The following is a 57671-nucleotide window of genomic DNA, read 5'->3' as shown; positions in this document are numbered from 1 at the left end:
CAGAATTGGACAAAACTCAAACGGGCAAGGGGCTTCACTTGTCTGACGCGCAGCTGCGGGCGGTCCGGAAAACGGAGGGCCCGCAGCTTCTTCTTGCCGTCCCGGGAAGCGGAAAAACGACAACGCTGGTTGCCCGCCTGGGCTATATGATCCGCGAGAAGGGCATCCCGCCGGGAAGCATTCTGGTCATCACCTTTACGAAGGCTGCCGCGGAAGACATGCGCAGGCGCTTTGCATCGTTTTTTGGGGCGGAAACGGCGGAAAAGGTGCATTTCAGCACGATCAACAGTTTCTGCTATTCGGTGGTGCTGTTTTATGCAAAGATGTACCGCAGGAACAAGCCGAAGGATGAGACGAACAGTCCGGGAATCATCCGGATGCTGTATCCGAAGGTTTACGGCGGTTTCTCCAATGAAAACGATATTAAAGAACTGGATCAGCAGATTACTTACATTAAGAACATGCAGCTTGATGATGATGAGATCGAAAAGCTGAAGACTTCCGGAGGAGGCCTTCTGGTCAGAAAAATGTACGAGGCCTATCAGAACTTCCTGAAGGAGAATTACCTGATGGACTACGACGACCAGATTCTTTTTGCCCATCAGCTTTTGTCGAACCTGAAGCCTGTGCGGAAGCACTTCCAGAGGGAATTCCCCTATGTCTGCGTGGATGAGGCGCAGGACACGTCGAAGGTTCAGCATGATGTGATCCGGCTTCTGGCGGGGAAATCGCGGAATCTCTTCATGGTAGGGGATGAAGACCAGAGTATTTACGGCTTCCGGGCGGCCTATCCGAAGGCTCTGCTGGATTTTCGGGAGACCTATCCGGGCGCGGAGGTCTTGTTTCTGGAGACCAATTACCGCTCGGCAAGGAGTATCACGGAAATGGCGGCAAAGTTTATCACGGGAAATCAGAACCGCTATGAGAAGAAGATGCTGCCGGCGAGAAAAGAAAAGGGATCAGCGGAGATCGTGAAACTGAAGAGGCGGAATCTGCAGTACCGCTGGCTGGTGGAGCATCTTGAGGGAAGCTCTCAGGAGACGGCTGTCCTGTACAGGAATAATGACAGTGCGATTCCACTGATTTATGCGTTGAAAAAGGCGGGAATTCCCTGCAGAAGAAAGAATATGGACAGCCTGTTCTTTCAGAACCGGGTCGTGAGAGACGCCGCTGAAATTATGGAGTTTGCGCTGAATCCTTCTTCCACGCGGCTCTTCTGGGATCTCTACTATAAATTTTCTGTGCGGATCACGAAAAAGGCGGCCTTTCAGGCGGCGCACCATCCGTCCCGGCGTTCTGCGGATCCTCTGCTTCACGCCCTTGAGATTTCCGATGCACTGGGGCATAAGAAACGGGAGGAAGTGCGCAGGCTGAGGCTGAATTTCCAGAAGATGCGGCAGAGAAACAATGCCAGGGAGGCGGTCGCGGCCATCCGTTTTCAGATGGACTACAGCCACGCGAACAGTGAAAAACTGTTTCTCCTGCAGGCGCTGACGGATCAGGAGGAGACCATTGAGCAGTTTCTTGAGAAGCTTAAGGACATGGAGGAAGAACTGAATACCCCTCAGGATAAAGCCGCCATGCAGGAGAATCCGAAGATTGTCCTCAGCACGATTCACGCCAGCAAGGGACTGGAATATCCGCGTGTGATTCTGATGGACGCGGTTTCTGACATTCTTCCTGCCGCGGATAACGATATCGAAGAAGAACGGCGGATTTTCTATGTCGGAATGACCAGGGCCAGAGATTCCCTGCTTCTTCTGGATTATGAGAATGAAAGCTGTCCGTTTATCCGGGAGTGCAGCGGGAAAAATGCCGGCTGGAAGCCTGGCAGTACGGTTGTTCATAAGAAGTTCGGAAAGGGCAGGGTGGTTTCTAACGATGGAAAGACGATTGTCGTTGATTTTCAGAGGAGGGGAAGAACCAGCATGAAGCTGGATCTTTGTATAGAAAAGGGTCTGCTGCGCTAGCAATGTGGGTATAAATACAGGGATGAGAGAGTGATGAGCGAAGGAGGTCTGCATGATTTACCAGAGTATTCCGCTTCGCGGTGGAAAAGCGAAATTAACCACATATATTCATGAGGGCACGCAGAACGGGAAGAAAGTGGCCAAAAGGCCGGCGCTGATCGTTGTGCCGGGCGGTGCGTACGCGGTTCACGCAGATGAAGAGGCGGAGCCGGCGGCGCTGACTTTCCTAGCCCGCGGTTACAGTACTTTTGTGCTGGATTACTCGCTGAATGAGGAATCGGGATATCCGAACACCCTGCAAGAAGCCGCGGAGGCCGTAAAAACCGTGCGTGAACATGCAGATGAATGGAACATTGATTCCCGCCAGATTTTTATGATGGGATTTTCCGCAGGTGCACATACCACGGCAATGCTGGCGGCAGAGTGGAAATCATCCGGAATTGCAGATGTTCTTGGCTGCAGTCCGCAGCTGATCCGTCCGGATAAGGCCGTCCTCTGTTACGGCGCAATGAAGATCCTGCATGCTGAGGAGGGGAAGGACGGCCGCGCCGTTCCGGCCATTAAAAGCCAGAAGGCTCCCGAGACAGATGTGGTTTCCTGTATCGGAAAAGACACCGTTCCGCTGTTTCTCTGGCACTGCCGCTATGACCGCATGGTTCCCGCGTCCCATTCCATGATGATCGCAGAAAAGATGCTGGAATATAATCGTCCTTTTGAACTTCATCTCTTCCAGGCAGGCGATCATATGATGTCCGTAAACAACAGAACGACGGATCCGAAGGGAAAAGAAATCGATGAGAGCGTCTCTCAGTGGGTGCCGCTCTGCGATATGTGGCTGAGAAGAAAAGACAGTCACCACTAATCAGAAATTATGATAATCCCTTGCAGGCCATTGGGTCCGCAGGGGATTTTATATGCAGTGAAAACTCTCTTGCGGAATAAATAGGAGTATGATATATTTAACTGAGGTTAGATAGTTCGAATATAGATGTAGGGAATCCCCGGTACTAACCAACGGCAGCAGGTACTTACACGCTGAAGCTGAAGGCGAGTCATTATGATGAGCAGCAGATTACGATTCAGGTAGGTGAGCAGGCAGATGCTGCCGGCGCGGGAGAAACAGCCGGGAAGAAAATGACCGTTGTGCCGGAGCTGTACTTCGATCAAAATCAGCACTATCTTCAGCTGAAGAGCTATAATCAGGATTTCCTGACCTGGTTAAAGAAGATTCAGTCGGTTTCTGTCAATGATGCCGAACTGAAGCCGGATAAGAACACCTGGTCTGTAAATGCCTGCGGAGTCAGTGACTCCTATGTGGCCGGGGAGTCTTCTCTGGCGCTGACTTCAGATACTCTGAAGACCGGCGGTAACACCGTGAAAATCAAAGCGGACGGATATGAAGAGGTCACGCTGAAGATTACGAGAACAAAAGGAGACGGCTGGTTTACTCCGGATACGTTTGCGATTGAAAAATAAAATGAGAGCAGAATAACAATTAGAGACCGCAGAGGCAGAGCATGCCGAAGCGGTCTCTTTTCTGCCATCCTCACAGAAAAACCATATAGCGACATTGAGGCAATGGGAATACTGTGATAAAATGATTAATTGGGACATGGGTAATTTTCTGTGTCTCTTAATCCAATATGGTGCTTTTACAGATTCCTACACGCAGGGGTCAGATAAAGGTAGAGAGGTGAAACAAAATGAAAAAAGAAATTGTAGAGCTTCGTGAGAAAATGAAAGAGAACGGAATTGACGTATATTTCGTTCCATCCGGTGACTACCACAGTTCCGAGTACGTAAATGATTACTTCAAGGAGCGTGAGTTTGCTTCCGGTCTGACCGGTGAATCCGGTGAGCTGATCGTTGACAGCGAGGGCGCTTATCTGTGGACTGACGGAAGATATTTCCTGCAGGCTGAGACACAGCTGGCAGGTTCTGAGATTGAGCTGATGAGAATGGCTGAGCCGGGCGTTCCGACGGTTGAAGAATTCCTGGAAGACCTGGCTAAGAAGCATAAGGGCTTCACATTCGGATACTACGGCCGCGTTCTGAACGCAGACAGAGGAAATGAGCTGAAGGATCTTCTGAGTAAGTATGACGTTCAGTTCAAGCTGGATAAGGACCTGGTGGGAGAAGTCTGGACAGACAGACCGGAACTGAAGCCGACAGAAATTTACGAGCTGCCGCTTTCCACAGTTGGAAAGACATGCGAGCAGAAGCTTGCTGATGTCCGCAAGGCGATGGCAGACAAGGGTGCTGACTACCTGCTGATCACAGATCTGATGGAGAGTGCATGGCTCTTCAACCTGCGTGCAGATGATATCGCATATACACCGGTATTCTTCGGATACACACTGCTGAGCCAGGACGACGTCAAGCTGTTCGTCATGGACGGAGCACTGAAGAAAGACGCATCCGGCAAGCCGGTACTTCCTTCTGACCAGCTTGATTTTGTCCAGGTCGGAGACTACTACGACATCGACAAGGCTGTCGCTGCTCTGCCTGCTGACAAGACTCTGTGGGTTGACGAGGGAACATGCAACTACCTGCTGAGCCTGCAGATTCCTTCCGGCATGAAGGTTGTCAATGAGATGACTCCGATCGCCATGATGAAGGCGCAGAAGAACGAGACAGAGATCAAGAGCACGCTGAACGCTCATCTGAAGGACGGCGTTGCCATGGTCAACCTCATTTACTGGCTGAAGAATCATGTCGGCAAGGAAAAGATCACAGAGCTGGACGTTGCTGCCAAGCTGAGAGGCTTCCGTGCTGAGCAGGAGGGATTCTTCGATATCTCCTTCGAGACCATTGCAGGATATGGAAAGAACGCTGCTGTCATCCACTACGCACCGACTCCTGAGACAGACACAGAACTGCAGCCGGAAGGCTTCCTGCTGCTGGACTCCGGCGGGCACTACATGGACGGTACGACAGACATTACCAGAACCATCAAGCTCGGACCTGTCACCCAGGAAATGATCGACGGATACACTTACGTTCTGAAGTCCCACATTGCTATGGCAACTGCTGAGATCACACCGGATCAGAACGGAATTGATCTGGACAGAATCACCAGAGCTCCGATGAGAGCTGCAGGACTGGACTTCAAGCACGGCCTGAGCCACGGCATCGGCCACCTGCTGAGCGTTCATGAGGGACCGAACATCCTGAGAAGAGTTCCGACTCCGATCGAGCTGAGACCGAACATGGTTATGTCCGATGAGCCGGGTCTGTACATCGACGGAAAGTACGGCGTCCGTATCGAGAACGAGGTTCTGCTGAAGCAGAATGAGAAGGGCAACATCGTATTCCAGAGCATCACATACTGCCCGTATGAGAGAGAATGCATCAACACCGCTCTTCTGACCGATGAAGAACTCGAGTGGGTCAACAACTATAACAAGGACCTGCGTGAGAAGCTCGTTCCGCTGCTTGGCAAGGAGCAGGCTGAATTCGTCATGAAGGAGACTGAGCCTCTGACGAAGTAATTCGGATACAAGACACAGATAAACATGCGCTTTTTTGTGATTTCTTTCAATTGTCACCTTGTTTTCTGGTGACAAAGGTTGACAATCAAGAGCAAGACGTGTAATATTAAAGCTGTTCCACGGCAGCTGGTGATGTTCACCGGCTCCGTGCCTCAGCTTTTTTCTTTTGTCTGCATGCGGCAAAAGAAGAAGCGCAAGGAAGTAAACTACTGTTATATATTCAATCAATCAGGATAAATAAAATGGATTATCTGAATCTTGCGGAAGAAATTATTCAGGGAAAGCGTCTGAAAACGAGGGAAGAAGGTCAGCTTCTTCTGGACGCGCTGACGGAGAAAGAGCAGAAACAGCTGAGAGCCGGTGCGGATAAGATCCGGGAAGCCCTCTGCGGAGACAAAGTGGATCTCTGCTCCATCATCAGCGGCAGAAAGGGCGGATGTTCAGAAGACTGCAAGTTCTGCGCCCAGTCGGGGACCAGCTGCTCCGGCATTGGAAACTACGGATTCCTGCCGGATGACGTGTTCATGGAAGACTGTGAGAAACACTATAAAAAGGGTGTGGACCGCTACTCCATCGTTACGGCGGGGAGAAATCTCTCCGACAGGGATCTGGACGATGCAGTGAGAGTGTTCCATAAAATGCATGAAAAGTATCCGGACATCGGACTCTGTGCCTCACATGGACTGGAGAGCCAGGAGGCATTCGACCGCCTGAAGGCTGCTGGCGTGGACATGGTGCACTGCAATATCGAAACATCCAGACGATATTTCCCGCAGGTCTGCAGCACACATACTTTTGAGGATAAGCTGGAGACGATCAAAAGAGCCCAGAAGGCCGGACTGAAAATCTGCTGCGGCGGAATCATCGGCATGGGAGAGAGCTGGCAGGACCGGCTGGACATGGCCCTGACCATCGCGGAAATCGGAGCGAAGTCGGTTCCGCTGAATGTGCTGATTCCCATTAAAGGAACGCCGTTTGGAGATCTTCCGCTTATGTCCAGAGAAGACATTCTGAAGACCGTGGCGATTTTCCGCTATATCAATCCGGAGGCGCAGATCCGGATCGCGGCGGGACGCTACCGTTTCCCGGACGGAGGGACGGAGCTGTTCAGGTCGGGAGCCAATGCGACGATTACAGGCGATATGCTGACGACAACGGGAAACAACATACAGGAAGACCGGACTATGCTGAAAGAAATGGGATTTGAGATTCATGAAGTTCCGGAAGTAAGAGAGGAGAGCAGCCATGCGTTCGAGTAAAATTAAAGATATGACATTTATCGCAGTGATGACGGCGGTCATCTGTATTATGGGACCGCTGTCCATTCCAATTGGCCCGGTTCCGGTATCTCTGACCAACCTGGCTCTGTACATTACCATTTATGTTCTCGGGACCAGGCGTTCGGTCATTGCCTGCGGACTCTATCTTCTGATCGGTCTTGTGGGGCTTCCGGTATTCTCCGGATTCACAGGCGGCCCGCAGAAGCTGGTCGGACCGACAGGCGGATATCTGATCGGATTCATCTTCATGACCCTTGTTGCCGGACTGATTGTCGACCACTTCTATGAGAAGCGTATCATCAGCTTCTTAGGCATGTTCATTGCCACATGGATTCCGTATATGATGGGAACCTTCTGGCTGGCATACTCGGCACACATGAAGTTTTCCGCTGCCTTTGCCGCAGGTGTTCTTCCATTCATCATCGAGGATATGGTAAAGATGGGCATTGCGGCTGTCGGCGGACCGGTGCTGAAGGAACGTCTTTCCAGAGTCGGTCTTCTTGCGCGTGCATAATTTGTCAGGATAACTCCATTTCAAACACAATATATAGCAAGGAAAAGGTGCTTCCCGGATTGTACATATTCGGGAGGCCCTTTTTTTGCGGTTTTATGGTATAATAGAAGCTATACAAGTCTGTACGTTAACTTTTGTCAGAAAGGCAGAATAAAAATAGTATGAGAAAGCTAGTGTATTCAAAACTGCATGAGAAGTACGGGGATAATCCGGACCCGAGGATCAGGAAGAGAACGGACCTGGAGCTGCGTCTGATGGAGATGTATCATCTTGCGGACCAGCTCAGAGCAGTCTATGATCTGGCCATGGATCTGAAGGAAAAGAAGATTCCTTATGCGATGGGAGGGGAAAGCGGAAATTCGCTGCTTCTCTATCTCCTTGGAATTACGGAAACCAATCCGCTTCCGGCACATTACTATGATCCGGAACGCCAGACCGTAGAGTTTGCCTATGATCTGGGTCATCAGGAGAGACGTTACCGCACGCTGATGAAGATCCGTGACGGTTATGATCTTCCGGAGAGGGGATTCGATCATGAAGGAACCTGGGAGTCCGATGGTCACGAGCTGGCGCCGGAACTGTTCTGGGGAAATGAACCGGTGGAAATGGGAAGAATGAAGTCTCCCCAGATTTCCATGCGTGTGCCGGTGAAGGCATTCGGAGATGTTAAGCGTTTCCTGAAGGATCAGCCGGCCCTTACCCAGTCCGGAAAGACAGAGAGCGATGGAATCGGATTTACCTGCGGCTGTCTTCATGTCATCAGCAGCATCATTCTTCCGGAAAGCAGTGAATCCTGGTATCAGCCCATGGATGCATCCAGAATCCGTGACTACTGTGTCACGCACTTCCAGTCGATCCTGAAGCTGGATAACGGAAAGGTCCGCCCGCAGACCTTCCTGGGTGTTCTGAAGATGTACGGATTATCGAGAGGAAGCTGGTCCAATATTGTCAACCAGAAGGCCGTCGTGCTGCAGAGCGGAGAGGACGATACTGTATATACACTGAAAGATTTTGCTTATTCTCTGGATGTTGTGCCTGCTTTTTATGATGAAGTCATGGATACGCTGATCGGTGAGGGCATGGACAGAAGCCAGGCCTATGAAGAGGCGGAGCGTGTTCATCACGGCCGGGGACTTACGGGAGGACTTACCAGAGTCTATTATGAAAATAACCGCCTGCCGTGGTGCAACTATGCGATTCATCTTTTTCCGAAGGCGCACGGAATCGAATACATGATTATGTGCTACCGGATTGAACGGGACAGACAGATGAAGGCACAGAAAGAGGCAGAAAAGCAGCTTGAGCAGGAAAGAATCGCCGGAAAAGAAATGACCAAGCATGAGCTTGGCCATCAGGAAACGATTGAAATCAAGGCTGATGAAGCCTGGAAGCTGAGAGACGAAGATCCGAGGCTTCATAACAGAAATCTTGAGACGGAAAAGACCGGACAGTATCCGTCAGCGGATCAGCGCAGAAAAGCAGCGGAAGCGGAAGACCGCCGCGGTATCAGTCCTGCGGATCCAGGAAGGGGCGCAGAGTCTTAAGGAAGGCCAGAAGAAATCCGTTGATTCCAAGGTAGTTAATCCGTCTGTGGTGGGCGTAGATCAAATAGCCGCTCTCGATTCCGGGAAGTCTGGAAAAGGAGAACTGATCTTCGAAAGCAGCGCTGCTGCTGCATCCTAATATGGATGCGGCATCCAGCACTGAAATGCCGTCAGACGGATGCTCCGGAAGAAATTCCAGCTCCGCTTCCCTGGATTTTGAAGAAGCTGTCAGATGATAGGGTTTTTCCGCGGTCGGGAAGACAATGGCATCGCTGATCGGAAGCCGGGATTTTACGTCTGCCTTAAGGCCGCGGTCGGTCGTGTGGATTTTTCCCGTGGTAAAGGCTGCTGAAGGCAGACCCAGATGGAACATAGCGCGGTGGAGGTCGCAGTTTTCCAGAATTGGAAGAATCCGGAGAAGCTGCAGGATATCATCATGGTTGTGCAGCATGATAGTCTGAAAAAGCCGGTCCTCTCCGGTGTTCAGATATTCCATGTAAAGCCGTACACTCTCACCGCCGTCGATTTCATCATCACGGGCGCTGGAAAGCCCCATATAGATTTCAATGCTTTTCTGCCGGAGAGAAGGAAGAACCTGATGCAGTGGAGAATAATTGCGAATCACCTGATACAGATCCAGATCATAAGGAGCTTCGATCGTCAGATGATATTTTTTTGCCCGCGTCTGAAGAAAAGGAATGTCGAAACGGCGTCCGTTATATGTGATGACGCAGTCCAGGGTCTGAAGAATCTGATCGGCAGCCAGGAGCAGGTCCTTTTCTTCTTCCGGAGACTGGGCGAACAGCTGAACGGCGTGCATGACAGAATTCCCCTCCGCATCCTTTTCCGGCAGGACGAAACCGATGAGGATCACCTTGTCCCTGTAAGGCCTCAGTCCCGTCGTTTCAATATCTAATACGCCGCACTTAAGCGGGCTGAAGTACATGTCAAAGGCCTTGCTCTCGTAAGGCGCTTCTTTTATATAGTCATCTTGTCTGATCATGGGCAGATTCTGTCCCTTTCTGTTTTATCAAAATTTAGTAAAAGGGAAAACAATTTCCCGATTTGAAGTTACGCAGCCGGCAGGGCCGGATGCTGCTTTTTATATACCCCATTCCGGCGCTGGAAAAAGATTTTCCTTTTTTCACCGGCTGTCCGGATGTGGAATCTGGATGCGCACAAAGCGTCCAGATAAAATGAAAATGGACTGCAGGGAATGCAGTCCATCGTTCAAAAGGGGTATTGGGATTAGAGATTAATGAGGTTATCAGGGGGATAACCACAGCTATTATTATAGCGCGGCAGCGTCTGAATTGCAAGATGTACAAGAATGTATCCTTAATTTTTCACCACTTCTTTCCCTGATGTTGAAAAGAATTTGTCATCTGCCTTCATAGAAATGAAAGAGATTTTGTGATAGAATATGAGTTACAATAACCAGTAATGGTAAATCAGAAACAGGTAACATTTTCATTCTATTTGCATAAAGACGGAGAAAGCTATGGCATTTGAAGAAAAACAGCTGAAATCGAAATATATTTACCGCGGTCACATTCTGAATCTGCGTCTGGACACGGTTCAGGCCGTCAGCGGAGAGGCGCAGCGCGAGATCGTCGAGCATCTTCCGGCAGTGGGCATGGCGGCTCTGAAGAGGGACGGGTCCTTTCTGATGGAACACCAGTTCCGCTACGCCATCGGGGAGGTCAATTTTGAGATTCCTGCCGGTCTGATGGAGAAAGGCGAGAAGCCGGAGACTTCCTGTGTAAGAGAACTCCGCGAGGAGACCGGCTATACTCCGGAGAAGGTCCGCTTCCTGACAAAATGTTACTCGTCGGCGGGATTCACCGACGAGACCTGCTACATCTTCCTGTGTACAGGTCTCAGCAAGGGAGAACGGGATCTGGACGATGATGAGTCCATCGATGTTCTGGAAATTCCTATCGACGAGATGGAAGAAAAGGTATTGAAGGGAGAAGTTCCGGACGTAAAGACCCAGTCTGCGGTTCTCTTTACTGCAGCACTGATCAGAAAGGGCGAACTGGATGATCAGCTTGATCCTGAAGTTCTGAAGAAGTTCGGACGAGCATAGTAAACAGAAATTCAGCAGAAAAGGGTGAAGAAATAACAGAAAGACGATGACAGAAACAGTAATGATTGAACAGTTTATCGAGGATCTGAAAGAGAAGAAAAATCTTTCTAAAAATACAATGGACGCCTACCGCCAGGATCTGCGGCATTTTCACGAGTTTCTGCAGGAAAGAAATATGGGAGATCTGCAGGATGCCACGAACACCAGTGTCGTGGCCTACATGCTGGCCATGAAAAATGAGGGCAAATCCAAGTCGACGGTGAACAGAAGACTCGCGTCGCTCAGGTCCTTTTACCGCTGGCTGCTCGACAAGGGCATGATTAAGGAAAATCCGGCGGCATCCATCCGTTCCCCGAGAATCGAGCATAAACAGATCCAGTATCTTTCCATCGCAGAAGTGGAAAAACTCCTGGAAATGCCAGATGATTCGGTGAAGGGAAAACGCGACCGGGCGATTCTGGAAGTTCTGTATGCAACAGGAATCAGAGTCAGCGAAGCGGTGGAACTCAAAGTTTCCGATGTCGACTTGCGCATGGGTTTTGTCGCCTGCAGCGGACAGCACGGACGTGCCAGAATCGTGCCGATGGGAAAACCCGCCCAGCGCGCCCTGAAGGACTATATGAACAGCTCCAGAAAGATCCTGATGAAGGACGGCGATCCGGACGACCGGAACGGAGTTCTGTTCGTCAATTACCTGGGGAAACCCTTCTCTCGCCAGGGCATGTGGAAGGTCCTGAGAAAATACGGAGAGATGGCTGGCCTTCAGGAAAAGCTGACGCCGCAGTCCATCAGGAACTCTTTCGCCATGCATATGGTGCAGAACGGCATCGACATCAAGTCTCTGCAGGAGCTGATGGGGCATGAGGATATCACTGCGACGCAGGTTTACTTCGGCAGCACCAGAAAACGGATTAAGGACGTCTATGACCGGACGCATCCGCGGGCGGAATAATCCGGTCTGAAAATAAAAAATATCGGCCCTTCAGATGTTTTCTCCTTGCAATCTGAGGCTCCGCGCGGTATACTATTCGGGTATGACGGGCGTTCCTCTGGATGCGCGGCAGGGCCGCATCGCAATCATCGTAAGAACGTCTATGCTGAAAGGAGAAACAGATGAATATTATTGATTCCATCACGAACGAGTATCTGAAGAAGGATATTCCTGATTTCAGAGTCGGAGACACAGTCCGCGTTTACATCAAGATTAAAGAGGGAAACAGAGAAAGAATTCAGATGTTCGAAGGATACGTTCTGAAGCGTCAGAATGGCGGCATCAGCGAGACTTTCACAGTCAGAAGATTCTCTTCCGGAATCGGCGTAGAGAAGACATTCCCGGTACACAGCCCATGGATCGACCATATCGAGGTTGTCAGAAGAGGACGTGTCAGAAGAGCTAAGCTCAACTACATGCGTGAGAGAACTGGTAAGGCTGCAAGAGTCAAGACCAAGGAAATCAGAAAGAAGAACGCAGAAGCAGACGCATAAGTGCGGATGCTGCGAGGCCGTTGCGGATGATGCAATGGCCTTTTTCTTTTGTTCCGGATGGCGAGAGAAGACAGCCGGACCATTCCGGCAGGGCCGCATAGAAAAACGACGCGCCAGAAGCAGGCAGACTCCTGACCGGTGCGCAGAAACAGGAGGAAGAATATGGAACACATCAACTGGTATCCGGGCCATATGAAGAAAACCCGCGATCTGATCCTGACCAATATGGGCATGGTGGATGCCTCCATCGAGGTCATCGATGCGAGAATCCCTGTGTCCAGCAGAAACCCAGTCATCAACGAACTGGTGAAGGGAAAGCCGCGCATTATTGTCTTGAATAAGAGCGATTTGTCCGATGAGAAGCAGAACCGCCTCTGGAAAGAGAAGCTGTCCGGAGATGGCACATACACGGTGATCATGGACTGCACTTCAGGCAGCGTAAAACCGCTGATGAACGTTATGGCGCAGGTCCAGAAGGATGTCGCGGCGGCAAAAGAAAAACGCAGAGAGGAAGCCCTGGCTGCCGGAAACGGGAAAAATGCCTCCGGCAGCCCGAAAGCAGATGACGGAAAAAAGCACGACGCCGTCGCAAAGGCAAAACGTGAGAAACCGCTGAGGCTGATGATCGTGGGCATCCCGAATGTTGGAAAGTCCTCGCTGATCAACCGTCTGACGAATAAAAAGAGCACGAGAACCGGAAACAAGCCGGGTGTAACCAGAGGAAAACAGTGGCTGACGCTGAAAAACGGCATGCAGCTGCTGGATACGCCGGGCATCCTCTGGCCGAAACTGGATGACCAGCATACAGGCCTGGCCCTGGCCTTCTGCGGCTCCATCAAGGATGAGATTCTGGATATCGCAAGCCTGGGGCTGGAATTTATCAAATACATGCAGAATGAGTATCCAGACCTTCTCTGCCAGCGTTACCGCCTGGAACAGGTGGAAGAGACACCCCTTGCCACAATGGAAGAAATCTGCAGAAAGCGCGGATTCATCATGCCGGGAAAGAAAATCGACTACGACCGCTGCGCCAGAACCGTTCTGGACGAATTCCGCGCAGGAAAGATCGGAAGAATCACCCTGGAAAAAGTGGAAGAATAAAGTCAGAAGAAATCATATCCTTTATACATCCGGGTTCATCGGGCAGAAGCCGTGCATTCCGGATGCTGCAGGAAAAGGCAGGTCATGGAATGACAACAAAAGCAGAAAGAATCGCACAGAAAAAACAGCATTTTTCCGAGATGATGAGTTTTGATGCCCAGTATCGGAAAGATTTCCGTTACATTGCCGGCGTCGATGAAGTCGGCCGCGGGCCTCTTGCGGGGCCGGTGGTCACGGCCGCCGTCGTCCTCCCAGAGGACTTCGATGTATTTGAAATCAATGACTCGAAAAAACTGACGGATAAAAAGCGCCGGGAGCTGGATGTGCTGATCCGTGAAAAAGCTCTGGCCTATGGATTCGGTCAGAGAGACAATCGGAGAATCGACGAAATCAACATTTTAAACGCCACAAAGGAAGCTATGGGAGATGCAGTCCGCAACGCCGCGGAAATGCTCAGAGAACGGCTTTCAGGCGGTGCAGCAGCGGACGGGCAGGCCGGACAGCCGTCAGAAGCCATGCAGGAACAGGCCGCCAGGCAGGAGAGAATGGACCTTCCGGGAAATCCCGATGCCCTTGCCGCCATGGAAGAAGCCGCAGACCGGAGAATGGAAGCAGAAAATGCCGCCGCCTTCTCCCCGATTTCCCTGGTCATGATCGACGCCGTTCACCTGACCGAACTGGAAGAAGCCGGCATCCATCAGATTTCCCCGACAAAAGGAGATTTCAAGAGCGCATCTATCGCCGCCGCAAGCATCATCGCCAAAGTCAGACGAGACGACATGATGATCGCCTGCAGTCAGCAGTATCCGGGCTATGCCTTCGAAAAGAATAAAGGATACGGCACAAAAGCCCACTACGAAGGACTGCGGGAGCACGGTCTGACGCCGATCCACAGAAAGAGTTTCCTGAAGAACTTCCTATAGAGATAGAAAATGCCGCATACGGGCCAAAACAGCCTGTACGCGGCATTTTTCTACATTATTACATGCGAATATCTTCCAGACAAGTTAAATTATCATATCGTGTATGGTTAGTCAGGTCAACCACTTTGCGGACACACTGATACCTAGTTTAATTTCCCAGCATCATCGACAGGGAACTGTCGGTAAAGAAGGTGTTTGCGTTATACAGGAAGAGGACATCGGTGATGTTCTGCGACTGGATGACGTTGTTGATGTTTCCAAAGTAATAACGCGGGTCGACGACGACGATCTCGCGGAAGTCTCTTGCCAGGAAAGGCAGGAAGCTGTTGGCGTAGGAATCCTTGATCAGAAGAAGACGGCGGCTGGACTTTACCGGAGTCTTGACGGTATAAAGCGGATGGTTGTTTCCGCCGAATACCGTGTAGGCGTCTTTCTTCTTCAGGTTCTTCAGTTCGTAGAAGTGTGTCGTCTTGGTCTTGGTATCCGAGTAGTACATGACGGAAGGAATGTAATCCTTTTTATTTTTCGGCATGTACAGGCGGATCTGGTCACAGAGACCGTTGGTGAATCCGCTCTTGGAATACAGGGTTCCGTAGAAGTTGTTCTTCACGACGAAGGACTTGTATTTCGTGTTGTCCTTGATCTTCAGCTTTTTCTTCGATGCTTTATATGCGGCATAAGCGCCCTGGGTCGTCCAGTGATGGTCGGTGCGGTAGTAGATCTGTTTAGAAGGGTCTTTTGCAGCCTTTTGCAGTGCCGGACGGACATCGACCGGATGAATGCCGAAGCCTTTTATCTGGCTGTAGAATTTATCCATGTAGGCGTTCTGATCAGCCGTCTGCACGGTTTTCGGCAGCTTGTCGCTCAGGATGTTTGCCGCGTTCGGAGCAAGCAGGAAATACATGTGCAGATTCTTGTATTTCTGCTTGAATTTCTTCATGCTCCTCAGCGTGTTGTTCATATAGGTTTTATTCGGACTGCTGATGTCTTCCATCAGATAATGGTCTTTTGCGCGGATAACGCCGTTTGACTCCAGCGTTCCCAGCGTCGTGTCATAGGCGGATTTCACTTTGATGAATCCGTTGCGCATCATAAACTGGTCGTTCGCGTAATCCTCCAGCTTGGTCTCCAGCCGTCCCTGCATGAACTTGCTCAGGGAGACACCAGGCCACTCCTGCAGCATACGGTTTTCCTGCGCGGAGAAGGATTTATCCGGCAAAATGAGATTGCCGATGAATACCACCCCAAGGATGAGACAGAACAACGTCGCCGCTATGTTACGATAATTTTTTTTATTCATGTCGTTTACTCACTTCGATTCTGTGTTGCCTTAACATCTGCCTGCAGCTTCCTAGAAGCGGAAGTACAGGAACGGGTTGTAAGAGCTGTAAATGAGGCATGCGGTGCTCAGGATCAGGATGCTGAAAATGCAGATCAGTCCCAGTACCGGGAAGCGTGCTTCCAGCTTTCTGAATTTCTCCATCGGCTTCGGGCTGCTCATCAGAGATCCACCAATCAGAAGCAGGATATTCGTTCTGAGTAGATACAGCGTATGTGTATTGATGAATGCCGGGGCGCCGATGCCGAACATCATGCCGATGGTGTCCCAGGCTTTTCCCAGCGTTGCACTGCTGAAGAAGACCCATCCGATGATGACGATGACCATGGCATAAACATGCTGCACCCATGCCGGAGCCTTGGCGATGTACTTTCCGATCAGGTATTTCTCAATGACCAGAAGAACGCCGTAATACAGGCCCCAGAAGACGAAGTTCCAGGCTGCGCCGTGCCAGAGTCCGGTCAGACCCCAGACGATCATCAGGTTCAGAATGTGGCGCGGAACGGTTACCCGGTTTCCTCCCAGAGGAATGTACACATACTCACGGAACCATCCGCTTAAGGACATGTGCCATCTGCGCCAGAAATCCGTTACACTCTTTGAGATGTACGGATAATTGAAGTTCTCCAGGAAGTCAAATCCGAACATCTTTCCAAGGCCGATGGCCATATCAGAATATCCGCTGAAGTCGAAGTAGATCTGCAGGGTGTAGGCAATGGCACCGATCCAGGCGGTGATGACTGCCGACTTGCTGTCCGGAAGGGAGGTGATCGCTGTATTCAGTGAGCCAAAGTAATTGGCCAGCATAACCTTCTTACCCAGGCCGAACATAAAGCGGATTGCTCCCTGGCCGAATTTTTCTTTTGTCGTCTCACGATACTGAAGCTGCTCGGCCACGTCTCTGTACTTTACGATCGGTCCTGCGATCAGCTGTGGGAACAGAGAGAGATAAAGGCCGAATTTCAGCGGGTTCGGCTGCGGACGGACGGTGCGCTTGTACACATCCAGGATGTAGGACATGGCCTGGAAAGTGTAGAAGGAAATTCCGATCGGCAGCGACAGGGCGGTGTATTTAATGTGCAGGCCGAATACGCCGTTGATCGTGTCCATGACGAATCCGTAATACTTGAAGAATCCGAGGATGAAGAGGTTGACGATCAGGGTGAAGACCAGATTGCACTTTCCGGATCCGCCGCGGTGCTGTTCGTTGTAAATCTGTATGGCCATGAAGTAGTTGAAGAAGATACTGTAGACCATCAGGAAGAGGTAGACCGGCTCGCCCCAGCTGTAGAAGAACAGACTGGCGATGAGCAGGACCATGTTGCGCGCCCGCAGACAGCGTTTCGGGATCGCGAAGTACACGCCCAGAACGATCGGCAGGAAATAAAAGAGGAAGATGATACTGCTAAATAACATTTTTGAACACCTCCTCATATTTATCCGGGTTCTTGGCTGTGCAGTAGAAGAGATACTGGCCTTTCTTCAGGACGATGGCGTTTTTCAGCATGGCGACCTGCTTGGGACCGTAGCTCTCAAAGGTATGGGTCTGGCTGTCGATGCGCGTCTCTGCGGCATCTTCTGCTCCGCTCAGTGAAGTTCCCTTATGGGCCTTCAGAACGAGGACTTCGGAGACACCGAGCGCATTCTTACTCTTGTAGTACATAAATCCCTCATACTGGGAAGAATCGATTCCCATGAACTCCATGAGTTCGCGGGAATTGCATTTTTTCATTGTCGTGACACTGGTCTGTTTCTGGAAGGCCTTGTCGATGGTGCTCATCGGAACGTCCTTAGCATTGTTCTGCGCATACACAGTGATCAGAAAGGCGATCAGGACAGCGACGAGCACGATTTTTATGATTATGCTGCTGTGTTTATAGATTGTATTCATTAAAGCCCCGCTTTCTGCGCCATTTCATCGAGCCAGTACGGATAGTAGGCCGGCTGTGCGTGAATGCCGTCGCCTGCGTAGAGATTGCCGTGCTGCTCCAGGATTCCGGTGATGTTGATGTAGACCGGACGGATGGAGGACAGCGAGCTGCTCATGCACATTTTTTCAATTGCTGTGTTGAACTTGTTGTAGTTCTTCAGGACCTTGCGCTTTTTCAGCGTCTTGTCGCTCGGCTTGGTGATGCTGCAGATGTAGATCTTCGTCTTTGGGGAGATCTTGTGGAATTTCTTCAGCAGCTGTGTGTAGCGTGCGATAAACGGCTTCGTGTTTCCGTTGTAGTTGCCCATATCGTTCATGCCGAAGGCAAAGAATGCGGTCTTCGGATAGGTACGGGCAGCGGAAGTGAACAGGCTGTCGCCGTGCATGACGGAGGCGCCGATCTTGCAGAATACCTGATCATCAGACAGGAAACCGTAGGCGGTCAGACCTTCTGTCAGGGAGTCGCCGATCACGACACTTCCGTTGAACTTCTTCATATACTGGACTCTGGAGTTTCCGGAAGACGAAGAAGATACAGCACCGCCCTTTGTCGGGTTCGATTCATCCAGTGCATTGACCTGGCTCTGTACTCTGGCAATGCTGGAATAATTATAGGATTCAATGGTCTTGACATTTTTCTGTACGGCAGCATCGTCCGGTGAAGCGTGCCGGTTGAACTTCAGAAGATTAAAAATGAAAATCAGGACCAGAATCATGATGATCACACATACGATTCCGCCCGGAGTTTTTATAAATCTCCGCAGATTCATCAGCAGATCTTCGCGGTCGAGCTCTGAAATTCTCGCAGCTGCCGGTCTGCGCCGGTTATGATAATGACTTCTCACTTTATATCTCTTTCGCTTTCTATTCTTATTAAGGGTGATTTCTAACGGTATTGTCAACAATTGGAAGTGCCAACGTTGTATATCATATAGAAAATACCGGTTTATTGCAAGGGCTGAAAACCTTAAATCTTGCGTAAGGGTCATAAAGAATCATTAAGAAATCTGTGTCTGTTCTAAATACAAAATTGTTGCATATGTTTCAAAAATTCGGAGCCCTGAACCCTTCACCATGCTGCTCACGGTGGAGGAGAGTGACGCTCTGCCTCCGCCCGATGGGGTAAGAAGAACCCAAACCTTCCACGACGCTGCAGCGGCGGGCGGGTGCCCGGAAAGCTTGCTGTCGTCTGCCGTGAAGACAATAAAAACATGCGAAACAGGAAATAAATTTCCCGCTTCGCATGTTGAAAGGATTAGAATATGTTTTGCAATAGAATTACTGGATCCGCTCACAGATCAGTCTGCCTGTCTCTTCTGTGGAGCAGGCATCCGCGCCGCCCGCCAGATCGGCTGTGCGGTATCCGTCCTTCAGGAACTGCTTTACTGCGTTTTCAATTGCGTCTGCAGCTTCCTTCTGGTCCAGGGTGAAGCGGAGGAGCATGGCAGCAGACAGAATCGCCGCCATCGGATTGGCCTTGCCCGTTCCCGCAATGTCCGGCGCAGAACCGTGTACCGGCTCATACATGCCGAAATTGCCTTCGCCAAGGCTCGCGGACGGCAGCATGCCGATGGATCCCGTGATCTGACTTGCCTCATCGGACAGAATGTCTCCGAACAGGTTGCTCGTCAGGATAACGTCAAACTGGGACGGGTCTCTGACCAGCTGCATGCTGGCGTTGTCAACATAGAAATTGTTCAGTTCTACGTCCGGGTAATCCTTGCTCATCTCGGCAACCGTCTTCCTCCAGAGTCGGGAAGTGTCCAGAACATTGGCCTTGTCTACGCTGGAAACCTTTCCGCGGCGCTTCTGCGCCATGGAGAAGGCGATTTTTGCGATGCGCTGGATTTCGCCGACACTGTACTGCTCAATGTCGTAAGCCGCGTAGCCCATGTCCGTTTCCTTATGACCGCGCTCACCGAAGTAAATGCCTCCGGTCAGCTCACGGACAATCAGAAGATCCAGACCCTGGCTGAGGATTTCCGGCTTCAGCGGAGATGCATCCGCAAGCTCCGGAAATACCATGGCCGGACGCAGGTTTGCATACAGGCCCAGAGATTTTCTCAGACCCAGCAGAGCCTTCTCCGGACGCTGCTCACCCGGCAGAGCATCCCACTTCGGACCGCCGACCGCACCCAGCAGTACAGCATCACTGGACTTGCAGACATCGATCGTATGCTGCGGCAGACACTCACCGAACTCATCGATGGCCGCGCCGCCGGCCTTTACCGTGTTAAAGGTAAACTCCATTCCGTACTTTTCTCCGGCCTTCTTCATCGCCGCAACAGCCTGGCTCGTAACCTCAGGGCCGATGCCGTCACCCGGAACTACTGCGATTGTATAATGCATGATATACCCCTTTTCTGTTTCTATGGACAAAGGCTGAACGCGCAAGGGTCCAGCCTGTTTTCTGCTATCCTGTACGTTATCTCGTCGTCAGACGCCGCCGTCTGGCAGGGGAAAGGGAAATCCGAATTCCTTTTACGGAAGAACTTTCCATTTCTCCAACTGACTCTTATTTCTGCTCTTCTTTTAAAGAAGCCAGAAGTCCTCCCGCATCAATGATGTGGCGGATGAACTCCGGGAACGGATGTGCCTGGAACTCTTCTCCTGTTGTGATGTCTTTAATCGTTCCGTTCTGGAAATCAACGGACACCTCGTCACCGTTCTGGATGGCCTTGCTTGCTTCCGGGGATTCCAGAATCGGCAGTCCGATGTTGATGGAATTCCGGTAAAAAATTCTCGCGAAGGTCGCCGCGATTACGCAGCTTATGCCGCTTGCCTTGATGGCGATCGGAGCGTGCTCTCTGGATGATCCGCATCCAAAGTTCTCGCCGCCGACAATGATGTCGCCTTTTTTCACATTGCTGCTGAAATCCGGATCAATGTCCACCATACAGTGGGAAGCCAGTTCGTCAGGATCCGATGAATTCAGGTATCTTGCCGGAATGATAACATCCGTGTCGATGTTGTTTCCGTACTTATGCACTCTTCCTCTTGCGTCTTCCATTTTGTCGTCTTCCTTTCTGCGTCCGGAGCTAGATTTCCTCCGGGTTGGTGATTTCACCGGTAATAGCGGATGCTGCGGCAACCTGCGGGCTGGCCAGGTAAACTTCTGAAGTTACTGCGCCCATGCGGCCGATGAAGTTGCGGTTGGTGGTGGAAATGCATTTCTCACCGTCCGCGAGGATGCCCATGTAGCCGCCGAGACATGGTCCGCAGGTCGGCGTGGATACCACGCAGCCGGCATCGATAAAGATGTCGATGAGGCCCTCGTGCATGCACTGCTTATAGATGCTCTGGGTCGCCGGAATGACGATGACACGGATGCCGTCGGCCTTGCGGCGGCCCTTCAGGATTTCTGCTGCGGCGCGCATGTCGGAAATGCGTCCGTTGGTGCAGGAACCGATAACAACCTGATCGATTTTTACGCCCTTTGCCTCGTCAATCGTCTTCGTATTTTCCGGAAGGTGAGGGAAAGCAACGGTCGGACGGAGTGTGGAGAGGTCGATGGTGTAGGTCTTCTCGTATTTTGCGTCTGGATCGGCAGCGTATTCCTTATACGGACGGTCAACGCGGCCTTTCATGTATTCTCTGGTGATGTCGTCAACCGGGAAGATGCCGTTCTTGGCGCCGGCTTCGATGGCCATATTGCAGATGGTCAGACGGTCGTCCATGGAAAGGGACTTTACGCCTTCTCCTGTGAACTCCATGGATTTATACAGGGCGCCGTCAACACCGATTTCTCCGATGATGTGGAGAATGACGTCCTTTCCGGATACGAACGGAGGAAGCTGGCCTTTCAGTTCAAACTTCAGTGCGGAAGGAACCTTGAACCAGGCCATTCCGCTGGCCATGCCCGCGCACAGATCGGTGGATCCGACTCCGGTTGAGAAAGCGCCGAGTGCTCCGTAGGTGCAGGTGTGAGAGTCTGCGCCGATGATGGCTTCTCCGCTTGCGACCAGTCCTTTTTCCGGGAGCAGGGCGTGCTCGATACCCATGTCTCCGGCATCGTAGAAGTTATCGATGTCGAAGCGTTTTGCGAACATGCGGCAGGTCTTGCACTGCTCCGCACTCTTGATGTCCTTATTCGGGGCAAAATGATCCATGACAAGGGAAACCCTTGATTTATCGAATACCTTGTCGAATCCGGCCTTGTCAAACTCCTTGATGGATACCGGGCCGGTGATATCATTTGCCAGAACCATGTCAACCTTTGCGTTGATGAGCTGTCCGGCTTTTACTTCAGAGAGTCCTGCGTGATCCGCGAGGATTTTCTGTGTCATTGTCATTCCCATGTTGCTTCTCCGTTTCTAGAGCCTGCGCTCTTGCTGGGTGTTTTTTGTCGAATTCCTACCTACTATATATAGGAAGATATCGATCATGCAATCTGGATGGGCCGCAGGGAAAAATCCCCGCGGCGTCCAGTGAATTTACTTGATGAATGGATGTGCGTGATTCATTCTGTTCAGTGCGCTGACGAGAGCGTTGACGGAGGCCAGAATGATATCGTCGTGTGTGCCGACTCCCCAGAACTCGTCGTTGTTCTTATCTGCAATGCAGACGTAAGCGGCAGCCTGTGAATTGGAGTCCGGGCTCAGCGCGTGCTCGGAGTAGGTCACGAACTTATAGTCGTTGAAGTTGTACGGTGTCTTCTTCAGCGCGTTGCTGACGGCGTCCAGACGGCCGTTTCCGTATGCGGAGCAGTCGAACTGATCTCCGTCGATGTCCACGTGCATATTGACCTTGACGGAATCGCTGCCCTGCTTGTGGGTGTTCTCGTCGTGGGTGAAAACTGCAGTCTGGATGTCCAGCGGCTTGAAGTCGTTGATGTACTCGTCCTTGAAGATCTTGAAGGTCTTCTCTGCGGAAAGTTCCTCGTGTGTGTGGTCGGAAATTCCCTTCATCATATAGCCGACCTCAGCACGCATCGGCTTCGGAATCTGGAAGCCGTGGTCACGTTCGATGACGTAAGCGACTCCGCCCTTGCCGGACTGGCTGTTGATGCGGATGACGTCGCCGTCGTATTCTCTGCCGACGTCATGCGGATCGATCGGCAGATACGGAACGGTCCAGCGGTTCGGGTCGTGTTCCTGTCTGTAGCGCATGCCCTTGGCGATAGCGTCCTGATGGGATCCGGAGAAGGCCGCAAATACAAGGTCGCCGCAGTACGGGTGGCGCGGCTCTACGGTCATGCCGGTCCAGTTCTCATACTTTTCAACAGCGCCAGGCATGTCGGAGAAGTCGAGCTGCGGGTCAACACCGTGGGTGTACATATTCATAGCTACCGTGATGATGTCGACGTTTCCTGTACGCTCGCCGTTTCCGAAAAGGGTTCCTTCTACACGGTCAGCACCTGCGAGTACGCCCAGCTCGGTGTCGGCAACGCCGGTTCCTCTGTCGTTATGCGGGTGAATGGACAGAACCGTATTCTCTCTGTGGTGGAGATTGTGGTTCATGTAGCTGACCTGGCTGGCAAATACGTGCGGCATGGACATTTCTACCGTTGCCGGGAGGTTGATGATGGCCTTATGCTCAGCATCCGGCTCCCAGATGTCCAGAACGGCATTGCATACTTCCAGTGCGTATTCCGGTTCTGTTCCGGTGAAACTCTCTGGAGAATATTCAAAGCGGATGTTCGTATCCTTATATTTCTTATCAGCGGCGATTTCCTTCAGGAGCTTGGCGCCGTCCGTTGCGATTTTCTTTACCCCTTCCTTGGATTTACGGAAAACCTGCTCTCTCTGAGCAACAGAAGTGGAGTTGTAAAGATGAACGATTGCGTTCTTACATCCGATCAGAGAATCGAAAGTCTTTTCAATAATATGGCGGCGGGACTGGGTCAGAACCTGAATGGTCACGTCGTCCGGAATCATGTCCTTTTCAATCAGCGTGCGGACCAGTTCATACTCAGTATCCGAAGCTGCAGGGAATCCTACCTCAATCTCCTTGAATCCGATATCGCAGAGATACTTGAAGAACTCCAGCTTCTGCTGCAGATTCATCGGAACGATCAGTGCCTGGTTTCCGTCGCGCAGGTCAACGCTGCACCATACCGGAGCCTTTTCAATATGATCTTTTGTCACCCAGTCATTATACTCGGCACTGACGGGATAGTATCCTGGTCTGTACTTTCTGCAATTGTTCATCATCACGTATTCTCCTCTCCTGTGAATGTTGAAGTAAAACAGTTCATCCACGGACGCTTTAAAAGCTTCCTTCAAATTGAGTTTTCCGGCGCCGCTTTAGCTGAAGATGAAGTATAAAAAAACGCCTCTTTGCAATTCTCCAATTACAAAGAGACGAAAACATTCATTCGCTTCCGCGGTACCACTCTTTTTGACGCTGCGTGTTCAGCCCGGATCATTTCATCCAATCCATGAGATTCAGTCTGTTTGAGTTCCTGCGCCCGGCTCGTGATAGAATCTGCTGATCTGCAGGATATCCGTAAACCGTGAAGAAAACTCCTCAGCGTCCGCTTCATTCTGCCGCTCGGGGGTGAGACATCAGAAGTCCTTGGCTGCAGCCTTCTCAGCAATTGGCTGCTCTCTGTACTGCCGGTGATCATCGATTTATTCCCGTCATCGCTGGCTAAGTGTAAAATATTCTCTTATTCCTGCGCCCCTGTCAGCCAAACTTAATTCGTTTCGTTGATTAAAGCGTAAAGGTATAGTAACTTGAAAATTGGGTTTTGTCAACAGAAAAATTGCATTTTGTTGTGTAAAGTTACGATAAAGTCAGCCCCAGGGTCGGGATTTCGGTGTGAGAGGACCGGTTTCCTGACTGCAGAAAAATAAAAGTCGGGAAACCGCATGGATTGTTTCCGTTCCCGGCCTGAAAGGGATGGCGGCGGTCGGGAACTCAGGGGAACCGTCCGCCTCTATATGTCTCTATATTATGTAGCTTTTCCTGTTTCCGATATACAGATCCGTATTTCCGCCTCTCTCCAGCAGTGATAAGACCCAATTATAAATAAAATTGTGTTATGTATAATTTTGTGTTATAAATCAAATTTAATAAAAAATATTTGTGAAAAAACCAAAAAATAATGTTGACACACAGGAAATTGGTGTTATACTTTAAATCACATCAGCGATGTGAGTGCAGACAAGCAAGAGCATCGGTGAGTGTGGAGCGCCGCAGAGAGATTTCTCTGAACTGCGAAGGCAGCTTGGATTGACTGTACAGCAGTACTCCGGAATTGGTTTTACTTTAACTTTATTGGTATTAAGGAGAAGAAAAATGGCAATCAAGAAGTATTACGATCAGGATTGTAACTTTAGCGTATTGGATGGAAAGACAATCGCCATCATCGGATTTGGTTCCCAGGGACATGCTCATGCAGAGAACCTGACAGAGAGCGGTGCTCACGTTGTCGTAGGTCTGAGACCTGGCTCCAAGCATGAGAAGAAAGCTAAAGATTTCGGTCTTGAAGTTATGAGTATCGAGGATGCAGCTGAGGCTGGAGACATCGTCATGATCCTGACTCCGGACGAACTGCAGGATACACTGTATAAAGAGCAGATTGAGAAGCATCTGCACGCTGGAAATGCTCTGGCATTTGCACACGGCTTCAACATTCACTATCAGATGATCGTTCCGCCTAAGGATGTCGATGTCATCATGATTGCTCCTAAGGGACCTGGCCACATCGTTCGTGAGCAGTATACACAGGGTTCCGGAGTTCCATGCCTGATTGCAGTTCAGCAGGATGCAACAGGAAAGGCTAAGGAGATCGCACTGGCTTATGCATCTGGAATCGGCGCTGGCAGATCCGGAATCATCGAGACAACATTCAAGGAAGAGACAGAAACTGACCTGTTTGGTGAGCAGGCTGTTCTTTGCGGCGGTGTCTGCGAGCTGATGAAGGCTGGCTGGGAGACTCTGGTTGAGGCTGGATATGCTCCGGAAATGGCATACTTCGAGTGCATCCATGAGATGAAGATGCTGACAGATCTGATCTATGCTAAGGGATTTGGCATGATGAGATACTCCATTTCCAACACTGCTGAGTATGGTGACTACATCAGCGGCCCTAAGGTCATCACGAAGGAGTCCCGTGAGGGAATGAAATCCATCCTGAAGGATATCCAGGACGGAACATTTGCATCCGACTTCAAGAAGGAATTCAATGCAGGCAGCAAGGCACACTTCCTCGCAATGAGAAGAATGCAGGCAGATCATCCTCTGAACAAGGTTGGAGCAGACCTCCGCAGCATGATGAGCTGGCTGAACGACTAATTCAGAATAAGGAAGAATTTTTCAGGTCGGTGGCGGTTTCGCCCCCGGCCTGTTTGCGTATATAGAAGAAGGAAAGTAATTTTAGATTATCCGGGAGGAACAGACAAGGCAGACTCCCTGCCAGGCTGATTTTTGCCGGACAAAAAAGAAACGCAAGAAAGGAAATAAAACGATATGGCACGCAGAAGTGACAATGTAACAAAGGGCGTTGAAAGAGCCCCGGGAAGAAGTCTGTTCTACGCAATGGGATATACAAAGGAAGAACTGGAGCGTCCGCTGATCGGCGTCGTTTCCGCGTACAGCGACATTGTTCCGGGACACGCTCATCTGGATAAGATTACGGAGGCGGTCAAGGCCGGCGTTCGCATGGCCGGAGGCACTCCGATCATGGTTCCTTCCATCGGCGTATGTGATGGAATTGCCATGGGACACAGCGGCATGAAATATTCCCTGCCGAGCAGAGAGCTGATTGCGGACAGTGTTGAGACCATGGCCAATGCGCATCAGTTTGATGGACTGGTTCTGGTTCCGAACTGCGATAAGATCGTTCCGGGCATGCTGATGGGTGCTCTGAGAATTGATGTGCCTACAGTTGTATGCTCCGGCGGTCCGATGATGGCCGGCATGGTTCACGGCGAAGAGACCTCTCTGTCCAAGATGTTCGAGGCAGTCGGCGCGAGAAAAGCCGGAATCATCGACGATGCGGGTCTTCTGGATTTTGAGCAGAATGTCTGCCCGGGCTGCGGATCCTGCTCCGGCATGTACACGGCAAACAGCATGAACTGTCTCTGTGAGACGATCGGAATTGCGCTTCCTGGAAATGGAACGATTCCGGCTGTCACAGGAAAGAGAATCATGCTTGCCAAGCATTCCGGAATGGCCATCATGGACATGGTAGAAAAGAATATTACTGCGCGCCAGATCGTCAATGAAAAGTCCATCAGAAACGCGGTTTCCGCGGATATGGCTCTGGGCTGCTCCACCAATACGGTCCTGCATCTGCTTGCCATCGCAAGGGAAGCGGGAGTAGAACTGAGCCTGAAGACTTTCGATGAGATCAGCCAGAAGGTTCCGAACCTCTGCCATCTCGCTCCTGCAGGCCCGACGCACATGCACGATCTGGACCAGGCAGGCGGCATCCAGGCTGTTCTTGCGGAACTGAACAGAGGCGGTCTGATTGACACTTCCTGTATGACGGTTACCGGAAAGACAGTCGGTGAGAACATCGAAGGAAAGAAGCGTCTGACAGATGAGATCAGACCTCTGGAGAAGCCGTTCATGAAGGTCGGCGGACTTGCCGTTCTCTGGGGAAATATCGCTCCGGACGGCTGCGTGGTAAAGAAGAGTGCAGTTGATCCTTCCATGATGCATCACACCGGTCCGGCAAGAGTTTTTGATTCTGAGGACGATGCAATTGCGGAAATTTATGCAGGTCACATCTCTGACGGAGACGTTGTCGTTATTCGTTATGAGGGCCCTAAGGGCGGCCCTGGAATGCGCGAGATGCTGAACCCGACCAGTGCTCTGGCCGGCATGGGTCTGGATAAGACCGTTGCGCTGATCACAGACGGAAGATTCTCTGGTGCCAGCAGAGGCGCGTCCATCGGACACGTCTGCCCGGAGGCTGCAATGGGCGGAAACATCGGCCTGATTGAAGAGGGGGACACCATCGACATCGATATCGAAAATGGTACACTGAATGTCGAGGTTTCCGAGGAAGAGTTCGAAAAGAGAAAGCAGAGAGCGGTTGTACGCGAGCCGAACGTAAAGACGGGATGGCTGCGCCGCTATGCCAATCAGGTTGCCCCGGCAAGCAAGGGCGCGATCATGGACGACGAGGCCTAGAATATTAAAAGAATCGTTTAATTAAGATGTGTAATAATGGAGCTGCTGCTCTGGACTTAAAGAGAGGTCCGGAGCGGCAGCTCTTTTTGGTCTGGATGGCCGCCCGCAGGCTGAATGCAAAATAGAGATAAATATTTATATTTCTCTCTTGCAAAAGTATGAGAAAAAAGTTATAATTATTCCATCATATGAAAATCAATTCAAAAAAATGTATAAGAATAAATTTAAGAAAAGCGGGATGATCAGACATTCTGCGGGAGGGAAATCATTATGGCTCTGAATTTAAAAGGTAGAAGCTTCTTGACGCTGATGGATTTTACACCGGAGGAAATCCGCTATCTGCTGGATCTGGCACACGATCTGAAGGCGAAGAAGAGAGCGGGCATTCAGGGTCATATGCTGGAAGGGAAAAACATCTGCCTGATTTTTGAGAAGACATCCACCAGGACCAGAAGTTCTTTTGAGGTTGCGGTCGCGGATGAAGGCGGAAATGCAGTTTATCTGGATAATTCCCAGGTCGGAAAAAAAGAGAGCATCGAGGACAGTGCAAGGGTCCTGGGCAGAATCTATGACGGCATTGAATTCCGCGGCTACCGGCAGAAGATCGTCGATGAACTTGCGGAGTATTCTGGTGTTCCGGTCTGGAACGGTCTGACCGACGATGATCATCCGACCCAGATTCTTGCAGACATGATGACCATTGAAGAGCACCTCAGCAAGCCGCTGAAGGATGTGCATGTCGTATTTGTCGGCGACATCAGAAATAACATGAGTTATGCCTGGATGTACGGATGCAGCAAGATGGGCATGCATTTCACCGCTTATGGTCCTGAAGAGCTTAAGGAGCAGATGAATCCTGAATTCATAAAGAAGGCAGAAGATGTGGCAGCGGAAACGGGCGCGGTCATCGAAGTTTCTTCCGATCCGGCCTGCCTGAAGGGCGCAGACGTCATCTACACGGACATCTGGGCATCCATGGGTGAAGAGGATGAAATCCCGGAGAGAGTCAAACTGCTGTCGCCGTATAAGGTCACGGAAGAAATGATGAAATCCACAGAGAACCCGGAGGCTCTGTTCATGCACTGCCTGCCGTCCTTCCATGATTTCAAGACCAGAATGGCAAAAGAGCAGATGGAAAAAGGCTACGATATCCGTGAAGTCACGGATGAAGTATTCCGCAGCAAAAATTCCGTCGTGTTTGACGAGGCTGAAAACCGCATGCACAGCATCAAGGCCATCCTCTGCGCGACACTGTAACATATAGAAATACAAAATTACAGAAAAAATGAGCCGTTTCCGGAGATTCTCAGACCTCTTCCGGAAGCGGCTTTTTAACTCTTGCGCGATGATATTTTGTCCCGAAAGGAGACTGCCGCAGCTTATTTCAGGCTGAACAGGCCGCAGATTCTGGCGAGCAGGGAATCTGCAATGAGCCCGCGGAAGAAGCGGTCCAGCGTCGTCACAAGGCCCGGGGTGGAGACTGCATGCCGCCTCCGGACATCAGAAAGCGACCAGGTAACGACGCTTTTTGCGGTTTTGGAGAGGAAGGGCTTCTTCCGTTCACCGGTTGCGACAGAGATGAATTCGGTGTCCCTGACCCAGTAGGGGCAGACGGCGGTTACAGAAATTCCCGTCCGGATCAGCTCGATCCGCAGAGCCCGGCTGTAGGAATACAGAAATGCCTTGGAGGCGGCGTAGGCGTTGATGCCCGGAATCGGCTGAAATCCGGCGACAGAGCACAGTTCCGCGATTCTGGAGCCGGCCTTCATATAGGGAAGGCAGAGCTGGGTGATCCTGACCGCAGCTTCATCATTCAGGCGGACCATAGCCGCCTCACTCTTTGCGCCAGCATCTGTGGAATTGCCGGATTTTCCGAATCCCGCGCAGTTCACCAGCATAGTAATGGTGAAGTCTGATGACGTTTTCAGCTCTTCGCAGGTCTCTTTCAGTTTCTCCAGCGCCTGATCATCCGTCATGTCCATGGACAAAATCCTGCAGGGCAGACGCAGCTCTTCTGCAAGCTTTTCCAGCCGGTCTGCCCTTCTTGCAAGGAGCCACAGTTCGTTGACATTATACTTTCCTGGATTGGCGTCGATCCGTCTTGCGTATTCTGCTCCCAGTCCGCTGGAGGCTCCGGTGATCAGCGCCGCCCGGTGAACCGTCTCCCGCTCTTTTGTCTGCGAGACCTTTCTTACAGCACGGGTGCGGGCCAGGCGCAGCCGGCCCTTTTCCGTCCAGTAACAGATAACAGAAATCAGTCCGGTCACGAGAAATATCGTGCCGAGAATGAAAGCAATTGTTCTCCAGAGATATATGAATGGGGTCATGGAAATTCCTTCTTTCAATTGAATTTAGGACACATTTTAAATCGTTTAATTGCGATGCGTATCCGTAGACATCGCGATGAAGCTTCCTTATAGGAATACTACCACAAAAGCCTGGATATGCCGCAGATGCAGGGGCAATAAATTTGTGAATATTTCCTTGCAGATTATTTTTTTAAATTTAAATTTTGTCTAGAACAAATGTTCGCGATGTGTTACAATGGTCTGACAAGGAAAAGCAGGGGGACGGAAACGGTGAATGAATTAGAGAATTTAAATGAAAAACAGAGGGAAGCCGTCACGACGACGGAAGGCGTGGTCCGGGTCATTGCGGGCGCCGGATCGGGAAAGACGAAGGCACTGACCAGCCGCTTCGCTTTTCTGGTGAACGAAGCCGGAATTCTGCCGGGAAATATCCTGTGCGTGACCTTTACAAATAAGGCGGCAAATGAGATGCGCCAGAGGATTCACGCGCTGACGGGGGATAATGATACGGGATACATCAATACCTTCCACGGCTTCTGTGTCAGCGTTCTGCAGGAGGACAGCCATGCCGTGCAGTATCCGAAGAGCTTTCTGGTTCTGGATAATTCCGACATTGACGCCATGCTCGGGGTGATTTACGAGGAGAGAGGACTGACCCTGAGGGACATGACCTTTTCTCATGCCCGGGACCGGATTGAGATGCTGAAGCTGAAGGAACGGCCGGATTATTACATTGATATGATCGAGATGTCTGTGGACATCCTCCATCAGAAGTATATGGAAGCAGTCGACCCAATGGATATCATTTTCTATGGATATCTGTATCAGGAAAAGAAATGTTTCGGCTTGGATTATAACGATCTGATCACCTTCACCCTGTATATTTTCAAGCAGAATGAGCAGATCAGGAAGAAGTGGCAGAAGCGTCTGGAATACATCATGATCGATGAGTTTCAGGATATCGATGATCTGCAGTATAAACTGATGATGGTTCTGCAGGACTATCATAAGAATCTGTTTGTGGTCGGGGATCCGGATCAGACGATTTATTCCTGGCGAGGTGCCAATGGAAGGTATCTTCTGAACTTCCAGGAGGATTTTCCGCAAGCAGAGACGATCATGATGATGCAGAATTACCGGTCGACGCCGCAGATTCTGAAGGCAGTGAATTCCCTGATCGGCAAAAATCAGGTCCGGATTAAGAAAGACCTGATTCCCATGCTTGCGGACGGAGAGCCTGTTGTCTGCAGCCTTTCCGATAACGCAGAAAAAGAAGCGGAATGGATCGCAGATCAGATTACAGAACTTCATAAGAAGGGTGAAGCCTATCATGATATGACGATTCTGTACCGGGCGCACTATGTCACGCGCGCCGTGGAAGAAGTTCTGATGAAGAGGAAGATTCCGTATACCATCTACAGCGGGGTTCAGTTTTTCGGCAGGATGGAAATCAAGGATGCCCTGTCTTATCTTCGGATGATCGTGTATAAGGATGATCTGTCCTTTCTCAGAACCGCCAATACACCGAAGAGAAATCTGGGAAAGCGCCGGATGGCCTTTCTGAAGGAGTATGCGGAGACGCACGGATGCAGTCTGTATCAGGCCCTCACTGCTTCGCTGGATGAGCCGGTGATGAAGGGAACCCGTGCGCAGGAGTATGTGAAGCTGATTGAACAGTATCATGAAAGCTATGAGGGAAGACCGATTTCTGACCTGCTGTCTTCCCTTCTGGATGACAGCGGATATGAGGAAATGCTGCGTACAGAAGGAAGCCAGGAGAGACTGGATAATCTGGCGGAATTGAAACAGTCCATTTATGATTATGAGATTTCCTGCGGGGAGGAGACGGATCTTCCCCAGTACCTGTCTCATGTTGCGCTGTTTTCCAATGCAGACGCGCAGCTGCAGCAGGATAAGGTGAAACTGATGACGGTGCATGCCGCCAAGGGACTGGAATTTCCGAATGTCTTCCTCTGCGGTCTTTGTGAGGGAATCTTCCCGTCACGGAAAGTGACTACGCGCCCGGGCATGGAAGAAGAACGGCGTCTGGCCTTTGTGGCCATGACAAGAGCGGAGAAGCGTCTCTTTCTCAGTGCGTCATCCGGAAGGAATGTGGATGGTTCACCTCGCTATCCGTCCCGTTTTATTCTGGATATCGACTCTGAATATCTGGAGTTTACAGAGAAACCGCAGGACAGCCTGATCCGCGATGCAAAAACTTATATACAGAGAAAAGAACGCTGGATGGAAAACGAACAGCATACCATGAAAACAGGAACCCGGGTCCGCCATTCGATTTTTCATGACGGAACAGTCATCGGAATTGATGAAGAGAAACATGCCTACGTCATTCAGTTCGATAAAATCAGTACGCCGCGATCCATCAGTTTTCGCGCACATCTGGTAAAGATAAAGCCGGAGAACGGAGAATAACAGGAAAAAGGAAAAAAGAAAATAAGAAATAAGGAATAAAGGTGAGGGTATGAGCAGCTTTTTTCATTATGTAAACCGGACAGGATATGATCATATCTATAATTCGTTTTCGCCTGCACATATTATCATTGTAATCGTTTTTTTTCTCGGCTTTGCCTGGATTGCACGGACATCCAGAAAGCCGGGATCCGGAAAGCTGATGCGGCGGCTGGAGAAAATCAGCCTGACCGTGATGGCCAGCGGACAGATTACCTATATGATCTGGTTTGCGCTGAGTGGAAGCGGGGGGAGACAAGTGGCCGCTTTACGCCTGCCGCATTGCCTGTATTCTTTTGATTTTCACGTATTTTGTGCGCTGGATGCCGCTGGAGCAGTTTTCGATCTATACGGCGCTCTACGGGGGGATCAGCTCGGTATTTTATTCTACGCCGAAACCCTTTGCCTTCCCGCATGTGACAAGGATCGCTTTTTTTGCCACGCATATCGGGCTGGCCTATTCTGCACTTCTGCGTATCCTGAATCATGATGAGGAGATCGACATCCGGTCGCTGAAAGGTGCGGAATCGGTGAATCTTGCCGTAATCGGTCTGGTGCTGCTGATCGACATAAAGTTTGACTGGAACTATATGTTCCTCCTCTCCCCGCAGCTGCCGACGAAGTATCTGGGACAGATTCACTCCATGTATGTACAGGTCCTGGCGACTATCGGTGTTGCCGCCGTCTACATTTTTGCCCTGTTTGCCGCATGGTTTTTTGCGGTCTGGCTTCAGGTGCATTTCAGTTCCAGGCATTATAAGAGGCAGAGCAGCCGGCCGCAGGTGCGGAAAACCTCAGAACCGAAGTTTGTGCACAGGCTGGAAGACCGCAAAAACTATATCAAAAAGAAATAAACGTGATGTTTTTCTGAAGTTTTTTCGTATAGATATACGCTGGCGCTTCATCGCGTTATAATACACGTTGGAATTTATTTCAAAGGAAAGGGAAGTGTAACAAAATGAAATTAGAAATCAAGAAGACGGCAGGTGTTCTTCTGCTCGCTCTGGCTCTTCTCGTAACGATGAGCTTCACGACAGGATTCACTGCAGATGCAGCCACCAAGACCGCATCCAAGACTGCCAAGACCACAACAACTGCTCAGAAATCTTCTTCCAGCAAGGCAAAGAAGACTTCCAGCAAGAAAACAACGAAGAAGAGTTCTTCCAAGACAAGCAAGAAGACTTCATCCAAGACAACAAAGAAGTCTTCCAAGACATCTTCCAAGAAGAACACATCCAAAAACTCTTCCAAGAAGACAACAAAGAATGCAGTAAAGGTAAAGTACAGCGTACCGGCTTCCAAGACGGTTACCGTTGGAACGACAACCTATACACTGAAGGAAGGTAAAACTTCTGCATCCCTGATCAGCACAGACAGCAGCACCAAGACATCCAAGACTCTGGAAACACTGCCGATGAAGGGATACAACATCAATAACTACTGCTTCATCTCCGATTACAACAACGGCAAGATCTATGTATCTCAGAATTCCGCAAACCAGGGAACAACATATACCTATGATACAGCAACAGGTACATGGAGCACATTCATGCAGGACGGAGCTCTGGAAGCAAGAGTCGGAAACTATTTCATCGCTGCCAACCCGGTAAAGACACCGCTGGGAGAGACAGAAGTTCTGTACAAGCTCAATGGCACAGGTTATACCAAGGTAAAGACACTGGGAAAGAACTGCGGAACAGCAACAGCAGTCGGCAAGTATTTCTACTACGTACAGTATGACGCTGATCAGACACAGGGAACTCTGTACCGCATGTCTGCAAACGGCAAGAAGTCTGAGACAATCAACACACTGAGTGCACGTTCTTCCGATGAGACTTTCACCATCACCAAGATCACTGGAAAGTACTGCGTATTCAATGTTGACGGTGTAAATTACCAGTATACATACAAGACAAGAAATATTTCCAAGATGAAATAACGGAATAAATTCTGGATGGAACGGCCATACCCGTGGAAAATCAACGGGTATGGCCGCTTTTTTTATCTATGGCCATACTTGATAATAGTAAAATAATTTGTTATAATCCACATTGACAATGCAATAACTTTTGGTTATGGCTACAAAAATGGATGATTTGTTTTACTGAACTGCTGTGTTCTCTTGCAGCTTTCTTTTGTCCGATGGAGAGATAAGGACGGAAATCGTGCAGGAATGGCAGCATGTTGATCTGATGAAAGCAGGTGACAAAATGTTAAGTGGAGCTAAGGCTATGGTGAAGTGCCTGGAAGCGGAAGGAATTACGAAAGTATTCGGCTATCCGGGCGTTGCGATTGCCCCGTTCTATGACGGGCTGTATGATTCGGATATCGAGCACGTCCTGGTCAGAGAAGAACAGTCGGCGGGCCACGCGGCAAGCGGATGGGCCAGAATTTCCAGAAAGCCGGCGGTATGTGTAACGACCTCAGGACCGGGAGCGACCAATCTGATTACTGCGCTTGCAACTGCATACGCGGACAGTATTCCGATTATCGCGATTACGGGACAGGTAAGCAGTGAGCTTCTGGGCAGAGACGTATTCCAGGAAGCGGATATTACCGGCGCGACAGAATCCTTCACCAAGTACAGATATCTTGTAAAGGACGTGAAGGACCTTCCGCGGATTTTCAAGGAGGCCTTCTATATTGCGTCTACAGGGCGCAAGGGTCCGGTTCTGATCGACGTTCCGGTTGATATTCAGAAACAGGAACTCGAAGATTTCGATTACGATAGAATCAAAGTGCATATCCGCGGCTATAAACCGCCGAAGAAGACTGGAAACAAGCAGCAGGTGAAGAAGGTCGTAGAGGCCATCAATAATTCTAAGAGACCTCTGATCTGTGCCGGCGGCGGAGTCATCCTCGGAAACGGCGAGAAGGCCGTCTGCGGATTCTGCGAAAAGAATAATATTCCGCTGGTCCATACGATGATGGGACTCGGTGTTATGCCGAAAGATCACGAACTGTATTTCGGCATGCTGGGAAACAACGGAAAACAGTACGCCAACCGGGCTGTTGATCAGAGTGATCTTCTGATTATTGTCGGCGCTCGTGTCGCAGACAGAGCGATCGCGAAACCGAAGAACCTTGAAGAGGGAACACGGACGATTATCCATATCGACATTGATACGGCGGAGATCGGAAAGAATCTCGGACCGACAATTCCGCTGGTCGGAGATGTCCGTGGTATTTTCCAGATTCTGACAAAAGAAGACATTACTGTGGACACGACCAAGTGGCTGGAAGAGCTGACAAAAGTCCGTGAGAACACGGTGGATCACCGGAAATTCAGTGACCAGTATGTAAATCCGAAGACACTTGTAAAGTCCCTTTCTTCCAGGATGGAGGACGACGCAATTTACGTTGCGGATGTAGGGCAGAATCAGCTCTGGTCTGCGGACAACTACATTATGAAGCGCGGCCGTTTCCTGACGACCGGAGGAATGGGGACGATGGGTTATTCCATCCCTGCGGCAATCGGCGCCAAGATGTGCCAGCCAGAGAAACAGGTTGTCGCCGTATGCGGAGACGGTTCCTTCCAGATGGCCATGAACGAGCTTGCGACCGCGCGTGTCAACCATGTACCGCTGAAAGTTGTGGTAATGAGAAACCATTACCTTGGACTGGTGCGTGAATACCAGTATAATACCTATCAGTCACGCTACGAAGGCGTACAGCTTTACGATTATCCGCATTACGACAAGATTGCGGAAGCCTATGACATGAACTATATCTATGTTGACGACAACAGCCGCGTAGACGAAAGTGTCGATCAGTTCCTCGGCAGCGAAGATCCGTGTCTGATGGTCTGTGAGATTGCTTCAGAAGATAACACGAAATAGGAGGTGCGTGATGAAAGGTATTTTTTCGGTATTAGTAGAAAACCAGGCAGGCGTACTTTCCCAGATTTCCGGATTGTTCGCGCGCAGAGGATTTAATATTGATTCGCTCGCTGTAGGAGAAACAGAGAATCATGATGTATCCAGCATGACGATTGTTTCCACCGGAGACGAGCGCACGATTGACCAGATTGAAAAACAGCTGAATAAGAAACTGGATGTCATCAAGGTCAGAAGACTGGAAAATAACAACTGCGTCTGCAGAGAGATGATGCTGATCAAGGTATCCTGCACCCCGGCAAACCGCAGTTCTCTTCTGGAAATCTGCCTGATCAGCCACGCAGAAATCGTCCATATGGGGCCGAAGGACATGATCATTGAAATGCAGGCCGCCCCGGACGAGATCGAGAATTTCATCGAGCTGGTCAGAAGTTTCGGAATCAAGGAAATCCAGCGCACCGGAACCGTTGCACTGAAAAAAGATTGATGGCTTGAGTATAAGGGCAGAATGTGTTAACATACGTAATGCTGCGTGATTCGTGCTGCAGACCGTGAAACTTCATGTTTTGCAGCAGTCGGTCAGAGCATGAAAAGAATAGCCATAAAAACAGAATGCTAAAACCTGGGAAGGGCAGCGATGCCCCCGGGTGTGGATTTTTAAGTATCGTCTTTTTCGCCACAGAGTTTTGCAGGAGCTGAGAGGCCCTGCAGCTTCTCTGTGGCTTTTTTTGTGCGGACAGTCTGCGTCCGGAAGAAACGTCCAAACGTCCGGAGGAATGTTTTTCTCCGCAGTGCTTCCCGGAACTCAGAAAGTCCCCGATGCATATGAAATTCCGCTGTCTGTTTCAGGGAATTGGTTCAAGATAAAGAGAGGAGTCAGTATACGTATGGATCAGTCCTTTATGAAAACCAGAAAAATACTGCCGCTGGTGATTTCCATGTCACTTCCGATGGTGGTTTCTATGATTGTCAATTCGCTGTACAACATCGTGGACAGCTTTTTTGTGGCAAAAATCAGTGAGGATGCCATGACGGCTCTTTCGCTGGTATTTCCCATCCAGAATCTGATGGCCGCTGTCAGCATCGGATTCGGAGTCGGCGCAAACGCAGTAACTGCGTATTTCCTTGGTGCTCAGGAGAAGCGGCAGGCGGATGGCGCCGCTTCCCTGAGTCTCCTTTTGTCCCTGCTCCATGCTGCGATCCTGACGATCGTTCTCACCCTGACCGCAAAGTCATTCCTGAGGCAGTTCACCAGTGATCCGCTTATTCTCCGTTACGGATGTCAGTATGCCTGGATCGTGCTGGGCGCGTCGGTTGTCATGCAGGTGGAGCTGGTGTACGAGAAACTGTTTCAGGCAGTCGGAAAGATGAAGGTGACGATGATCGGCCTTTCCGCGGGCTGCCTGACTAACATTATCCTCGACCCGGTGATGATTTTCGGACTCGGTCCCTGCCCGAGAATGGGAATCCGCGGAGCAGCCATCGCCACCGTCATCGGGCAGATCGTGTCGCTGGTCATTTATCTGCTCTTGTGGAGGCGCGGAAGCCTGCCGCTCCATCTTTCTCTGAAACTCGGCTGGAACTACCGCCGCCTCTGGAAAAGGCTGTATATTATCGGCATTCCGGCGATTTTCAATCAGGCGCTGCCGTCTGTCATGATCACCGCGCTGAACGCGATTCTCGCCGCGATTTCCCCGGTGTACGTACTGATTCTGGGCGTGTATTACAAGCTCCAGACCTTCATTTATCTGGCGGCAAATGGAATTATTCAAGGAGTGAGACCGATCGCGGCCTACAATTACGGTGCCGGAAAAATCGGACGGCTGAAGAAGATATTCAAGACCACGCTGTTTCTGACTGCGGCAGTCATGGCCGTCGGGACCCTGCTCTGTATTCTGATCCCGCAGAATCTGATCGGCCTCTTCACTTCCAGCAGCGCGACGATTCAGGCCGGAGCATGCGCTCTTCGCATCATCTGCCTGGGATTCATCGTGTCCACCGTGTCCGTTTCCGGCTGCGGCATGCTGGAAGGCATGGGATTTGGCCTGCAGTCGCTGATCATCTCTGTCCTGCGCTATGTCGCCGTCATTCTTCCCGCCGCCTTCATCCTGAGCAGATTTCTCGGCGCCGCCGGCGTCTGGAACGCCTTCTGGCTTACCGAGCTGATTTCCGCCATTGCGGCACTTTTCATCGTCAAAACAGAAATGCGCAAGGTGGAGAGGGAAGCCGGGAAAGCCGCTTCTGGAGAGGCCCGCGTATAAGTCAGGCAGAAGAATTATTTTTCAGCGGGGAACAGGATTAAGAAGTTTCCCGTTAACAACTGCATAGAAAAACACGGCGGCCATTCGGTATTCGCTGAAAGAATGACAGATGGAAACCGTGTTGAAGTCAGAGAGAACCGGCAGGGATTATTCCGCCGGTTCTTTTGTTCTGCCTCCCTGAAGAGGTGTTTTCAGTTTCATAATGGTAAAAATTCCGCGGCAGTACAGCGTGCCTTCACGGTCTTTTACATCCGCCTCAAAAACCATAACCCGGCGGCCGTGCTTGATTTCTCTGGCTTCGGCGAAAAGCTCGGGAACATTGATGGCGGCTCTGAGAAAATGCATGGAACTGTCGACAGTGGTGATCTGAATGCCGTATGAAGAGGCCGCAGATCCGCAGGCAATGTCACAGAGGGTAAACAGCAGCCCGCCATGTACGGAATGGGTCGGATTCTGCAGCTCCGGGGTGATTTTTACCCAGGCCTTTGCGTATCCTTTACTTAATTCCGTCACCTTGATTCCCTGTTTGATGGCAAAGGCATTCGTTTTATTTCTTAAATCCATGATTTCCTGATAGGTCATTTCTATTCTCCTTTCAAATATTTTCTATTTTGTATTGTACCTGCATTGGTCCTTAAAATCAAAAATGAAAAAGGTATTTTTCCTGGCGGAAAGGACAGGCCGGAGATCTTGGATGAAGGAATTCTGTGCATGTGTACAAAAGTTAAATGCGATTTTGTTCAGCATAATCAGGAAATTTGTGATACGATAAATATATTGGAGATAATTTAACGATCGAAAGAGAGTGAGAGAATTACATTCTGGAGGTAAGATGATGAGAGATTTCATGTATTTTGACCCTGTCAGGGTATTATTCGGATGCGGAGCACTTGGAAAGCTGCATGAGCAGAAGCTGCCGGGAAAGAAAGCGCTGATCTGCATTTCCAACGGAAAGTCCACCATTAAGAATGGTTCTCTGGATAAGCTGAAATCTGAGCTTGATAAGGCCGGATGTACTTATGAAGTGTTTAATAAGATTGCGGCTAACCCGCTGAAGGCAGTGGTTGAAGAAGGCGCGAAGCTTGCCGAAGAATCCGGATGTGATTTTGTCGTTGCTCTGGGAGGTGGCTCCGTCATGGACGCGTCCAAGGTAATTGCCATGCTGGCTGCTCAGCCATCGGATGATCTCTGGGACTACGCAGGCGGAATTACCGGTAAGGGAAAGCCGATTGAAAATGAACCGCTTCCTTTTATTGCCATTACTACGTCAGCAGGAACCGGTTCTGAAGTCGATACCGTAGGCGTCATCACCAATCCGGAGACGAATGAGAAAATCGGTATCGGCCGTGTCGACTGCATGTTTGCGGATCTTGCCATCGTCGATCCGGAACTGATGAAAACGGTTCCGCCTAAATTCACGGCTTTCCAGGGATTTGATGCCCTGTTCCATTCTCTGGAAGGATACATTTCCAATAAAAACAGCCTGATGAGCGATATGATTCAGCGTGCTGCCATTGAGAATATCGGAAAATATCTGCCGCGTGCCGTTGCGGACGGAAGCGATATGGAAGCAAGAGAAGCTATGGCTTTTGCCAATACGATGTCCGGATATTCCATGGTTGTCACTTCCTGCACATCGGAACATTCCATGGAGCATGCCATGAGCGCATTCCATCCGGATCTTCCGCACGGAGCCGGCCTGATCATGCTCTCTAAGGAGTATTTCAGCTACTGGATCAACCGTCATGTCTGTGATGACCGTTTCATCGATATGGCCCGCTTCCTTGGAAAGCATGACGCGGACAAGCCGGAAGATTTCCTGGATGCACTGACGGATCTTCAGAAAGCCTGTGGCGTAGACCAGCTGAAGATGTCCGATTTCGGCATCCAGAAGGATGAGTGTCATGCGATGGCAGAGAATGCAAAAACTGCCATGGCCGGACTTTTCAAGGCAGATCCTGCGGAAATGCCGCTGGAAGACTGCGAGAAGATCTATGAAAAGGCATATAAATAAGGCTCCTTTCAGTGATATACTTTTTAGGGAAACTCTCTGCGGAATGAATCTGCGGGGAGTTTCCTGTTATCATTGTCTGGCCGGATCTGACCAGGCCGGAGGCTGATCTTCCGGTGTTTTACAAAGTGTAAGTAGGGAGCAGGAAGATATTCAGTGTCAGGGAAGGAAAACTGGCTTTCAACGCCTTCGGCCCCTTGCCCGTTCTGTTTTTGTCCGGCTGATCAGAAGAGTTGAATCTGCAAAAACTGAGAATTTCCCATTCTTCGGGTCAACTTTCTTATTTCAGTGGAACTCGGCCGTAAAATCACATATAATAGTAACGGGTATAGGGCGCAATGGAAGAGGGAAGTTTCTTCTGGTGCGCCTGTTGTATTATGAAATAATATGTTAACATAAAATTACATGTGGAAGCGGCAGGAAAATAATGACTGCTGAAGTTCTGCATCAGAAAGGCAGATAATAGAGATGAGAAAGACCAAAATCATCTGCACCATCGGACCGGCATCGAATAATGAGGAGACCATAAAAGGGCTGTTTGAAGCCGGAATGAATGCGGGCAGATTCAATTTTTCACATGGTACATATGATGATCATGAACGCAATATCGCTATGTTCAGAAAAGTCAGAGATGAGCTCGGACTGCCGGGCGCGGTGGTATTGGACACCAAGGGACCGGAAGTCCGGCTGAAGACCTTTAAAAACGGCCGGGTGGAGGTGAAGGACGGCCAGCCGTTTACCATTACAACCAGAGACATTGCAGGAGATGAAAACGGAGTCTCCATTACCTTTGAACGCTTTGCGCAGGATGTCAATAAGGGCACGCATGTGCTGATTGATGACGGAAAAATCGTCATGCGGGTGGATTCCTGCACGGATACGGATGTTAAGCTCACGGTTCTTCACGGCGGTGTGATCAGCGACCATAAGGGTGTGAATATCCCGAACGCAGACCTTTCGCTTCCGTTTATGTCCGACAGGGATAAATCTGATCTGCTGTTCGGCATCGAGCAGGGTGTGGACTATGTTGCCGCGTCTTTTGTAAGGACTGCGGATGATGTCCGCCAGATGCGTCACTTCCTTGAGGTAAATGGGGGAAAGGACATCCAGATCATCGCGAAGATCGAGAGTGTACAGGGTGTCAAGAACTTCGAGGAAATTCTGAAGGAAGTCGACGGCATCATGATCGCCAGAGGCGATATGGGTGTGGAAATCCCGTTTGAGAAGGTTCCGGGAATCCAGAAGAGATTCATCCGCCGATGCGTTCAGTCTGGTAAAATCGTCATCACGGCAACCCAGATGCTGGAGTCGATGATTTCTTCCCCGCTTCCGACCAGAGCTGAAATTACTGATGTAGCGAATGCGGTATATGAAGGAACTTCCGCGGTCATGCTGTCGGGAGAGACTGCTGCCGGCGAATTTCCGGTGGAGGCGGTCCAGGCCATGAGCAGAATCGCCCTTCAGGCGGAAGAAGATAAGAAGAACAGCTATTCTGCGCAGAATGAGCAGATCTGGCATGAAATGGACACGAAAGATGTAACCAATGCAGTAGGGCACGCAGCCAGCGTTCTGGCGCACGATCTGGAGGCAAAATGCATCTTTGCCATAACGCAGACCGGATTTACAGCAAGGAGACTGTCGAAATTCCAGCCGGATATTCCGATTATCGGAGCAACGCCGGATGAAAAGACCTTCCATCAGCTTGCTCTGGTCTGGGGTGTACAGCCGCTCCGGGCAGAACAGAAGGCCAGACTGGCAGAACTCTACCGCCACTGCGTTGATCAGGCGCTGAAAAAACACTTCATCGGTGAAGGAAGTCTGGTTGTTATGACTGCAGGTGTTCCGATCGGAAGAGCCGGAGATACCAATATCATCCGCGTTATGTATGCGTAAGCGATTTATTTAACGCCGATTTGTGGTATACTAAGACAGACCGGCTCTGCGGAATAGTGCTGCAGAGCGTAATAAAATCAGGAGGAGTGTGTCAATGGTAGATTTGACTAAATATAAGAATATACATTGTATCGGAGTCGGCGGAATTGGTGTTTCCGCACTGGCGGAGATTATGGTATCCAGAGGATATAAGGTATCCGGATCGGATATGAAGGAATCCGCAATCACTGATCACCTGGCATCCATGGGTGTCAAGGTCCAGATCGGACACCGTGCGGAAAACGTAGAGGATGCGGATCTGATCGTCTATTCTGCGGCTATTGCAGAGACCAACCCGGAGGTCGTCCGTGCAAAGGAGCTGGGAATCCCGATGATTCCGAGAGCTGAGCTTCTGGGGACACTGATGAACGAGCATACGAACAGCATTGCGGTCAGCGGAACACATGGAAAGACGACGACAACGTCCATGATTTCCCTGATCATCAGAAATGCCGCGCTGGATCCGACCATCGTTGTCGGAGGAGAGCTGGCGGAAATCGGCGGAAACGTACGCGTCGGACACGGCGACTATTTCGTCGCTGAGGCCTGTGAGTACAGAGACAGCTTCCTGCAGCTGCGTCCTAAGATCGAGATCATTCTGAACATCGATTCCGATCATCTGGATTATTTCAAGGATGTGGAGCACATTGAGTCTTCCTTTGAGAAATTCGCCGGATTCGTTCCAAATGACGGAATGATCATCGCCTATGATGCCAACCCGTTCGTTGAAGAGGCCACCAAGGGGAAGAACAACGTTATCCACTACGGATACAACAGCAGCTCCGACTATCATATCGTCAACGTAAAATTCCATGAAGGATATCCGTCCTTTGATGTGGAGCATAATGGAAAGAAACTCGGACGTGTAGAACTGTCCATTCCGGGAGAGCATAACATCCTGAATGCGACGGCCGCTTTCGCATGCTGCAATGAACTGGGAATCGATGTAAAGACCATCACGGATACGCTGAAGGGCTTTAACGGTATTCAGAGACGTTTCAATGTCCGCGGCATGTTCGGAAACGGTGTCCGTCTGGTTGACGACTATGCGCACCATCCGACAGAAATCAAGGCGACACTGACCGGAGCGGAGAAGTTCCCGCATAATAAACTGTGGGTTGTCTTCCAGCCGCACACATACACCAGAACACTGGCGCTCTTTGACGGTTTTGCCGATGCCCTGGAAGAAGCGGATGTCATTATTCTTGCAGATATCTACGCTGCAAGAGAGAAGGATATCTACAATGTTTCCTCTGAGAAGCTGGCAAAAACGATTCATGAGCAGAAACCGGACAAGGAAGTCCTCTACATGCCGGATTTCCATGAAATCGCTGACTTCGTCAGAAAGAACGCAAAGAAAGGTGACATGGTCATCACCATGGGTGCCGGAGACGTTTACAAGGTTGGAGACTACATTCTGGAGGCAGAAAATAAATAATGAAGCTGGAAGAATATAAGAAAAAAGAACAGGAAAGACTGGATATTGCAATCCGCCATCTGGAAAACGGCGTGGACATTGCAGATATTCATTCTGTATACATTGACCCTTCCGTTGAGATTGAGCCAGGCGCATACCTCGGCCCATGCGTAACCCTGGAAGGAAAGACACATATCGGAGCTGGAAGCAGAATCATGCAGAACAGCAGAATCGTGGACTCGGAAATCGGAGAAAATGTTCTGGTTCAGAGTTCGGTGATCCTTGAAAGTACGGTCGGAAACGGAACCAATGTCGGTCCGTTTGCTTATATGCGTCCGCATTCCCATGTGGGCGAAAACTGTAAAATCGGTGATTTCGTCGAGATTAAGAATTCAACCTTCGGAGATGGGTCCAAGTCCGCCCATCTGACCTATATCGGAGACGCGGATGTTGGAAAAGATGTCAATCTCGGCTGCGGAATTGTTTTTGTCAACTATGACGGAAATGAAAAGCACAGGACGACAGTCGGAGACGGCGCGTTTATCGGCTGCAATACCAACCTGATCTCACCGGTAAATGTTGGCGATGGCGCCTATATTGCCGCGGGAAGCACACTGACAGAGGATGTTCCGGAAAACGCTCTGGGAATTGCCAGAGAACGCCAGACGAATATCGAAGGATGGGCAGAACGCCGCGGGCTGTACAGACGCAATCATAAGAAATAACCGCCGCCTGACTGGAAATGTCCTGAGAAACGGCAGGACAGGCATGAAACAGAAAGGCGCGGAGTCGACAGGAGGTACGGCAAGATGAATAATGGCTCTTTCTCTGAATTTAAAATTTTTGCGGGAAATTCTCATCCTGAACTTGCGGCGGAGATTGCCGGGAAACTGGACAAACCGCTGGGAAGATGCACAGTAACCAAGTTCAGCGATGGCGAGATTTCTGTAAATATCTGGGAAACCGTACGCGGAAGAGACATTTATATAGTCCAGTCCACATGCAATCCGGTAAATGACAATCTGATGGAGCTTCTGATCATGATTGACGCCATGAAGCGGGCTTCCGCCGGCAGAATCAACGCGGTCATTCCATATTACGGCTACGCCCGTCAGGACCGCAAGGCCAAGGCCAGAGACCCGATCAGTTCCAAGCTGGTCGCGAACATGATCGTCGCGGCAGGCGCAGACCGCATCCTTACGATGGACCTGCATGCGCCGCAGATTCAGGGATATTTCGACATCCCGGTGGATCATCTGGTCGGTATGCCGATTCTCGCGAAGTATTTTAAGGAGAAGCGTCTGGAGCATCCGGTTGTGGTATCACCAGATCACGGAAGCGTGACAAGAGCCAGAAATGTTGCCGAGTATCTGGACTGTCCGATTGCCATTGTCGACAAGCGCCGTCCGGAGCCGAATAAGTCCGAGATTATGAATATCATCGGTGATATTGAGGGGAAAGACTGCGTCATGGTCGACGATATGATCGATACCGCCGGAACCATTACCAATGCCGCTAACGCACTGAAGAAGATGGGCGCCAATACCGTCCTCGCCGGTGCCACACACGCGGTTCTATCCGGCCCTGCAATTCAGCGTCTGCAGGATTCCGCGATTTCCGAACTGGTTCTCCTGAACACCATTCCGATTCCGGAAGAGAAGAAGATCGACAAGATGACACTTCTTTCCGTCGCCCCGCTGTTTGCCGAGGCGATTACCAGAGTCTTCACCAACGGATCGGTCAGCGTTCTGTTCGAGAAGTAGGACAAAAGGAAAACGCAAGAAAATACAGGCTGCGGCTCTGCGGGCTGCTTCGACTTATCCATTAGAAAAAGAAATGGCAGAAGGGCCTTCCAGCAGGGTACAGAAAGAGAAAAACATAAAAAAAGAGAAGTGAATACGGTCTGCCGGACAGAGGGTCTGCTCTTCCGGCAGGCCTTTTATGAGGTGTATATGTATATCATTGCAGGATTGGGAAATCCCGGAAAAAAATATGAAAATACCAGACATAATCTGGGGTTTATAATGATCGACCGGCTGGCAGATCAGCTGGGAGTCAGCGTAAACCGGAGTAAATTCAAGGCACTGATCGGAGAAGGACGGATTGGAACGGAAAAAGTCATTCTGGTCAAGCCGCAGACCTACATGAATGAAAGCGGCCAGTCCATCCGGGAAGTCATGAATTTCTATAAAGTGGATCCGTCCCATCTGATCGTCATCTATGATGATATGGAAATTCCGGTAGGGTCACTCCGAATTCGTCCGCATGGAAGTGCGGGAACACATAACGGAATGAAATCCGTCATTTACCAGATTCAGTCAGACCAGTTCCCGAGAATCAGAATCGGTACCGGATCAGAACATATGGGAGACATTATTTCCTTTGTCCTGGGCGGCTTTAAGAAAGATGAGGTCCATCCGCTTGAAGAAGCCGTGGACAATGCCTGCCGCGCCGCAGAGTGCATCGTCACTGATGACGTCAACCTGGCAATGAACCGCTACAATACCAGACACCAGAAGAAAAAGAAATCTGCGGCGGGCAGAAAGCCAAGACAGACAGGCAGCACAGGAAACGATTCGCCGGATAAAAATAAAGTTTCGGAGGCAGAGAATGAGTAATAAAGGAGTGACAGGTATTTCCGGAGTGACAGAAAGCCGCTCCGCTCTGATCATATCCAGAATAATCAGAAATAACCCGGGAAAGACCCTGATCCTGACCGCTGCCCAGAAACAGGCTGAGAATCTGGCCTCGGACCTGGAGTTCTTCCTGAAAAAAGAAGTTCTCGTCATGCCGAATGAGGACCAGCTTTTCCTGAATTATGAAACCAGAGGGAATTCCCAGCAGATGAAACGTCTGAAGGGACTGAAGGCACTCATGGAGGATAAACACTGCGTCGTTGCCGCGCCGGTAAGTGCGGCTGTCCGTCCGATGATGCCACACTCTCTTTTGTCAGAAAAGACCGTGCGTCTGGAATACGGTAAGGACGCAGACCTGAAGCAGATTGCGGAAGATCTCAGAGATCTGGGCTATGAACGCATGAGCATGGTCGAAGGAAGGGGAGAATTCAGCATCCGCGGCGGAATCCTGGATGTATTTACGCCGGATGCAGAAGAGCCTTACCGTATCGAATTCTTTGACACAGAGGTGGACTCCATCCGGACCTTCGACATCGATACACAGCGGTCCAGCGGAGACAAGCTGAAAGCCGTTACCATCGGTGCGGCTCAGGATCTGCTGGCAGATAAAGAGCATTTTCTGAAAGCAGCGAAAAAGCTCTCTGATGCTTATACAAAACAGATGGAAAAGCTGAGTCAGTCGGCGGAATTCCTGGAGGCGTCCCACCATCTGGAGCGCCGCAGAGACCAGCTTGTAGAATACATTGAGAATGTATCCAACCTGCAGCTTCTGGGAAACTACCTGCATTATTTCTACGATGATGTGGAATATCTCTGGGATTATATGGGAGAGGGCACCCTCATTGTGGATGATCCGGACCGCATTACGGAATTCCTCGACACCCGCAGCAAGGAGCAGAAGCAGGACTTCCAGACCATGCTGGAGCGCGGACAGATCGCGCCGGAAGATATGAAGATGATGACCGGCCGCGAGGAACTCCTGAAGGGTTACCGCTGCCGCCCGCTTTATGTCATCACTCCGTTCCCGAAGCAGGTGAAGGGAATCGATGAGTACAGTCAGGTGTATGACTACCACTGCCGCCAGGTTCCGGAGTTCAACGGACGTCTGGAGCTGCTGGCCGATGAAATCCAGGCGCAGCTGAAAAATAAGGTGAAGGTCACCATCGTCTGCAGCACAATGGAGCGGAAGAAAAATCTCCGCGAGTTCCTGCAGAATAAGGGGCTGTCCTCAAGCGTCAGCTTTGAGGATGGAATCCTTTCCAGCGGCATGCTTTTCCCGGAAGAAAAGTTCTGTTACATCAGCGATCAGGATATTTTCGGAGGGAGAAGAACTCCGCGCCGCAGAAAACACCGCAGGACGAAAGGTGAAGAGCTGCAGAGTTTTACCGATCTGAAAAAGGGCGATTATGTCGTTCACGAGAATCACGGAATCGGAAAATTCGAAGGCATTGAGCAGCTGAACCTCCACGGTGAAAAGAAAGATTATCTGAAGATCAAGTACGCGGGCAGCGATATTCTCTACGTTCCGGTAGAGCAGTTCGACATCGTGCAGAAGTACATCGGCGCAGAAGGCAGCGTGCCGAAGATGAACAAGCTTTCCGGCACCGAATGGAAGACGGCAAAGGCCAGGGCCAAGAAGGCCATCGCCGACATGGCCGACGAACTGATCAAACTCTACGCAGAACGTGAAGTGACGAAAGGTTACGCCTTTGGACCGGACACAGAGTGGCAGAAAGAATTTGAGGAGAGCTTCCCTTACGTGGAAACCGACGATCAGCTGAGGGCCATTGAAGAAATCAAGGCCGACATGGAAAAACCGGTGGCCATGGACCGTCTCCTCTGCGGCGATGTTGGATTCGGAAAGACAGAGGTGGCCGCCCGCGCGATGTTCAAGTGCATCGCGGACGGAAAGCAGGCGGCCATGCTCGTTCCGACGACTCTGCTCGCCAACCAGCATTACTACACACTGAAGTCCAGATTTGAGAAATTCCCGCTGAAGGTCGAGATGCTCTCCCGCTTCCGTACAGAAGCAGAGCAGAAAGACATCGTGAAGAGGCTGAAGGAAGGCGATATCGATCTGATTATCGGCACCCACCGGCTTCTTTCTAAAGATGTGAAGTTCAAGGACCTGGGCCTTCTGGTCATCGATGAGGAACAGCGCTTCGGCGTCAAACATAAAGAGAAAATCAAGGAAATGAAAAAGAACGTGGATGTTCTGACCCTTTCCGCGACGCCGATCCCGAGAACGCTGAACATGTCCATGACGGGAATCAAGGATATGAGTGTCATTACCGAGCCGCCGGAAGACCGTTTCCCGGTGCAGACCTATGTCATGGAAATGGACGACGGCGTGATCCGTGAGGCGATTATGCGTGAGATGGACAGAGGAGGCCAGACCTTCGTCATTTACAACCGCGTCCGCGGCATCAACCAGATTGCCGAGCGCATCATGAAAGCCGTTCCGGAAGCCAGAGTCATCGTCGGCCACGGACAGATGAGCGAGCAGACACTGGAAGACGTCATGCTGAACTTTGACAACCACGAGAGTGATGTTCTGGTGGCAACCACCATCGTTGAGTCCGGAATTGATGTGCCGAACGCCAACACCCTGATCGTCCTGGACGCAGACCGCTACGGTCTGTCCCAGCTCTATCAGTTAAGGGGCCGCGTCGGCCGCTCCAGCCGCATGGCATACGCCTACCTGATGTACCAGAAAGATAAAGTTCTGACAGAAGTTGCCGAGAAGCGCCTGCGGGCCGTAAGGGAATTTACCGAATTCGGCTCCGGCTTCAAGGTCGCCATGCGTGACCTGCAGATCCGGGGTGCCGGAAACCTTCTTGGAAGCGAGCAGAGCGGACACATCATGAACATCGGATATGAATTGTATGCCAAACTGGTCAATGACGAAGTCCGCCGCATCAAGGGCGAGAGCATCGCAGAGAATCCGGAGGAGACTTCGGTTGAACTTGCGGTTTCCGCCAATATCCCGGACTGGTACATTCAGGACGAGGTGCTTAAGATCCAGATGTATAAGAAGATCGCCACCGTACGCACAGAAGAGGACGAGGAGTCCATGTATGATGAACTCGTCGACCGCTTCGGCGATGTCCCTAAGGAGACCATGAACCTGATCAAGGTTTCCCGCATCCGCTGGCTTGCCGAGGGCATGGCCGTGACCCGGATTTATGAACAGGGACCGTACGTACTGCTGTCCTTCGATGAGAAGAACCCTCTGAATCCGATGAGCATCATCCACCTGAATGAAGTATTCGGCGCCAGAGTCTTCGTCCACGGAGGAGTCAAGCCGTTTATCCGCATTCCGCTGGTCCGCCGCCACGAACTCGAGGACGTCATCCGGCTGCTCGAGACCCTGAAAGACACACCTGAGGGAGCACCGCAGATTCCCGGTGCAGCAGACAGGAAACCCGCCGGACATTAATTTCCGGCCAAACTCGATGAATAGAAAGGAAGTAGAAGATGCTTTTTCGCGACATTACAATTTTAGATGAAAACCTGGACGTACAGGAGCATATGTACGTAGGGACAAAAGACAAACGCATCGCTTACATCGGTAAAGCGATGCCGCAAGAGGATTACGGGGAAGTCTACGACGGGCAGGGACGTCTCCTGATGCCGGGATTCTATAACGCCCACGCACATTCCCCGATGGCACTGATGAGAGGCTACGGAGAAAACCTGAAGCTGCAGGACTGGCTGAATACCAGAATCTTCCCGTTCGAGGCCAAACTGGATTCCGACGCCGTCTACTGGGGCACCCTGCTCTGCATGGCAGAATCCCTGCGTTTCGGTATCGTTTCGACCTCTGACATGTATTATTTTGTCCCTGACATCGCTCACGCCGTCATCGACAGCGGCGCAAAAAACAATATCTCCCGCTCGCTGACCAACTTCGACGGCACGCCGTTTGAGAAGATGGATTCCGCAAAAGAGCTGGAAGAAGCATACCAGAGCCTGAACGGCGCCGCAGACGGCCGGGTAGTCATCGAGGCCAGCCTGCATGCTGAGTACACTTCAGACGAAAACACCGCACGTTCCCTTGCCGCATGGTGTAAGGACAACGGCGCAAGAATGCACGTTCACGTATCAGAAACAAAAACAGAGCACGAGGAGTGCAAGCAGCGCCATAACGGAAAGACTCCGGTGCAGTATCTGAATGACTGCGGAATCTTTGACGTTCCGTCCATCGCTGCCCACTGCGTCTGGATTGAGGGAGAAGACTATAACATCCTGAAAGAAAAGGGTGTAACCGTTGCGACCAACCCTTGCAGCAACCTGAAACTCGCCAGCGGAATCTGCAACAGCGCAGAGATCCTGAAGCGCGGCATCAACCTGGCCATCGGAACAGACAGTGTAGCCAGCAACAACAGCCTGAACTTCCTGGAGGAGATGAAAACCCTTGCCATGATCGGAAAGGTCAAAGCCGGAGATCCGACCGTCCTGACGCCAAAACAGGTGATCTACGCGGCAACCAGAGCCGGAGCTCTCGCTCAGGGACGTACAGACTGCGGCATCATGAAAGAAGGCGCACGTGCCGACCTGATCGTCCTGAACACCGACCTTCCGAACATGCACCCGATTCACGACCTGGTCAACAACATCGTCTACTCCGCGTCCGGAAGCGACATTCTCCTGACCATGGCAGACGGAAAAGTGCTCTACCGCGACGGAGAATACAAGACCATCGACATCGAACAGACCATCGCAAGAACGGAAGAAGCCGTACGCCGTATCCTGAATCAGCTGTAATGCGGTAATTTCACCCGCAGCGGCAGATTTCCCGGGCCCATTGCGTCCGGACAAAAGCCGATGCGCAAGATATAGGGCTGGGATAAATTCCCTTATACCGGATTCTGTATAGATACAGGGAATACGATAAGATAAAAGAACATAAATTTTGTATTTTTTATGCCTGTCAGATCGGTCAGATATCGTGAAGGTGAGTAAAATCAGTGCTTTTGGGTGATAAGGTATTGACAAATACAGGTTGAGATGCGAAAATAACAGAAGTAAATTTTCCGTGATGAGAATCACGACTATGAGGAGGATAATAAGAATGAATAAGGCAGAACTTGTTGCTGCAGTAGCAGAGAAGACAAATTTTACTAAGAAAGACGCAGAAGTTGCGATTAATGCATTTCTGTCTACAATAGAAGATGCACTCGTAAAGGGTGAAAAGGTTCAGCTGATCGGATTTGGTACATTCGATACACGTGACAGAAAAGCTCGTCAGGGAAGAAATCCTAGAAAGCCGGATGAGGTTATCGATATCCCGGCATCCAAGGCTCCTGTATTCAAGGCAGGAAAGGCTCTGAAGGACGCTGTCAATAAATAGTCCGCACGGAATCGTACCGGAATAAAGAATTTATCAGCTGCTGCATATCACCCATGCGGCAGCTTTTCTTATACTCTGAAAATGGGGAAGGGGAAAGGAGATCCATGAGAATCGATAAGTATCTGAAGAATTCAAGAATCATAAAAAGACGTACGGTAGCAAAGGAAGCCTGCGAGCAGGAACGTGTTTCCGTAAACGGAAGAACGGCAAAGCCCGGAACGGAAGTAGAACCGGGAGATACCGTTCATATCGAATTCGGAAACGGTTCCGTAACTTTCAAAGTGCTGGCCGTCCCAAACGCCGTCCGGAAGGAAGACGCAGCATCAATGTATGAGATTATAGAGTCTGCGTAAAAAGAAATTTCGATTTTCGTAAAAAAGTCCTTGCATTGATCGGGTAATTAGGGTAATATAGAGAAGCGCTCTGAGAGAGCGGGTTGATCCCGCGCCTGAGAGTGTCTATATACCGCCAAAATCAGCGTCTGAGAGATTTTCAATAAAAATGATGAAAATTTTCCTTGACAACCGGCTGAAGCCGTGGTAATATAGATCATGCTTGTGAGAGCAAGTGCGAACATAGAAAACTGCATAGACAGGAAATGCAAGTCAAGACAAAAGCTGCGCAGATGAAAGTCTGACGCAGAGAACCATTAAAAAGGTTCACGACAATTTCCAAAAGAAAACAGTAATTTCAGCAGAACAAAGCTAAGCTTCGTTCTGAGGAAAAGGATGAATTCTTAAGGATGATAAAGCCGGAAGGCTTTAACATACAATATTAACGAAGAGTTTGATCCTGGCTCAGGATGAACGCTGGCGGCGTGCCTAACACATGCAAGTCGAGCGGGAAATGGAATTCAGATGCTTCGGTTGACGAATGCCATGGAGAGCGGCGGACGGGTGAGTAACGCGTGGGCAACCTGCCCCTCACAGGGAGATAGCCGAGGGAAACTTCGAGTAATATCCCATGATGCCTTTTGATCACATGATCGAAAGGCCAAAGATTTATCGGTGAGGGATGGGCCCGCGTCCGATTAGCCAGTTGGCAGGGTAGCGGCCTACCAAAGCGACGATCGGTAGCCGGCCTGAGAGGGCGGACGGCCACATTGGAACTGAGACACGGTCCAGACTCCTACGGGAGGCAGCAGTGGGGGATATTGCACAATGGAGGAAACTCTGATGCAGCAACGCCGCGTGAAGGAGGAAGGCCTTCGGGTCGTAAACTTCTGTCCTCAGGGAAGAAAAAAATGACGGTACCTGAGGAGGAAGCCCCGGCTAACTACGTGCCAGCAGCCGCGGTAACACGTAGAGGGCGAGCGTTATCCGGAATTACTGGGCGTAAAGAGTGCGTAGGTGGCTGAGCAAGCGCGGGGTTTAATTTCACGGCCCAACCGTGAACCGCCCTGCGAACTGTTCAGCTTGAGTACAGGAGAGGAAGGCGGAATTCCTAGTGTAGCGGTGAAATGCGTAGATATTAGGAGGAACACCGGTGGCGAAGGCGGCCTTCTGGACTGAAACTGACACTGAGGCACGAAAGCGTGGGTAGCAAACAGGATTAGATACCCTGGTAGTCCACGCCGTAAACGATGAGCACTAGGTGTCGGGCTCGAGAGAGTTCGGTGCCGGAGCAAACGCATTAAGTGCTCCGCCTGGGGAGTACGCACGCAAGTGTAAAACTCAAAGGAATTGACGGGGACCCGCACAAGCAGCGGAGCATGTGGTTTAATTCGAAGCAACGCGAAGAACCTTACCAGAGCTTGACATCCTCCTGACCGGGGAAGTAATGTTCCCCTTCTCTTCGGAGCAGGAGTGACAGGTGGTGCATGGTTGTCGTCAGCTCGTGTCGTGAGATGTTGGGTCAAGTCCCGCAACGAGCGCAACCCTTGCTGTCAGTTGCCATCATTAAGTTGGGCACTCTGACGGGACTGCCGGGGATAACCCGGAGGAAGGCGGGGATGACGTCAAATCATCATGCCCCTTATGTTCTGGGCGACACACGTGCTACAATGGCCGGCACAGAGGGAAGCGAAAGAGCGATCTCAAGCAAACCCCTAAAGCCGGTCCCAGTTCGGACTGCAGGCTGAAACCCGCCTGCACGAAGTCGGAGTTGCTAGTAATCGCGGATCAGAATGCCGCGGTGAATGCGTTCCCGGGTCTTGTACACACCGCCCGTCACACCATGGAAGCCGGGGGTGCCCGAAGTCGGACAATGTCTGCCTAAGGCAAAACCGGTGACTGGGGTGAAGTCGTAACAAGGTAGCCGTATGAGAACGTGCGGCTGGATCACCTCCTTTCTAGGGAGACTGATTTTCTGTCTATGAGTTTTTATGGGCTTGTAGCTCAGCCGGTTAGAGCGCACGCCTGATAAGCGTGAGGTCGGTAGTTCGAGCCTACCCAAGCCCACCATCACATCGAAGGATGTGATATGTACCTTGAAAACCGAACAAAATGCGAATCAAACAATGCATCATAGAAAAGAGATCGAGAATATCAATATCAGCATAGAGATATGGTGAAAAGGGTAATCTACGATTTCAACCGAGAGCCAGAAAGCAAAAGATCAAGAGTAAATTGACAAAGATCGAAAGCGAACCAAACGCGGGCCAAAGAGGCCAAGCGAAAAAGGGCATAAGGTGGATGCCTTGGCACTGGGAGCCGAAGAAAGACGTGACAAGCTGCGAAAAGCTGTGGGGAGGAGCACATATCCGCTGATCCACAGATTTCTGAATGGGGAAACCCATCCTGTGTAATGACAGGATACGGATGAGTGAGAAAGACAGCTCATTACGAGGGAACCCGGGGAACTGAAACATCTAAGTACCCGGAGGAAGAGAAAGAAACATCGATTTTCCAAGTAGCGGCGAGCGAACGGGAAAGAGGCCAAACCAGAGACTTGTCTCTGGGGTTGCGGACTCATAAAGGATGAAGAATGTATAGAGGAAGAAGTATGGAAATGCTCACCAGAGAGAGTAAGAGTCTCGTACTTGAAATGCAGTCTTCACAGATGAGGATCCAGAGTAGGGCCGGACACGTGTAACCCGGTCTGAAGCAGGAGGGCCCACCCTCCAAGCCTAAATACTACCCAGTGACCGATAGAGAACAGTACCGTGAGGGAAAGGTGAAAAGGACCCCGGGAGGGGAGTGAAATAGAACCTGAAACCTTATGCCTACAATCGGAGGGAGCGAAAGTAACCTCGTACTTTTTGTAGAACGGGCCAACGAGTTATGGTGTGCGGCGAGGTTAAGCTGCTGGAGCAGCGGAGCCGAAGGGAAACCGAGTCTGAACAGGGCGAAAGTCGTATGCTGTAGACCCGAAACCGGGTGACCTATCCATGTGCAGGCTGAAGTGCCCGTAAAGGGGCATGGAGGGCCGAACTCATATCTGTTGAAAAAGGTTGGGATGACGTGTGGATAGCGGTGAAATTCCAATCGAACCCGGAGATAGCTGGTTCTCCCCGAAATAGCTTTAGGGCTAGCCTTGCAGCGATGATACCCGGAGGTAGAGCACTGAATGTTCGAGGGGCCTTCACCGGTTACCAAAAACTATCAAACTCCGAATGCCGGAGTATCAACTGCAGGAGTCAGACTATGTGAGATAAGTTTCATGGTCGAAAGGGAAACAGCCCAGACCGTCAGCTAAGGTCCCAAAATACAGGCTAAGTGGAAAAGGATGTGGGGTTGCACAGACAGCTAGGATGTTGGCTCAGAAGCAGCCATTCATTCAAAGAGTGCGTAATAGCTCACTAGTCGAGTGACTCTGCGCCGAAGATAAACGGGGCTAAAGTCTGATACCGAAGTTGCGGATAAGAAATTATGGTAGGGGAGCATCGTGCACAGGCAGAAGCGAGAGCGGAAGCGATCGTGGACCGTGCAGGAGAGAGAATGTTGGCATGAGTAGCGAGAGGCAGGTGAGAATCCTGCCCGCCGAAAATCCAAGGTTTCCTGAGGAAGGTTCGTCCACTCAGGGTAAGTCGGGGCCTAAGCCGAGGACGAGCGTCGTAGGCGATGGATAACAGGTAGAGATTCCTGTACCACCGAGGTCTGCTTGAGTGAAGCGGGGACACGGAAGGATGAGCTGAGCGTACCGTTGGTTGAGTACGTCCAAGCGATGAGGGAGCAGCTGCAGGGAAGTCCGCAGGTGTGGAACCAAGTCGTGATGGGGAGGAGAATGATCCGGAAGCAGTGACATTCACGCCGTCGAGAAAAGCCGCTAGCGAGGACTGAGGTGCCCGTACCGCAAACCGACACAGGTGGATGAGGAGAGAATCCTAAGGCGAGCGAGAGAACCATTGTCAAGGAACTCGGCAAAATGACCCCGTAACTTCGGGAGAAGGGGTGCTTGCGAAAGCAAGCCGCAGTGAAAAGGCCCAGGCAACTGTTTACCAAAAACACAGGTCTCTGCGAAAGCGAAAGCTGAAGTATAGGGGCTGACGCCTGCCCGGTGCTGGAAGGTTAAGGGGAAGTGTCAGAGCAATCGAAGCACGGAACTGAAGCCCCAGTAAACGGCGGCCGTAACTATAACGGTCCTAAGGTAGCGAAATTCCTTGTCGGGTAAGTTCCGACCCGCACGAAAGGCGTAATGATCTGGGCACTGTCTCGACAATGGACTCGGTGAAATTGTAGTGCCGGTAAAGATGCCGGCTACCCGCAGCAGGACGGAAAGACCCCATGGAGCTTCACTGCAGCCTGATATTGAGCCTCGGCGCTGCATGTACAGGATAGGTGGGAGGCTGAGAAGAGCGTACGCCAGTATACTCAGAGCCATCGTTGGGATACCACCCCTGCAGTGTTGGGGTTCTAACCGCGTATCGTAAACCGGTACCGGGACAGTGGCAGGTGGGCAGTTTGACTGGGGCGGTCGCCTCCAAAAGAGTAACGGAGGCGCCCAAAGGTTCCCTCAGCGCGGACGGAAATCGCGCGAAGAGTGCAAAGGCAGAAGGGAGCTTGACTGCAAGACATACAGGTCGAGCAGGGACGAAAGTCGGGCTTAGTGATCCGGTGGTACCGAGTGGAAGGGCCATCGCTCAACGGATAAAAGCTACCCTGGGGATAACAGGCTGATACCCCCCAAGAGTTCACATCGACGGGGGTGTTTGGCACCTCGATGTCGGCTCGTCTCATCCTGGGGCTGGAGTAGGTCCCAAGGGTTGGGCTGTTCGCCCATTAAAGAGGTACGCGAGCTGGGTTCAGAACGTCGTGAGACAGTTCGGTCCCTATCCGCTGTGGGCGTTGGAGATCTGCGTGGGGCTGTCCTTAGTACGAGAGGACCGGGACGGACTCGCCTCTGGTGTACCGGTTGTTCCGCCAGGAGCATAGCCGGGTAGCTACGCGGGGAAGGGATAAGCGCTGAAAGCATCTAAGTGCGAAGCCCGCCACAAGAATAGATCTCCCCCGTAAGGTAAGGTTCGTGGGAGACTACCACGTCGATAGGTCGGAGGTGTAAAGATGGTGACATCCTGAGCTGACCGATACTAATCAACCGAAAGCTTGGCCGGAAGGCCGCGAAAAGGAAAAGGCAGAGCAGAGTGAGAGGAGCATTTTGTTTGGATTTGAAGGCACGCAAGTCTTCAAAGAAGAAATCCGGCCGTGATGGCGGGGAGGACACACCTGTACCCATCCCGAACACAGAAGTTAAGCTCCCCAGCGCCGAGGATACTTGGTGGGAGACCGCCTGGGAAAGTAGGACGCCGCCGGTTTCT

At 50.7% G+C, this 57671-nt stretch carries 41 protein-coding genes, 1 tRNA gene, 3 rRNA genes and 1 pseudogene (1 of these 46 running past the window's edge); 35 read left to right on the top strand and 11 right to left on the bottom strand.

Annotated elements, in window-relative coordinates; translation table 11 throughout:
• From ACI77B_RS00230 to ACI77B_RS00200, 7 genes are all read left to right on the top strand, one after another.
• Window positions 1-1970, top strand: the 3' portion of a protein-coding gene (locus ACI77B_RS00230; protein ID WP_409336828.1) for an ATP-dependent helicase. Its footprint begins 7 nt before the window's first position; the window shows 1970 of its 1977 coding nt (coding positions 8-1977); its start codon lies off the left edge, out of view; its stop codon occupies window positions 1968-1970.
• 52 nt (window positions 1971-2022) lie between these two features.
• Window positions 2023-2832: an alpha/beta hydrolase gene (locus ACI77B_RS00225; RefSeq protein ID WP_409336827.1), complete on the top strand. Its 810-nt coding sequence runs from the start codon at window positions 2023-2025 to the stop codon at window positions 2830-2832.
• A 272-nt stretch (window positions 2833-3104) separates the two neighbouring features.
• Window positions 3105-3446, top strand: coding sequence for a hemoblobin-interacting domain-containing protein (locus ACI77B_RS00220; protein ID WP_409336826.1), 342 nt, complete (start codon window positions 3105-3107; stop codon window positions 3444-3446).
• A 227-nt stretch (window positions 3447-3673) separates the two neighbouring features.
• Window positions 3674-5461 carry a M24 family metallopeptidase gene (locus tag ACI77B_RS00215; protein WP_409336825.1) on the top strand — a complete coding sequence of 596 codons (1788 nt, stop codon included), beginning with the start codon at window positions 3674-3676 and terminating at the stop codon, window positions 5459-5461.
• Between the two features lie 242 nt (window positions 5462-5703).
• Window positions 5704-6720, top strand: coding sequence for a biotin synthase BioB (gene bioB, locus ACI77B_RS00210; protein WP_409336824.1), 1017 nt, complete (start codon window positions 5704-5706; stop codon window positions 6718-6720).
• A complete protein-coding gene (locus ACI77B_RS00205) occupies window positions 6707-7255 on the top strand; it encodes a biotin transporter BioY (protein WP_409336823.1) in 549 nt (182 codons plus the stop codon). Before bioB ends, ACI77B_RS00205 begins: the two co-directional genes overlap by 14 nt.
• 173 nt (window positions 7256-7428) lie before the next feature.
• Window positions 7429-8799: a hypothetical protein gene (locus ACI77B_RS00200; protein WP_409336822.1), complete on the top strand. Its 1371-nt coding sequence runs from the start codon at window positions 7429-7431 to the stop codon at window positions 8797-8799.
• On the opposite strand, the gene ACI77B_RS00195 is transcribed toward ACI77B_RS00200, so the two are convergent.
• Complete coding sequence (locus ACI77B_RS00195) at window positions 8762-9802, bottom strand: ribonuclease H-like domain-containing protein (protein ID WP_409336821.1); 1041 nt, start codon at window positions 9800-9802, stop codon at window positions 8762-8764. The genes ACI77B_RS00200 and ACI77B_RS00195 overlap by 38 nt on opposite strands.
• Before the next feature lie 498 nt (window positions 9803-10300).
• Here ACI77B_RS00195 and ACI77B_RS00190 point away from each other — a divergent pair, with 498 nt between their 5' ends.
• The 5 genes from ACI77B_RS00190 (at window position 10301) to ACI77B_RS00170 (ending at window position 14397) form a co-directional block, all read left to right on the top strand.
• Window positions 10301-10888 carry an NUDIX hydrolase gene (locus ACI77B_RS00190; RefSeq protein WP_409336820.1) on the top strand — a complete coding sequence of 196 codons (588 nt, stop codon included), beginning with the start codon at window positions 10301-10303 and terminating at the stop codon, window positions 10886-10888.
• A gap of 46 nt (window positions 10889-10934) precedes the next feature.
• On the top strand, window positions 10935-11840 hold the full coding sequence (locus ACI77B_RS00185) for a tyrosine recombinase (RefSeq protein WP_409336819.1): 906 nt from the start codon (window positions 10935-10937) through the stop codon (window positions 11838-11840).
• Window positions 11841-12001: 161 nt separating this feature from the next.
• Window positions 12002-12373: a 50S ribosomal protein L19 gene (gene rplS, locus ACI77B_RS00180; protein ID WP_409336818.1), complete on the top strand. Its 372-nt coding sequence runs from the start codon at window positions 12002-12004 to the stop codon at window positions 12371-12373.
• Between the two features lie 162 nt (window positions 12374-12535).
• The gene (ylqF, locus tag ACI77B_RS00175; protein ID WP_409336817.1) at window positions 12536-13474 is read left to right on the top strand and encodes a ribosome biogenesis GTPase YlqF; all 939 of its coding nucleotides are present in this window, start codon (window positions 12536-12538) and stop codon (window positions 13472-13474) included.
• Between the two features lie 89 nt (window positions 13475-13563).
• Window positions 13564-14397, top strand: a complete 834-nt coding sequence (locus tag ACI77B_RS00170; RefSeq protein ID WP_409336816.1) for a ribonuclease HII — start codon at window positions 13564-13566, stop codon at window positions 14395-14397.
• Window positions 14398-14545: 148 nt separating this feature from the next.
• On the opposite strand, the gene ACI77B_RS00165 is transcribed toward ACI77B_RS00170, so the two are convergent.
• The 8 genes from ACI77B_RS00165 to ACI77B_RS00130 all read right to left on the bottom strand — a co-directional run bounded on the left by ACI77B_RS00165 (window position 14546) and on the right by ACI77B_RS00130 (window position 23815).
• Complete coding sequence (locus ACI77B_RS00165; RefSeq protein ID WP_409336815.1) at window positions 14546-15580, bottom strand: DHHW family protein; 1035 nt, start codon at window positions 15578-15580, stop codon at window positions 14546-14548.
• Between the two features lie 168 nt (window positions 15581-15748).
• The gene (locus tag ACI77B_RS00160; protein ID WP_409336814.1) at window positions 15749-17152 is read right to left on the bottom strand and encodes an MBOAT family O-acyltransferase; all 1404 of its coding nucleotides are present in this window, start codon (window positions 17150-17152) and stop codon (window positions 15749-15751) included.
• Window positions 17142-17627, bottom strand: a complete 486-nt coding sequence (locus tag ACI77B_RS00155; RefSeq protein ID WP_409336813.1) for a DUF4358 domain-containing protein — start codon at window positions 17625-17627, stop codon at window positions 17142-17144. The genes ACI77B_RS00160 and ACI77B_RS00155 overlap by 11 nt, the downstream gene beginning before the upstream one ends.
• On the bottom strand, window positions 17627-18511 hold the full coding sequence (locus ACI77B_RS00150) for a hypothetical protein (protein ID WP_409336812.1): 885 nt from the start codon (window positions 18509-18511) through the stop codon (window positions 17627-17629). Before ACI77B_RS00150 ends, ACI77B_RS00155 begins: the two co-directional genes overlap by 1 nt.
• Window positions 18512-18944: 433 nt before the next feature.
• Window positions 18945-20018 carry a 3-isopropylmalate dehydrogenase gene (gene leuB, locus ACI77B_RS00145; protein WP_409337672.1) on the bottom strand — a complete coding sequence of 358 codons (1074 nt, stop codon included), beginning with the start codon at window positions 20016-20018 and terminating at the stop codon, window positions 18945-18947.
• Between the two features lie 163 nt (window positions 20019-20181).
• Window positions 20182-20676 carry a 3-isopropylmalate dehydratase small subunit gene (leuD, locus tag ACI77B_RS00140; protein ID WP_409336811.1) on the bottom strand — a complete coding sequence of 165 codons (495 nt, stop codon included), beginning with the start codon at window positions 20674-20676 and terminating at the stop codon, window positions 20182-20184.
• Between the two features lie 28 nt (window positions 20677-20704).
• Window positions 20705-21964, bottom strand: a complete 1260-nt coding sequence (leuC, locus tag ACI77B_RS00135) for a 3-isopropylmalate dehydratase large subunit (protein WP_409336810.1) — start codon at window positions 21962-21964, stop codon at window positions 20705-20707.
• A 135-nt stretch (window positions 21965-22099) separates the two neighbouring features.
• On the bottom strand, window positions 22100-23815 hold the full coding sequence (locus ACI77B_RS00130) for a 2-isopropylmalate synthase (RefSeq protein ID WP_409337671.1): 1716 nt from the start codon (window positions 23813-23815) through the stop codon (window positions 22100-22102).
• Window positions 23816-24908: 1093 nt separating this feature from the next.
• On the opposite strand from ACI77B_RS00130, the gene ilvC reads away from it, so the two are divergent.
• From ilvC to argF, 3 genes are all read left to right on the top strand, one after another.
• Entirely contained in the window at window positions 24909-25907 is a 999-nt protein-coding gene (gene ilvC, locus ACI77B_RS00125) for a ketol-acid reductoisomerase (protein ID WP_409336809.1), read from the top strand.
• A gap of 174 nt (window positions 25908-26081) precedes the next feature.
• On the top strand, window positions 26082-27752 hold the full coding sequence (gene ilvD / locus ACI77B_RS00120) for a dihydroxy-acid dehydratase (protein ID WP_409336808.1): 1671 nt from the start codon (window positions 26082-26084) through the stop codon (window positions 27750-27752).
• A gap of 270 nt (window positions 27753-28022) precedes the next feature.
• Window positions 28023-29009: an ornithine carbamoyltransferase gene (gene argF / locus ACI77B_RS00115; protein ID WP_409336807.1), complete on the top strand. Its 987-nt coding sequence runs from the start codon at window positions 28023-28025 to the stop codon at window positions 29007-29009.
• Window positions 29010-29131: 122 nt separating this feature from the next.
• On the opposite strand, the gene ACI77B_RS00110 is transcribed toward argF, so the two are convergent.
• Window positions 29132-30079, bottom strand: coding sequence for an SDR family NAD(P)-dependent oxidoreductase (locus ACI77B_RS00110; protein WP_409336806.1), 948 nt, complete (start codon window positions 30077-30079; stop codon window positions 29132-29134).
• Between the two features lie 252 nt (window positions 30080-30331).
• On the opposite strand from ACI77B_RS00110, the gene ACI77B_RS00105 reads away from it, so the two are divergent.
• From ACI77B_RS00105 to ACI77B_RS00080, 6 genes are all read left to right on the top strand, one after another.
• Window positions 30332-32494, top strand: a complete 2163-nt coding sequence (locus tag ACI77B_RS00105; protein WP_409336805.1) for an ATP-dependent helicase — start codon at window positions 30332-30334, stop codon at window positions 32492-32494.
• 275 nt (window positions 32495-32769) lie between these two features.
• A complete protein-coding gene (locus tag ACI77B_RS00100; RefSeq protein ID WP_409336804.1) occupies window positions 32770-33384 on the top strand; it encodes a hypothetical protein in 615 nt (204 codons plus the stop codon).
• A 104-nt stretch (window positions 33385-33488) separates the two neighbouring features.
• Window positions 33489-34469: a hypothetical protein gene (locus tag ACI77B_RS00095; protein ID WP_409336803.1), complete on the top strand. Its 981-nt coding sequence runs from the start codon at window positions 33489-33491 to the stop codon at window positions 34467-34469.
• A 271-nt stretch (window positions 34470-34740) separates the two neighbouring features.
• On the top strand, window positions 34741-36369 hold the full coding sequence (ilvB, locus tag ACI77B_RS00090) for a biosynthetic-type acetolactate synthase large subunit (RefSeq protein ID WP_409336802.1): 1629 nt from the start codon (window positions 34741-34743) through the stop codon (window positions 36367-36369).
• Window positions 36370-36379: 10 nt separating this feature from the next.
• Entirely contained in the window at window positions 36380-36853 is a 474-nt protein-coding gene (gene ilvN / locus ACI77B_RS00085) for an acetolactate synthase small subunit (RefSeq protein WP_409336801.1), read from the top strand.
• A 400-nt stretch (window positions 36854-37253) separates the two neighbouring features.
• Window positions 37254-38627, top strand: coding sequence for an MATE family efflux transporter (locus ACI77B_RS00080; protein ID WP_409336800.1), 1374 nt, complete (start codon window positions 37254-37256; stop codon window positions 38625-38627).
• Window positions 38628-38774: 147 nt separating this feature from the next.
• On the opposite strand, the gene ACI77B_RS00075 is transcribed toward ACI77B_RS00080, so the two are convergent.
• Window positions 38775-39209 carry a PaaI family thioesterase gene (locus ACI77B_RS00075; RefSeq protein ID WP_409336799.1) on the bottom strand — a complete coding sequence of 145 codons (435 nt, stop codon included), beginning with the start codon at window positions 39207-39209 and terminating at the stop codon, window positions 38775-38777.
• A 250-nt stretch (window positions 39210-39459) separates the two neighbouring features.
• Here ACI77B_RS00075 and ACI77B_RS00070 point away from each other — a divergent pair, with 250 nt between their 5' ends.
• The 14 genes and pseudogenes from ACI77B_RS00070 to rrf all read left to right on the top strand — a co-directional run bounded on the left by ACI77B_RS00070 (window position 39460) and on the right by rrf (window position 57668).
• Entirely contained in the window at window positions 39460-40641 is a 1182-nt protein-coding gene (locus ACI77B_RS00070; RefSeq protein ID WP_409336798.1) for an iron-containing alcohol dehydrogenase, read from the top strand.
• A gap of 465 nt (window positions 40642-41106) precedes the next feature.
• Window positions 41107-42531, top strand: a complete 1425-nt coding sequence (gene pyk, locus ACI77B_RS00065) for a pyruvate kinase (RefSeq protein ID WP_409336797.1) — start codon at window positions 41107-41109, stop codon at window positions 42529-42531.
• Window positions 42532-42625: 94 nt separating this feature from the next.
• Window positions 42626-44008, top strand: coding sequence for a UDP-N-acetylmuramate--L-alanine ligase (gene murC / locus ACI77B_RS00060; protein ID WP_409336796.1), 1383 nt, complete (start codon window positions 42626-42628; stop codon window positions 44006-44008).
• Entirely contained in the window at window positions 44008-44712 is a 705-nt protein-coding gene (locus ACI77B_RS00055) for a UDP-N-acetylglucosamine diphosphorylase (protein WP_409336795.1), read from the top strand. Before murC ends, ACI77B_RS00055 begins: the two co-directional genes overlap by 1 nt.
• A gap of 84 nt (window positions 44713-44796) precedes the next feature.
• Window positions 44797-45750, top strand: a complete 954-nt coding sequence (locus tag ACI77B_RS00050) for a ribose-phosphate diphosphokinase (RefSeq protein ID WP_409336794.1) — start codon at window positions 44797-44799, stop codon at window positions 45748-45750.
• Window positions 45751-45939: 189 nt separating this feature from the next.
• Window positions 45940-46491: pseudogene (pth, locus tag ACI77B_RS00045) on the top strand (aminoacyl-tRNA hydrolase); the annotation flags it as partial.
• Window positions 46492-46597: 106 nt separating this feature from the next.
• Window positions 46598-50062, top strand: a complete 3465-nt coding sequence (gene mfd, locus ACI77B_RS00040) for a transcription-repair coupling factor (protein ID WP_409336792.1) — start codon at window positions 46598-46600, stop codon at window positions 50060-50062.
• 38 nt (window positions 50063-50100) lie between these two features.
• Window positions 50101-51390 carry an amidohydrolase gene (locus ACI77B_RS00035; protein WP_409336791.1) on the top strand — a complete coding sequence of 430 codons (1290 nt, stop codon included), beginning with the start codon at window positions 50101-50103 and terminating at the stop codon, window positions 51388-51390.
• A gap of 307 nt (window positions 51391-51697) precedes the next feature.
• Window positions 51698-51976, top strand: a complete 279-nt coding sequence (locus ACI77B_RS00030) for an HU family DNA-binding protein (protein ID WP_178263120.1) — start codon at window positions 51698-51700, stop codon at window positions 51974-51976.
• Window positions 51977-52080: 104 nt separating this feature from the next.
• Complete coding sequence (locus ACI77B_RS00025; protein WP_178263121.1) at window positions 52081-52329, top strand: RNA-binding S4 domain-containing protein; 249 nt, start codon at window positions 52081-52083, stop codon at window positions 52327-52329.
• Between the two features lie 421 nt (window positions 52330-52750).
• Window positions 52751-54266 (top strand): 16S ribosomal RNA (locus ACI77B_RS00020).
• A 35-nt stretch (window positions 54267-54301) separates the two neighbouring features.
• A tRNA-Ile gene (locus tag ACI77B_RS00015) sits at window positions 54302-54378 on the top strand.
• A gap of 204 nt (window positions 54379-54582) precedes the next feature.
• A 23S ribosomal RNA gene (locus tag ACI77B_RS00010) occupies window positions 54583-57467 on the top strand.
• A gap of 84 nt (window positions 57468-57551) precedes the next feature.
• Window positions 57552-57668: ribosomal RNA gene (rrf, locus tag ACI77B_RS00005) — 5S ribosomal RNA — on the top strand.
• The 16S, 23S and 5S rRNA genes sit together here with 1 tRNA gene alongside, the layout of an rRNA operon.
• Window positions 57669-57671: the final 3 nt, after the last annotated feature.

This window comes from Eubacterium sp. F2 (assembly GCF_046244355.1).
Classification (GTDB): domain Bacteria; phylum Bacillota; class Clostridia; order Peptostreptococcales; family Anaerovoracaceae; genus Aminicella.
This window is presented reverse-complemented; position numbering and strand designations above follow the sequence as displayed.

What these genes read in the sequence shown, in the direction of transcription:
- ACI77B_RS00075 (WP_409336799.1), bottom strand. Translation starts at nt 39,209, where the DNA reads ATGACCTATCAGGAAATCATGGATTTAAGAAATAAAACGAATGCCTTT.
- ilvN (WP_409336801.1), top strand. Translation starts at nt 36,380, where the DNA reads ATGAAAGGTATTTTTTCGGTATTAGTAGAAAACCAGGCAGGCGTACTT.
- ACI77B_RS00170 (WP_409336816.1), top strand. Translation starts at nt 13,564, where the DNA reads ATGACAACAAAAGCAGAAAGAATCGCACAGAAAAAACAGCATTTTTCC.
- ACI77B_RS00110 (WP_409336806.1), bottom strand. Translation starts at nt 30,079, where the DNA reads ATGACCCCATTCATATATCTCTGGAGAACAATTGCTTTCATTCTCGGC.
- ACI77B_RS00160 (WP_409336814.1), bottom strand. Translation starts at nt 17,152, where the DNA reads ATGTTATTTAGCAGTATCATCTTCCTCTTTTATTTCCTGCCGATCGTT.
- leuD (WP_409336811.1), bottom strand. Translation starts at nt 20,676, where the DNA reads ATGGAAGACGCAAGAGGAAGAGTGCATAAGTACGGAAACAACATCGAC.
- ACI77B_RS00055 (WP_409336795.1), top strand. Translation starts at nt 44,008, where the DNA reads ATGAAGCTGGAAGAATATAAGAAAAAAGAACAGGAAAGACTGGATATT.
- ACI77B_RS00130 (WP_409337671.1), bottom strand. Translation starts at nt 23,815, where the DNA reads ATGAACAATTGCAGAAAGTACAGACCAGGATACTATCCCGTCAGTGCC.
- ilvC (WP_409336809.1), top strand. Translation starts at nt 24,909, where the DNA reads ATGGCAATCAAGAAGTATTACGATCAGGATTGTAACTTTAGCGTATTG.
- leuC (WP_409336810.1), bottom strand. Translation starts at nt 21,964, where the DNA reads ATGGGAATGACAATGACACAGAAAATCCTCGCGGATCACGCAGGACTC.
- ACI77B_RS00030 (WP_178263120.1), top strand. Translation starts at nt 51,698, where the DNA reads ATGAATAAGGCAGAACTTGTTGCTGCAGTAGCAGAGAAGACAAATTTT.
- pyk (WP_409336797.1), top strand. Translation starts at nt 41,107, where the DNA reads ATGAGAAAGACCAAAATCATCTGCACCATCGGACCGGCATCGAATAAT.
- rplS (WP_409336818.1), top strand. Translation starts at nt 12,002, where the DNA reads ATGAATATTATTGATTCCATCACGAACGAGTATCTGAAGAAGGATATT.
- ilvB (WP_409336802.1), top strand. Translation starts at nt 34,741, where the DNA reads ATGTTAAGTGGAGCTAAGGCTATGGTGAAGTGCCTGGAAGCGGAAGGA.
- ACI77B_RS00070 (WP_409336798.1), top strand. Translation starts at nt 39,460, where the DNA reads ATGATGAGAGATTTCATGTATTTTGACCCTGTCAGGGTATTATTCGGA.
- ylqF (WP_409336817.1), top strand. Translation starts at nt 12,536, where the DNA reads ATGGAACACATCAACTGGTATCCGGGCCATATGAAGAAAACCCGCGAT.
- ACI77B_RS00225 (WP_409336827.1), top strand. Translation starts at nt 2,023, where the DNA reads ATGATTTACCAGAGTATTCCGCTTCGCGGTGGAAAAGCGAAATTAACC.
- ilvD (WP_409336808.1), top strand. Translation starts at nt 26,082, where the DNA reads ATGGCACGCAGAAGTGACAATGTAACAAAGGGCGTTGAAAGAGCCCCG.
- ACI77B_RS00025 (WP_178263121.1), top strand. Translation starts at nt 52,081, where the DNA reads ATGAGAATCGATAAGTATCTGAAGAATTCAAGAATCATAAAAAGACGT.
- murC (WP_409336796.1), top strand. Translation starts at nt 42,626, where the DNA reads ATGGTAGATTTGACTAAATATAAGAATATACATTGTATCGGAGTCGGC.
- ACI77B_RS00220 (WP_409336826.1), top strand. Translation starts at nt 3,105, where the DNA reads ATGACCGTTGTGCCGGAGCTGTACTTCGATCAAAATCAGCACTATCTT.
- bioB (WP_409336824.1), top strand. Translation starts at nt 5,704, where the DNA reads ATGGATTATCTGAATCTTGCGGAAGAAATTATTCAGGGAAAGCGTCTG.
- ACI77B_RS00080 (WP_409336800.1), top strand. Translation starts at nt 37,254, where the DNA reads ATGGATCAGTCCTTTATGAAAACCAGAAAAATACTGCCGCTGGTGATT.
- ACI77B_RS00035 (WP_409336791.1), top strand. Translation starts at nt 50,101, where the DNA reads ATGCTTTTTCGCGACATTACAATTTTAGATGAAAACCTGGACGTACAG.
- ACI77B_RS00155 (WP_409336813.1), bottom strand. Translation starts at nt 17,627, where the DNA reads ATGAATACAATCTATAAACACAGCAGCATAATCATAAAAATCGTGCTC.
- ACI77B_RS00095 (WP_409336803.1), top strand. Translation starts at nt 33,489, where the DNA reads ATGAAATTAGAAATCAAGAAGACGGCAGGTGTTCTTCTGCTCGCTCTG.
- argF (WP_409336807.1), top strand. Translation starts at nt 28,023, where the DNA reads ATGGCTCTGAATTTAAAAGGTAGAAGCTTCTTGACGCTGATGGATTTT.
- ACI77B_RS00195 (WP_409336821.1), bottom strand. Translation starts at nt 9,802, where the DNA reads ATGATCAGACAAGATGACTATATAAAAGAAGCGCCTTACGAGAGCAAG.
- mfd (WP_409336792.1), top strand. Translation starts at nt 46,598, where the DNA reads ATGAGTAATAAAGGAGTGACAGGTATTTCCGGAGTGACAGAAAGCCGC.
- ACI77B_RS00190 (WP_409336820.1), top strand. Translation starts at nt 10,301, where the DNA reads ATGGCATTTGAAGAAAAACAGCTGAAATCGAAATATATTTACCGCGGT.
- ACI77B_RS00165 (WP_409336815.1), bottom strand. Translation starts at nt 15,580, where the DNA reads ATGCTGCAGGAGTGGCCTGGTGTCTCCCTGAGCAAGTTCATGCAGGGA.
- ACI77B_RS00205 (WP_409336823.1), top strand. Translation starts at nt 6,707, where the DNA reads ATGCGTTCGAGTAAAATTAAAGATATGACATTTATCGCAGTGATGACG.
- ACI77B_RS00050 (WP_409336794.1), top strand. Translation starts at nt 44,797, where the DNA reads ATGAATAATGGCTCTTTCTCTGAATTTAAAATTTTTGCGGGAAATTCT.
- ACI77B_RS00185 (WP_409336819.1), top strand. Translation starts at nt 10,935, where the DNA reads ATGACAGAAACAGTAATGATTGAACAGTTTATCGAGGATCTGAAAGAG.
- ACI77B_RS00215 (WP_409336825.1), top strand. Translation starts at nt 3,674, where the DNA reads ATGAAAAAAGAAATTGTAGAGCTTCGTGAGAAAATGAAAGAGAACGGA.